The organism is Pseudomonas sp. MDT1-17 (genome assembly GCF_054898105.1).
In genome coordinates this window covers 1205995-1263359 of the sequence record NZ_JBUBVM010000001.1, presented here as the reverse complement: position 1 = coordinate 1263359, position 57365 = coordinate 1205995, and the positions used below count along the sequence as shown (strand labels likewise).

Below are 57365 nucleotides of genomic sequence, written 5' to 3'. Positions count from 1 at the left end.
GGCAGCAGCTTTACCGGCGGCTTCAAAGCCGGTCGACGGGACGGCGAAGGCACCCTCAAAGAAAACGGTATGACCTACCGCGGTGAATTCAAGGCCGATCAATATTCAGGGCTCGGTCGTCTCGAACTCGAAGACGGCAGTTCATATCAGGGTCAGTTCGCCCACGGCAAACCCAATGGCGAAGGCCAACGCGGCGACGCCAGCGGCAATCAGTTCACCGGGCATTTCGTCGACGGTCAGCTCGAAGGCAATGGGACGTTCAACAGCGCCGATGGCGATATCTATGTTGGCGGCTTCAAGAACAACCAACTGCACGGCAAGGGCCGCTACGAGAACGCCGACGGTGATGTCTGGCTCGGTCAGTTCAAGGAAGGATCGCTGAACGGCAAGGGCGAGTTGATCGGTGCCGATGGCAGCCATTACATCGGCGAGTTCAGTGACTGGCGCTTCACCGGCCAAGGTCGATTGAACCTGTCCGACGGCAGCTTCTACATCGGCCAGTTCGACGCTGACAGTTACTCGGGGCGCGGCACCCTGGTGCTGACTGACGGCACGGTGCAAAACGGTACGTGGATCAATGGTCAGCGTGTTCGGGATGCCGATGGCAAGTTGCTGCCCGATAGCCTGGAACTCGGTTTGCTGGCCCAGGGCCGTTTGCTCGACGATGCACTGTTCAACGTGCCGGCTTCGACCCCGGCAGTCGAGTTGTACACCCTGACCGTCGGCGGTGACGGCAAGCAAAGCGTGTTCCTGCGCGAATCCGATTATGTCAGCAACATGCTCAGCAGCCGCTTTGGTGCGTTTGGCCAGCTCCGTCTGGTGAACCATCGCGACCACCTCGTCGACCGACCGATGGCCACCCGGGAAAACCTGCGCCGCGCCGCCGCCACCCTGGCCGAACGCAGCGGCCCGGAAGATTTGATCTTCATCTACATGACCAGCCACGGCACCAGCGAACACGAACTGGTGCTCGACCAGCCGCGCATGGAACTGTCCGATCTGCCGGCCGACGAACTCGCCACGGTGCTCGCCCCGCTGAAAAACCGCGACAAGATCATCGTGATTTCGTCCTGCTACTCCGGTGGTTTCATCCCCGCGCTCAAGGACGAACGCACCCTGATAATGACCGCCTCGCGCGCGGACCGCGTGTCCTTCGGCTGCTCGGAAGAAGCCAACTTCACCTACTTCGGTGACGCGCTGTTCGCCCAGGCACTGAACCAGACCGACGATCTGGAGCAAGCCTTCAAACTGGCCAAGGCCACCGTCGCCGAGCGCGAACTGGCAGACAGCTTCGAAGCCTCCGAGCCGCAGATCTGGGCACCGAAAACCGTCCTCTCCCACTGGCAGCTGTTACGCAAACAGCAGGCACGAAAAGCACTACAAAGTGTCTCTATCAGCAGCAAGGATGCAAAGAACAACTAAGCTGAACAGTATCAGGGGGAAACACTATGTACTTGACGCCTCAGCACGTATTGCTTGCCGGAGCTACCGGGTTAACCGGTGAACATTTGCTTGATCGTCTGCTCAATGAGCCAACGATTTCAAGGGTATTGGCCCCCTCACGCCGGCCATTGGCCGAGCACCCCCATCTTGAGAACCCTGTCGGCGATCCGGCGGTGTTCCTGCCGCAATTGAACGGCCGCGTCGACATCGCCTACTGCTGCCTCGGCACCACCTTCAAGCAGGCCGGTTCGGAACAGGCGTTTCGCGCGGTGGACCTGGACATGGTGGTGGCGTTCGCCAAACGTGCACGGGAGATGGGCGCACGGCACCTGATCGTGATCAGTGCCTTGGGGGCCGATCGGAGATCCTCGATTTTCTACAACAAGGTTAAAGGCGAGATGGAATACGCATTGCGCGCGCAGGACTGGCCGCAGCTGACCATTTGCCGACCTTCGTTGCTGCTCGGCGAGCGACTCGAACCGCGCATGGCCGAACAATTCGCCGGGCCATTGTCGCGCTTGATCCCCGGCAAATACCGCGGCATCGAAGCCTGTCAACTGGCTCGGGCGATGTGGCGACTGGCGCTGGAAGAGCAGAATGGGGTGCGGATTGTTGAGTCGGATGAGTTGCGCAAGTTAGGCAAGTAACTCTGCAGCGCCTGAAGTGACGCCTTCGCGAGCAAGCCCGCTCCCACATTTGACCGTGTTCGCCCGGATAACTCAGTCAAATGTGGGAGCGGGCTTGCTCGCGAATGGCGCGACACCGATTCAAAGCCGAACGCTACAACCCGCCAGTCGCTTGAAAACTTACCCCGATCACCGTCAGCACCGATAGCGGCAATAGCAGCGTGTCGAGCAACGCACTGGCCGGCAGGTCGATACCCGGATAGCTCGGGGCTTCGGCGCCGAAGCGGTCCATGGCGCAGCAGCCGCCGTTCATCGCATACAAATCCAGACGGGTCCCCGAATACACCACTGGCGCCCCTGGTTTGGCGGCATCCAGCGTGCGCGCCGTGGCGCAGCCAGCCAATTGCAACGCCAGCACAATCGTCAGCAGCTTATTCATCGCTGGTCAGATGGTGTTCGCCCCAACGAGGCAGCATGTCCTGGGGAATGTTCAGCAGATTGAGAATTCGCGCCACGACGAAATCGATCAGGTCGTCGATGGTTTGCGGCTGATGATAAAAACCTGGCGACGCCGGCAAAATCGTCACACCCATGTTCGACAGCTTGAGCATGTTCTCCAGATGGATGCTTGAATACGGCGCCTCCCGCGGCACCAGAATCAGCTGACGGCGTTCCTTCAAGGTGACGTCGGCGGCACGCTCGATCAGGTTGTTGCAGGCTCCCGTTGCGATGGCCGACAAGGTCCCCGTGGAACACGGCACCACCACCATCGCCGCCGGCGAGCCGGAGCCCGAGGCTACCGGTGACATCCAGTCTTCCTTGCCGTACACGCGAATCTGCCCGGCGGCAGCGCCGGTGTACTCGGTGAGGAAGGCCTGCATCATTTGGGTTTTCGGCGGCAACGTAACGTCAGTCTCAGTGGCCATCACCAGTTGCGCCGCCTTGGAAATCAGGAAATGCACCTCGCGATCTTCGCGAACCAGACAGTCCAGCAGGCGCAAACCATATTGAGCGCCCGAAGCACCGGTCATCGCCAGCGTGATGCGTTCCGGGCCGTTATTCATTGCAGCGCCTCAGCCAGTTTGCCGTGCAGGCCACCGAAGCCGCCATTGCTCATGATCACTACGTGAGTGCCGGGCTGGGCCTGGCTCTTCACGCGCTCGATGATGCCTTCCAGCGAATCACTGACGATCGACGGTACTGTGCACAACGCAGCGGTAGCCCCCAGATCCCAACCAAGGTTGGCCGGCGCGTACCAGATCACCTGATCGGCATCGACCACGCTTTCCGGCAAGCCGTCGCGGTGAGCACCGAGTTTCATGGAGTTGGAGCGCGGCTCGATGATCGCGATCAACGGTGCATCGCCGATGCGCTTGCGCAGACCGTCGAGGGTCGTCGCAATAGCCGTCGGATGGTGAGCAAAGTCGTCATAAATGGTAATGCCACGGACCTCCGCGACTTTCTCCATCCGGCGCTTGACGCTTTTGAATGCGCTCAGAGCAGCGATGCCCATGGACGGCACCACGCCGACATGGCGGGCGGCAGCCAATGTGGCCAAGGCGTTGGCGACGTTGTGCTGACCGGTCATGTCCCACTCGACCACACCTTGGGCAACACCTTCGAACATCACTTCGAACTTCGAACCGTCGTCGCTGTGCAGTTTGACCTGCCATTGACCGCCGGCACCGGTGGTTTGCACCGGGGTCCAGCAGCCCATCTCGATCACTCGCTGCAACGCAGGCTCAGTGGTCGGATGGATCACCAGGCCTTCGCTCGGGATGATCCGCACCAAATGGTGGAATTGGCGCTCAATGGCTGGCAGATCGGGGAAGATGTCGGCGTGATCGTATTCCAGGTTGTTCAGGATCGCTGTGCGTGGGCGGTAGTGAACGAACTTGGAGCGCTTGTCGAAGAACGCGCTGTCGTACTCGTCGGCTTCGATCACGAAGAACGGTGTGTCGCCCAAACGAGCGGACACCGAGAAGTTTTGCGGCACGCCGCCGATCAGGAAACCCGGGCTCATGCCCGCATGCTCCAGCACCCAGGCGAGCATGCTGCTGGTGGTGGTTTTGCCGTGAGTACCGGCGACGGCCAGCACCCAGCGACCTTGCAGCACGTGATCTGACAGCCATTGCGGGCCGGAGACGTACGGCAGGCCTTTGTTCAACACGTATTCGACAGCCGGATTGCCGCGAGACATGGCATTGCCGATCACCACCAGATCCGGTGCCGGATCGAGCTGCGCCGGGTCGTAGCCTTGGGTCAACTCAATGCCCTGAGCCTCAAGCTGAGTGCTCATCGGCGGATAGACGTTGGCATCGGAGCCCGTCACGTGATGGCCCAGCTCTTTGGCCAGAACCGCCATCGAACCCATGAAAGTGCCGCAGATACCAAGAATATGAATGTGCATAGTCGACCTCGTAAACATGGCCGCAGGTTAGCGTAGGGTGGGGAAAATCGCACCTTGTGTTTAGACTGGCCGACGATGACTTCCCATTATGCTACTCGACATTCAGAATCGGCCCACGCTGTGCGGCAGCACAGTACGGCACGGTTTTCCTTGATAATACCGCCCTTACCTCCTGGATGACTGCTCGGAAACTGCTCATGAATAACAAGACGTCTCAACTCAGCATCACGCCTGGCTCAAGCACGAAAAAACTGTCCGCCGGGCAGCGGAAATTTAACGGCCTTGTCAAAAAAATCGAAAAACAGCGCCAGACGCTCCTGGCATGGGAAACCGCCACCCCTTTATATATTGAACGCTGGCGCGAGGAGTTCATTCCTCAGTTCCACACATTTAGTCAACGCTCGCTTGAGCTTGTGCATGTTCTGGATGAACTCAGCGAACGGATCAAACTCTCGAAAACCGATCGCCACACGTTGATTCAGGAGATTTGCGCCCAGACCTTGTCGTTGATCGATAGCGGCAACTACACCGATGAAGATAAAGCCACCTTAAAAGCGCTCTACAACAAGCACAGCGGTCGTGACTTCGATGCCGACGCGAGTGAAGACGACGAGTTATTGAAACAGGGATTGCAAGAGATGTTCGGCGTTGATCTGGGCGACGATATCGACACGCTATCTGCTGAGGAAATTGCGCAAAAAATGCACGAGCGCCTGTGGGCCGAGCACACGGCGCAGCCGCAGCAAAGCACCGGCAAAAAAACCGCAAGCCACCTGCGCCAGGAAGCGGACGCCGCCCAAGCCAGCCAATCTGTGCGCGAGATTTATCGCAAGCTGGCCAGTGCCCTGCACCCCGATCGAGAAACAGACCCCGACGAGCGCGAACGCAAAACCGTGCTGATGCAACGAGTCAACCTCGCCTATGGCGAACGGAACCTGCTTGATCTGCTGCAACTGCAATTGGAAATCGAGCACATCAGCGCAGACACCCTTGATGCACTTCCCGCTGATCGGCTTAAACATTACAACCAGGTATTGTCCGAGCAACTCGGAAAGCTGCAAGACGAAGTGTTCGAAAAGGAGCTGGCGTTCAAACAGCAATTCCAGCTCGATCCGTTCGATGAAGTGACACCCAAGAACCTGGCTAGCAAGTACCAATATCAGCTCAACAGGCTGATCAACGACACCGAAGAGCTGAACGGCCTGCGCGAAGAACTGAAGGACCCCAAAATCTTGAAAGCCTGGCTCAAGGCGCAAAGGGAGTATCAGAAGGAGATGGACGCCATGGACCTTGAAGCGGACCTGTTCGATGAGCAGTTCGACGAGCTCCCGGATTCGTTATTCCGCTGAATATCGGTCATCGGGTTTGACTCAACTCCACGCTCCTTAACGAGCAATCCCATGCTTACGCAACTTTCTATAAAGAGTGTTGCGGCTGACGCCCAGTTGCTCGGCGGTGTGAGTCATGTGCCAGCGCTGTTGCTCCAGGGCATTTAGCAGCGCCAGCCGCTCGGCATCCTCCAGCGGATGCTCCGACGGCTGTTCACAGGCAGCGACCGGTAGCAGCCGAGCCTGACGAATCATCGTCGGCAAATCCTCAAGGCCAATCTGCCCGCCATCGCACAACGCCGCCAACGTGCGCAGCACATTGCGCAATTGCCGCACGTTCCCCGGCCAGGAGAAGGCCAGCAACGCCTGGCGTGCCGGACCGTCGATCAGTACGGTTTCCCCGCCCGCCTCTTCCGCCAGCAAAAAGTCGAGCAACCGGGACTTATCACTGCGATCACGTAACGCCGGTAAAGCAACTTCCAGCCCATTGAGCCGGTAATACAAATCTTCGCGGAAGCTGCCGTCTTGCACCCGCTCCAGCAAATTACGGTGAGTGGCGCTGATGATCCGCACATTGACCGATTCCGGCTCGCCGCCGATCGGCACCACCTGACGATCTTCCAGCACCCTTAATAGCCGGGTCTGCAAGGCCAGGGGCATGTCGCCGATTTCATCGAGGAACAAGGTCCCGCCATCGGCCTGCTGCAACTTGCCGCGCATGCCTTCCTTGCGCGCGCCGGTAAAGCTTCCGCCGCGGTAACCAAACAGTTCGCTCTCGATCAGGCTTTCGGGAATAGCGGCGCAGTTGAGCGCGACGAAAGCTTTTTCTGCTCGCTGGCTGGCCTGGTGGACGGCTTTGGCAAACGCTTCCTTGCCGGATCCGGTTTCGCCGTTGATCAGTAGCGGTACGTCCCGCTCGAACACGCGCAAGGACTTGCGGAAGTCTTCCTGCAACCCGGTGTCGCCCAGACAAATGCCCGACGAGCGCGAAGGTTCGGCGATCACCGGGCTCTGCACCACCGGCACCGGAATGCTGCGTGGTTGCCCGCGCAACACGGCGAACAGACTTCGCCCGTCGCGCGTGCGCAACGGCCAACTGGCGCTGGCATTGACGCTGGCGCGGCCGAGCAATTCATCCAGCGAGCAGTCGAAAAACGCTTCCACCGGTTTGCCCAGCAGTCCACCGCGAATATGCCCCAGCAGGTTCAGCGCACTTTGGTTGACCGCGCTGATCCGCCCTTCCCCGTCAAACGCCAGCAACCCTTCGCTGAACAACCCTACGGATTCGGCCTGAAGGTGAAAACGCAGCAGCCATTGATTGTCGAAATAACGCAGGAAATAGCAGCTCTCGATCATCTTCGCCGAAAGATTGACCAAGGCCATGGTGTGAAACTGACTTTGACGAGAGACCTCGTGGCGCGCCGAGGACACGTCGAGCACCGCCAGCAGTTCGCCGTGGGGGTCGAACACCGGGCTCGCCGAGCAGGTCAGCCCGGTGTGACGGCCGCGAAAGTGCTCGTCCTGGTGGATCGTCAGGGACTGACGCTCCACCAGACAGGTGCCGATGCCGTTCGTGCCTTCGCACGCTTCGCTCCAGTCCGCGCCGAGCCAAAGGCCGGCGCGTTCGAAAATCTTCCGTTCGGCCGGTGCGGTGACGCAATTGAGGATCACGCCGCGGGCGTCGGTCAGCAAGACCGCATGGCCGGCGCCGGAGAGTTGCTGATGAAGGCTGGTCATTTCGCTGCCGGCGATGTGCAGCACCTGCTGCAAGCGCTCGCGGCTTTCCAGGACGCGACCATGTTCCAGCACCGTGGGGGCCATGGTCAGGGCCGGGTCGAGGTGATAATCCTCAAGACAACGCAGCCAGGAACGGGCAATCGACGGATCGCTGCCGGGACCGTGCAGGTGGGATTTCCCCTGAGTGACGGTCAGGACCTGCTGGGCATGGCGACTCAAATGGTTGTCGTGCATTTCTTATTGTTCTCCCCGGGGCTCGGCGACCCGTGCGTGAGGTGACGCCCAGCATCCTCCAGCCATCGATGCATTGCAATGTTGGCGAGACCGGCCAGTCACAGGATGTGCCAGAAGCGGTACAAAGTGTCACGAGGGCTGTACCGAAAGCGTCACAGGCAGCGTCCGTCGGTCCGACAAAAATTGCGTAAGGCCTTGATTTGCCTGACCTGCAAGGCAGTGGCCCGACCTTTGCTCTACGCTTATAGCAAGCGCACATGCGCTCTCCCTTATAAGCACAAAAGCCAAGGAGAAATCACCATGCGTTACGCTCACCCCGGTACTGAAGGCGCTATCGTTTCGTTCAAGAGCAAATACGGTAACTACATCGGCGGCGAGTTCGTCGCGCCTGTTAAAGGTCAGTACTTCACCAATACCTCGCCAGTGAATGGCCAACCGATTGCCGAATTCCCGCGCTCCACGGCCGAAGACATCGACAAAGCCCTGGACGCTGCCCACGCAGCCGCCGATGCCTGGGGCGCCACGTCCGTCCAGGCTCGCTCGCTGGTGCTGCTGAAAATCGCCGACCGCATCGAACAGAACCTGGAAATCCTGGCGATCACCGAATCCTGGGACAACGGCAAAGCCGTTCGCGAAACCCTCAACGCCGACATCCCGCTGGCTGCCGACCATTTCCGCTACTACGCCGGTTGCATCCGCGCCCAAGAAGGCAGCGCCGCCGAGATCGACGGCAACACCGTGGCCTATCACATCCATGAACCGCTGGGCGTGGTCGGGCAGATCATCCCGTGGAACTTCCCGATTTTGATGGCCGCCTGGAAACTCGCCCCGGCCCTGGCTGCCGGTAACTGCGTGGTCCTGAAGCCCGCCGAACAAACGCCGCTGGGCATCACCGTGCTGATGGAGTTGATCGGTGACCTGTTGCCGCCGGGCGTGCTGAACGTCGTGCAAGGCTATGGCAAAGAGGCCGGTGAGGCCCTGGCCACCAGCAAACGCATCGCCAAAATCGCCTTCACCGGCTCGACCCCGGTCGGCTCACACATCATGAAATGCGCCGCCGAAAACATCATTCCGTCCACCGTGGAGCTGGGTGGCAAGTCGCCGAACATCTTCTTCGCCGACATCATGCAAGCCGAAGAAACCTTCATCGAAAAAGCCGCCGAAGGCCTGGTGCTGGCGTTCTTCAACCAGGGTGAAGTCTGCACCTGCCCATCCCGTGCATTGGTGCAAGAGTCGATCTACGACGACTTCATGAAAGTAGTGATGAAGAAAGTCCTGCAAATCAAACGTGGCGACCCCCTGGACACCGACACCATGGTCGGCGCCCAGGCGTCCGAGCAGCAATTCGACAAAATCCTTTCGTACCTGGAAATCGCCAAGGGCGAAGGCGCTGAGCTGCTGACCGGCGGCAAGGTGGAAAAACTCGAGGGCAACCTGGCGACCGGGTACTACATCCAGCCGACCCTGCTCAAGGGCACCAACAAAATGCGTGTGTTCCAGGAAGAAATCTTTGGCCCGGTGGTGAGCATCACCACCTTCAAGGACGAAGCCGAAGCCCTGGCCATCGCCAACGACACCGAGTTCGGTCTCGGTGCCGGCCTCTGGACCCGCGACATCAACCGCGCCTATCGCATGGGCCGCGCCATCAAGGCCGGTCGTGTGTGGACCAACTGCTACCACCTGTACCCGGCGCACGCCGCGTTCGGCGGTTACAAAAAATCCGGCGTCGGTCGTGAAACCCACAAAATGATGCTCGACCACTATCAGCAGACCAAAAACCTGCTGGTGAGCTACGACATCAATCCACTGGGCTTCTTCTAAAAGCGTCTGCCGCAAGCAAGCCACTCTCCTTGTGGGAGTGAGCTTGCTTGCACCTCAGGCCTTCGTGCCAACCCGGCACCACGCCGGCCAAAAACAATAAGAACAGGTGAACTCCTATGCGTAGCGATCAAGCCAGCGTGCAGCCGGCTACCTCCTCGGTCGACTTCGAAAAAGTCGACTCCGACTATTTCCAGCAACGGGAACTGAAAAAAGGTGCGGCAGGCTGGGTCCTGCTAGTGGGTCTGGGCGTGGCCTACGTCATCTCGGGCGATTACGCAGGATGGAACTTCGGACTGGCCCAGGGTGGCTGGGGCGGCATGTTTATCGCCACGTTGCTGATGGCGACCATGTACCTGTGTATGTGCTTTTCCTTGGCGGAACTGTCGTCCATGATCCCTACCGCCGGTGGCGGCTACGGTTTTGCCCGTAGCGCATTCGGGCCGTGGGGCGGGTTCCTGACCGGAACCGCAATCCTGATCGAATATGCCATCGCACCAGCAGCGATCGCGGTATTTATCGGCGCCTATTGCGAGTCACTGTTCGGCATCGGTGGCTGGATGATTTACCTGGCGTTCTACATCATTTTTATCGCCATCCACATTTTCGGGGTCGGCGAAGCCCTGAAACTGATGTTCGTCATCACCGCCGTCGCCGCCCTGGCACTGGGTGTATTTTTGGTGGCGATGGTGCCGCACTTCAGCGTCGCCAACCTGCTCGACATCCCGGTGACCGAGGCCAAGGGCGCCAGCAGCTTCCTGCCGTTCGGTTACGTCGGCGTGTGGGCGGCCATTCCCTACGCGATCTGGTTCTTCCTGGCCGTTGAAGGTGTGCCACTGGCGGCAGAAGAAACCAAAAACCCGAAACGCGACCTGCCCCGTGGGCTGATTGGCGCCATGCTGGTGCTGGTGACCTTTGCCCTGCTGATTCTGGTCATCGGCCCTGGCGGTGCGGGCGCCAATGCGTTGATGACCTCGGGTAACCCGTTGGTCGAAGCGCTGAGCAAAGCCTATGGTGGCTCGACCTGGATGGGCCACTTCGTCAATCTGGTGGGCCTGGCCGGGCTGATCGCCAGTTTCTTCTCGATCATCTACGCCTACTCGCGGCAGATCTTTGCGCTGTCCCGCGCCGGCTACCTGCCGCGCAAACTGTCAGAAACCAACAAGAGCAAGGCCCCCGTGCTGGCACTGATTATTCCCGGCATCATCGGATTCGGCTTGTCGCTGACCGGTCAGGGTGACTTGCTGATTCTGGTAGCGGTGTTCGGCGCGACCATTTCCTACGTCTTGATGATGGCGGCGCACATCACACTGCGCATTCGGCGCCCCAAGATGGACCGGCCATATCGCACGCCGGGCGGTATCTTCACCTCGGGTGTCGCGCTGGTGCTGGCTTGCATCGCCGTGGTGGCAGGCTTTCTGGTAGATCCTCGTGTAGTGATTGGCGCTGCAATCATCTATGGAGTGTTAATTGCTTACTTTGCCTTCTACAGTCGGCATCACCTCGTAGCAGGCACGCCCGAAGAAGAATTCGCGGCTATTCAGAAAGCTGAAGAAGCCCTGCACTAAGGACCGAAAATTACGGCGCAGACACCATCTGCGCCGTCACGGAGAATCTGTATGGCAAGTTTTGCTCACACTGTCGGCGGCCTGACTTATCGCTTCGAAAGCCTCAAGGAGGTGATGGCCAAGGCCAGTCCGGCACGCTCAGGGGATTTCCTGGCTGGCGTCGCGGCACTTAACGATGGCGAGCGGGTAGCCGCGCAGATGGCTCTGGCGAATATCCCCCTGACTCATTTCCTGCAGGAAGTATTGATTCCCTACGAAGCCGATGAAGTCACGCGACTGATCATCGACACTCACGATAAACAAGCTTTCGCGGTCGTCAGCCACCTCACCGTCGGTGGGTTCCGCGACTGGCTGCTCAGCGACGCCGCCGATGAACAGAGCCTGCGCACCCTCGCGCCCGGCCTGACCCCGGAAATGGCCGCCGCCGTGTCAAAAATCATGCGCGTGCAGGATCTGGTGCTGGTGGCGCAGAAAATTCGCGTGGTCACCCAATTTCGCGGCACGATGGGCCTGCGCGGCCGGTTATCCACGCGCCTGCAACCCAATCACCCCACGGACGAGCCGGCCGGCATCGCCGCGAGCGTTTTAGACGGCCTGCTGTATGGCAATGGCGACGCGATGATCGGCATCAACCCGGCCACCGACAGCATCGCTTCGATCTGCGCCATGCTGGAAATGCTTGACGCCATCATTCAGCGCTACGAAATCCCTACACAGGCCTGCGTTTTGACCCACGTCACTACGTCTATTGAAGCGGTGAATCGCGGTGTCCCGCTGGACCTGGTGTTTCAATCGATAGCCGGCACCGAAGCGGCCAACGCCAGTTTCGGCATCAACCTGAACGTGCTGCAGGAAGGCTACGACGCCGGCTTGAGCCTGAATCGCGGCACGCTGGGCCAGAATCTGATGTATTTCGAGACCGGCCAGGGCAGCGCCCTGTCAGCCAACGCCCACCACGGCATCGATCAACAGACCTGCGAAACCCGCGCCTACGCCGTGGCACGACATTTCAAACCGTTCCTGGTGAACACCGTCGTAGGATTCATCGGCCCGGAATACCTCTACAACGGTAAACAGATCATCCGCGCCGGCCTCGAAGACCACTTCTGCGGCAAGCTCCTGGGCGTGCCCATGGGTTGCGATATCTGTTACACCAACCACGCCGAAGCCGACCAGGACGACATGGACACCCTGCTGACCCTGCTGGGCGTGGCCGGGATCAATTTCATCATGGGCATCCCCGGCTCCGATGACATCATGCTCAACTACCAGACCACATCGTTTCACGACGCCCTCTACGCCCGCCAGACGCTGGGCCTGAAACCGGCGCCGGAATTCGAACAATGGCTGGCAAAAATGGGCATCTTCACCCAGGCGGATGGCAAGATTCACTTCGGCGACAGTCTGCCGCCGGCTTTCCGCCAAGCGATGGCGCAACTGGGATGAGTGTTGAAATGGATAAACCACCCGTTAACCCACAGAATCCGTTGCTGGAACTGCGTCGCCTGACTCCAGCGCGGATCGCCTTGGGTAGAACTGGCACCAGCATGCCGACCAGCGCGCAGCTGGATTTCCAGTACGCCCACGCTCAGGCGCGGGATGCGGTGCACTTGCCGTTCGACCCTGCGGGGCTGAGCTCGCAACTGGCCGAATGCGGGCGCGAGAGTGTGCTGCTGCATAGCGCGGCCGCGGATCGAAACAGTTACTTGCAGCGCCCCGATTTGGGGCGCAAGTTGAGTGACGAGTCGGCGCAAACTCTGCGCGATTATGCGTTGGCCCATCCTGACGGGGTGGATCTGGCGATCGTCGTCGCCGATGGCTTGTCGGCACTGGCCGTTCATCGCCATACCCTGCCGTTTCTGGCGCGGATGGAAGATCAGATTGTGAGTGACGGCTGGTCCGTCTCACCGGTCATTCTGGTGGAACAGGGTCGGGTCGCCGTAGCCGACGAGATCGGCGAATTGCTGGGTGCAAAAATGGTGGTGATCCTGATCGGCGAACGCCCTGGCCTAAGCTCCCCGGACAGCCTGGGGTTGTATTTCACCTACAATCCAAAGGTCGGACTGACGGATGCCTATCGCAACTGCATCTCCAATGTCCGGCTCGAAGGTCTGAGTTATGGCATGGCGGCACACCGTTTGCTGTATTTGATGCGCGAGGCCTGCCGGCGGCAGTTGTCAGGGGTCAATCTGAAGGACGAAGCGCAGGTTCAGACACTGGAGTCGGACGCAGGAGCAGACATGAAAGGTAATTTCCTACTGACTCCGCCGGAAGCCTGAACCGTTTCCGCATTGCGTTTCTATTCAAGTTTCAGGCAGGATCGACGCACGGCTGCCCGAGTGAGAACCGTTCGCCGTCACAGTACGTGAAGACAGCCACTTGAAGACGAGACCTACCATGCGGATTATTCAAGCGACCCTCGAACACCTGGACCTGCTGACCCCGTTGTTCGTCAAATATCGCGAGTTTTATGGCTCCATGGCCTATCCGGACTCGTCCCGGGCGTTCCTCGAGAAACGCCTGCGTCGCAAGGAGTCGGTGATCTACCTGGCCCTAGCCGATGACGACAGCAACAAACTGATGGGTTTCTGTCAGTTGTATCCAAGCTTTTCGTCCCTTTCGCTTAAGCGCGTCTGGATCCTCAACGACATCTACGTCGCCGAAGAGGCCCGCCGCCAGTTGGTGGCCGACAACCTCATCCGCACCGCAAAGAAAATGGCCAAGGAAACCAATGCCGTGCGCATGCGCGTTTCCACCAGCAGCAATAACGAAGTCGCGCAGAAAACCTACGAATCCATCGGGTTCAAGGAAGACACCGAGTTCAAGAACTACGTGTTGCCGATCAGCGACGCGCTGTAAACTGAAAAGATCGCAGCCCCTATGGGTATGTCCTGAGGCTGCGATTTTTCTCCTCACTGCTCCGAAATCCCCCGCTACAAACTCAACGCGCTTTTCACCTCTCAGCCCGTATAATGCGGACCTTTCCGGCTTGTAAGAAAAACTACACCCGTCTGTAGCCTTTCGCGAAGTCATCCGCGCAGGCCTGCCGAGTCGGGCCGTCACCACAGGTGCTCTCCATGGATTTCAACCCGCTCGACCTTATCCTGCATCTCGATGTTTACCTCGATTTGCTGGTAAACAACTACGGGCCATGGATTTACGCCATTCTGTTCCTGGTGATCTTCTGCGAAACGGGTCTGGTGGTGATGCCGTTCCTGCCGGGCGATTCCCTGCTATTCATCGCTGGCGCAGTAGCGGCTGGTGGCGGCATGGACCCGGTGTTGCTGGGCGGCTTGCTGATGCTGGCGGCGATTCTCGGCGACAGCACCAACTACGTCATCGGACGTACGGCCGGCGAAAAGCTTTTCAGCAATCCAAACTCAAAAATCTTCCGCCGCGACTATCTGCAGCAAACCCACAATTTCTACGACAAGCACGGCGGCAAAACTGTGACCCTGGCGCGCTTCCTGCCAATCATTCGCACCTTTGCACCGTTCGTCGCCGGCGTGGCGAAAATGCCGTATCCGCGTTTCTTGGCTTTCAGCGTCTTCGGCACCATCCTGTGGGTCGGTGGCCTGGTGACCCTCGGTTATTTCTTCGGCAACGTACCGTTCATCAAGCAAAACCTGTCGCTGCTGGTCGTGGGCATCATCTTGCTGTCGCTGGTTCCGATGATCATCGGCATCGTCCGCAGCCGCTTCGGCAACGCCGCGTCCAAAACCCAGTCGCACTGATTCCCCATGTGGTCCCTTAGCGCCTGGCGTCGCCGGCGCCTCTTGGCCAAGCATCCAATTGCCGACGACATGTGGCAGCGGGTGCGCCATCACTTGAGTTTCCTCGATGGCATCAGCACCGCCGAAGACCAGTGGTTGCGCGAAGCCAGCGTGTTGTTCCTCGAAGACAAGCACCTGACTGCCTTGCCCGGCGTCGAACTCCACCAGGAGCAACGCCTGCTGCTTGCCGCCCAGGCGCAATTGCCATTGCTCTATCTGGGCGATTTGAACTGGTATCAGGGTTTTCACGAAATCGTCCTCTATCCCGACGATTTCCTCAGCCCCCAGCGCCATCGCGATGCCAGTGGTGTCGAACACGAATGGGACGGCGAACACAGCGGCGAAGCCTGGCAGCAAGGCCCGATCATTCTCGCGTGGCCTGGTGTGATGGCCAGCGGTGGCTGGGAAGGCTACAACCTGGTGATCCACGAACTCGCGCACAAACTCGACATGCTCAACGGCGACGCCAACGGTCTGCCACCGCTGCACGCCGACATGCGGGTCAGCGACTGGGCCAAGATCATGCAAGAGGCCTACGACGACCTCGATCGGCAACTGGATCGAAATCCAGACGCCGAAACCGCCATCGACCCGTACGCGGCGGAAAACCCCGCCGAGTTCTTCGCGGTCACCAGCGAATACTTCTTCAGCGCCCCGGATTTGCTGCACGAGGCGTATCCTCAGGTCTATGGGCAGCTGAAGCTGTTCTATCGCCAGGACCCGCTGGCCCGGCTGCGGCAACTTCTGGCCGAAGACCCTGTCTATCAGGCACACGACTAAGGTCTCTACGACCTCTGGTACATGGCATCGGCGGCGGAATATGCCTATAATCGCCGCCACTTTTTGGTCAATCCGGCCAAGTGTTTTTGGTCAACTAACGGGGGCACCGCCCAATGAGCTACAGCAAGATTCCGGCTGGCAAAGACCTGCCGAACGACATCTACGTCGCGATCGAGATTCCGGCCAACCACGCGCCGATCAAATACGAAATCGACAAAGACAGCGATTGCCTGTTCGTTGACCGTTTCATGGCCACCCCGATGTTCTACCCGGCCAACTACGGTTTCATCCCGAACACCCTGGCTGACGACGGTGACCCCCTCGACGTGCTGGTTGTGACCCCTTACCCGGTTACTCCAGGTTCGGTCATCCGCGCCCGTCCGGTCGGCATCCTGCACATGACCGACGACGGCGGCGGCGATGCCAAAGTCATCGCAGTCCCACACGACAAGCTGTCCCAGCTGTACGTCGACGTGAAGGAATACACCGATCTGCCACCTCTGCTGCTGGAACAGATCAAGCACTTCTTCGAGAACTACAAAGACCTCGAAAAAGGCAAATGGGTGAAGATCGAAGGTTGGGGCGACGCAGAAGCCGCTCGCACCGAGATCATGAAGTCGGTTGCTGCCTATAAAGGCTAAGACGCCATGGGCTTTGCGCCTTTGACGACTTTAAGAAAACCCCGGTTGATCCGGGGTTTTTTGTGCGCGTTTATAAAGCGCCTTCTAAACAGGACGTTTACCTGGCGGTCACTTCGGTTTTTTCGTGTTTAATTTGCTCCAAATACGTCTTACATCCGGTCGTAAATTTCCCTCTCAATTTGAACGGTTCGTTTATTCAAACCCAGGCCCTGCGCCCGTAGACTCGTGTTTATGAAAAAGAACAAATCCTGCGGTTCACGATTCAAAATGCTCCTGGAAGACGCGAAGATTACGACGACGGCATTTGCCGATTTCCTGAAGATTCCACAGGCACAAAACGTCCATAACTGGTACACCCGGGGCGTGCCCGAGTACCGCATGGAAGAAGTCGCCAGAAAACTGTCCGTCAACAGTGAGTGGTTGAAAACCGGCGAAGGCCCGAAAGACGCCAAACACCTGCGCCTGCTCGACGAGACCGGCAACACCTTCGACGCCCAGGCCATTCGCGGCATCTACACGGTCATCGAGCCTACCGACGTCGAGTTGGCCTTTTACAAAGAAGCACCTGTCACTCCAGGCTCGAATAAAACGCACGTTGTTGAGGACAGCAGCCAACCCATCCGCCTGCCCCGCAGCCATCTCGACTCCCTGGAAATCAATCATACGGATGCCATCTGCGCCCACATGATCGGCAACAGCATGGCCGAGAAGATTGAAGACGGCTCCACCATCGCCATCGATCGCGGCCTGACCCAGATTATTGATGGAGAGATTTATGCGATCGAGCATGACGGGATGCTGCGAATCAAATACCTGCACCGTATGCCTGGGAATGGCCTGCGATTGCGCAGCCACAACAGCGCCGAGTACCCGGACGAAATCTTCAGAGCCGCGCAAATCGACGAGCAGAACATCAGGGTATTGGGCTGGGTGTTCTGGTGTTCCACGCTAAATAAACGTCGCCCACCCGTGCCGTTCCTGTGAGAACGCGACCTGTAATTGGATGGACTCGCCCAAGCCGAGGCGTCAATGCGCCACGGTGGCAGTCTAAACAGCCAACGACAGCGAGGGCGAGTCCATGAAAAATCATAGTTCGATTGATCAATCCCTGTCTTCTTCCGATTTGTCGGCCTGTACAACTTTGGCGGTCGATCTGGCCAAGCAGGTCTTTCAGGTCGCCGGTGAAGATGTCCTCGGCCAGGTGCGCTATGAGCAGCGGATCAAGTCGCGTGAGGCGTTTTATGAGTTTCTCCAACAGTTACCGCCTCATGTCGTGGTTTTGATGGAAACCGGTCCGGGCGCTCAAGCCTGGGCCCGGCAGCTGCAAGACCAAGGCAATCTGGCGCGCATTCTTCCAGCCGGTTTGGTGGCCACACACCGCAGCGGGCCTAAAAATGATCGCAACGATGCGCTGGCGATTCTGCGGGCTGGTCGCGATGAAAAAATATGCGCAGTACCGGTCAAAAGCGTTGCGGCGCTGGCAATGCAGGCGCTGCATCGCGCCCGTCAGGGCTACGTGCGTCGACGCACGGCGGTAAGTAATCAGATGCGCGGCCTGCTGCTCGAGCACGGCGTGGCCTTGGCGCAGGGCGATGTTGCGATCAGCCAGAAAATTCCGCGGGTACTGGAAGATGCTACCCAGCCGGTGCCTGGCCTGCTGCGTGAACTGATCGACGAACTGTTGGCCGAGTGGCGCCATTTGGGCGAGCGCATCAGCGTGCTGACGGGACGCCTGGAAGTGGCCGCCAACGCCGACATGACGGCGAAGCGACTGATGACTGTGCGCGGCATCGGCCCAGTCACTGCCACGGCACTGGTGGCCAAGGAAACCAAACCTGAGCGATTTCCCAATGCCCGCAAGTTTGCCGCGTACTTTGGCATGGTGCCTGACCAGCACAGCAGCGGGCAGACGGTCCGGCTGGGGGACATGACCAAGCGAGGCGATGTTTATTTACGCAGCCTGATGATCCAGGGAGCCCATGCGGTGCTGCAACAACTACGACCTGATTCCCAGCAACCCGATGACCGCCGCTTGTTGCGCTGGATGAGCCGGCTGGGTCGTAAGGAGGCCGCGTTCGGACGTAGCAGTCGTGATCCGGTATCCGCTGTGTACTAGAAACACCGGGTTAGATGGTTTCACGACTGCTGCGTCCGAACGCGGCCCGAACCGAACGCAGGCTACGCCAGCTGCTACACGTCACCGCAATCACTCTACAACCACGCCACGCTGGGAATTCCCCAAAAAAATCAGTATGCTGCGCCCCACATTTGCGCACCGACCCGCCCCACGGCGGAGAATCGCACCGACAAGGCAGATGATTTTCTCGCCAAGTCCCACAGCCGGACGCAAGATCCGGGTGTACGTTTTGAAGGCTGGCGCGGTTTACCAAAAATGAACCAAGCCAGTCCCCGAGAAGCCGGCCACAAGCCGGCTTTTTAATGTCTGGAAAAAGTTAGACTCAGCGGTTAGCGAGATAAATTAGCATCCCGCGTTGATCCAGCTCATGAGCCGACGGCAGATGCATGAGAAGGTCGAGCATCGTACGCCGCGAGAAATATTGGCAGAGTTAAGTAAGTTGGAACCCTCTACCAAGAATCGACTTAACAGATCGCTGAGCCGATACCCGGTTACTTGCGTTTTCTCGGTGCCAACAACTCTGAACTTCCAATCTGCACTCGACTGCTTTCTGCCGCTCGCGGCCCTGAAAAACCCGCCTCCGTAATGGCGGTATCCAATCCTCGAAAATGCGGAGCCGCTTTCGGACTACGTAATGTTTCCATACCTTCGTTCCAGGCATGCACCATGTGTTTGGCCACATCACGCCAGGCTGGCTCGTTTTTCGCGGCTTCGATCACCTCTTTTCCCACGGCGACAGCCGACTCGCACAGTTGCTCGACCATCGTGGCGTACTGACGCGGGGGAATACCCAAAACACCACTGAAGAAGATCTCAAGCGTGCGGCCCGGCGTCCAGGTCTGCCGACCGCCTACAGATAAACCTGGGGGGTTCGAAGCGAAACGGGGATAAGCCTGAGTGGTCACCAAGTCATAGATCGGTGTGAAGGCGACGTCGGCTCGCGAGGTGTAATAGAGCGCGATGTTTTTGGCGTGACAGTCGGCGTTTCGCACCACGTAGTTCGCCAGAATGTGCCAGCCGAAATGCTCACGCTGCTCACGTAGCCGGTCTCCAGGTATGTAGGGACGGGTGGCGTTCCATACTCGTTCGGTGGTAGTTGCATATTTCTCATGAGGCGGAAGCCCCAACAATCCACACGCATCCTCCAGCCCGCAGCGCGGCTGGCCGTGATCATCGACGTCAAAACAATCCACTACCAATACTCGCCCATCGTCTGACATGCTGCAGGTGGCTACCGGCACGACCTGTAGTCGCTCCAGTACACGCATGGTGTAGAACTCGTTAAACCCCAGGTAGGGTGTCGTGTCGTCCGAACCTTTAATGATGTGAAAACCAGTACGCAGGGTGGGTTTTCCCAAGGGCACATCGTGATGCCTGATATCAGACGCGATGAATTTTGGCACTACACCCGATATCGCCGCTCGTGCGTAACGGCGCACCAGTGCAGCAAAATGCTCCGTGGTGTTTTCGGCGGTCAGTAATTGGTCAATTTCCAAGGGCTCCATTTCGGCGCCCGGTATGACGCCTTCAGGCGTGACGGTCACCCGCCCAATACCAGCGCCACCGATCACCGCCAGGAGCGAAAGATCGGTGCCGTCGAGCAATGAACCAAACTCCTCACGGATGACCCCTAGCAAATACCCCTCAGGCAAGTTCTGCCGAAAAACGGGAACAGATCGCGTGGCCACCGCCAAGGCTCCTCACGAACTGGCAACGCCAGGCCGACGAAGTCCCCGCTTTCTGTTCCTGGCAAGTATTTCAAGACGTACTCGTCGCGCTCCCGGTAAAGTTTGGCGACCGTTTTTACGCTGACATGTACATCTAAAATCATTATTCAGACACTCCAGAGCGCTGCTCGGCGAGGATGTCTTCAACGGTGCGCTCATGTCCAGCCTTAACCAGTTTCAAGTCATACCCAGCTGATTCCAGCAGACGGACCAACGCAGAGACGCTCATATCGCCTTTGGCCATAGTTTCCATGCGCGCCACGGTCGAGCGTGATACGCCGGCACGGTTAGCCAAGGCTTCCTGACTTAAGCGCGCGTCACTGCGGGCCTGCTTCAACATATTGGCAACGTCAAACAGAGTCGTCATTTGTAGCCCTCAAGCATCAAAAATCGTTACTTCACCGATTAATGTAGCCCTGGAGACACAAATATCGCAATATCGATTTGATCTCAACCAACAAATAATTTGTAGCTTACAAGCCACAAAATTGATTTAAGAGCTGAAATTTGTAGCCCGCAAGCATCAATCAGCACTCTCGTCTTAGTGACGATTTTTGGGCAGCAGACTGCTGCCCAATTAATAGTCTCAGCCTGCTGAGACTATTGGCCCTCACGGATAACTAAACCCCTTGACCAACGTCAACTCCCCCACCGCCCGCATCGGCACCAGGAACGTCTCCATCTTCTCGTTCGGCGTCCCCTCCTCCGTTATCACCGTCACCTGCGCCGTGGTCAGCGGCTGAACCGCATCCTCCTGCCCTTCTTCATCACTGCGATACCCGCCCCCGAAGTAGTTCACGTAAACGAGGTACTGACCTTTGATCGGCGCCGGCATGGCGAATATTTCCGGGCCATACCCGGTCGTCACGTCGACATCGAGCGCCGCACCATTGGGAACAACGCGGTCGCCGTACCAGATGTGCGCGCCATCGGGGGTGATGAGGTGCAAATCCAGGTCGGTGCCATCGCTGTCCCAGGCCAGCAACACCCGCAATTTTGCGGGTGTCGCGCCGCCGCTTGCGTTAAGGAACTGCGTGCGATGCCGTTGTTGACCATCGGGGCTGCGGACTTCAACGCTGTTGCTGCCATTGGGAAACGAGAACGGGCGATCAAAGCGGCCGGCAGGATCGATCTTCAGCGGCATGCTGACGCCGTTGACGATCAACCGGCCCGGCTCACCGGTCTTGGGCGTGGCTTTGATCTGCCCAGTGATGCGAGCGGTATTGGCTTGGCCCACCGGTGTGTTCACCGAGGAGGCCGGGTAGTTAACGGTCTGACGGAAGCTTTCGCCGTCACCCTCAGGTGCGCCGGTGCGCCAGCCGCCAACGGGGGTGTCGAGTTTGACGGCGCTCTCAGCCGCAAGAACTGTCGGTAGTACGCAAAAAGAACAAAGGAACAGGAAGACCTGTGGATAACGGAGTTTCATGGCCTATTCCAGCAAGAGGTGGCGGGCGAGCCCTTCGATGTAGGTTTCATCCTGGCCGTTGGGGTGTGCTTCGAAGGCCAGGTGCAGGTATTCGTGGGTCAGGTCGAGGCGGTCTTGGAGCGACAACACACCGCGTACGTAGATGCGTTGGCGTTCACGGTCGACGTAGGGGCGACCGAAGGCGAGGCGGCAGACGGCGAAAGTGCTGACTTCGTTGTAGCCAACCTCGCTTTCCAACCGCGGACGCCAGCCGCGGCGTTGGTTCAGCAGCCAGTCTTGCGCGGCGGGCAGTGCTTCGCAGAAGGCGACGGGGTTGTCCCAGCGGCTGAGGCTGGCACGCGGATAGGCGTGGAGCAGGATGGCGTCGTAGCGTTGGCCGGCGTTGGCTTGTTCGACGGCTTGCTGCCAGGAGAGCTTGTCCGGGCCGGGCTGGTCGGAGTGGTAGGTGACGGTGCTGCCGGCGAGGACCAGGTCGCTGGTCCAGGCGGCGATGTTGCGCGATTCGGCCGTGGCCGGGCGTGGGGCGACGCGTTGGCGGTTGCTGCTGTCGTCGATACTCAGGCAGTCGCCGTTGCGGGTGGCGTTTTGCAGCAGGTAAGTGCGGATGGCGACGGCCAGGGCTTTGGCGGCCTCAAAGGGTTCGGGTTTGGCTTCGCGCTGGAGGACGCGGGCGACGTACTCTTCGCGGTCCAGACGGGCGACTAGCTTGTCTTTGAGCAGGAATAATTCGCCGTCGCTGTGGATATCCAGCTGATTGCCATTGGCGAATTCGACGCGGTAGTCGCCTTGCAAAGGCCCGGAAGCCACAACGTGATCCCCGGCCAGAACACGCCCGATCGGATAACGGGAAAACAAACCGACCTCAACACATCGTCCTGCGTCCGCGGGCCAATCCACCGGCAACACCGAAGCCAACGCAGCACCGTAGTGACGAAGCACCATCTGACTGGTCCCGCGCCCGCCCGCCCAGATCGGCGCTCCATTCGCCAGCCAACCGGCAAACCCACCCTGACGCGACGACGGATCTTGCTCCCCCAACCAGCTCCAGGTTTTCACCCGCAACCGGCCACCGAGTTCGCCCACAACATTGCCGTCAGCGGCGTTCAACACCACATCCAGCAACACCCGCCGCGCCTGATCCCGAGCGGGCATCACGGCTAGCACTTTAAGCAATTCAGCCACGGAAACCTGCGTAGAAGGCTGCAACGACGGCAAGTTCAGCAGCCATTCCGGCGCCTGTCGTGCCAGCCAATACTGACGCCAATCAGCCCCGACAATGCCCAACCGCGCAGGCTCAAAGTACAAACCACACGACTTCACCAACGCCTGATCGCGATCAATCTTCCCACCGGCCGTGCAGCAATAAACTTCTTCCTTCGACTGCCCGCGACATTCATAAGGCGATTCATGGGCACCGGTGTCCACCAGCCAACCGTAGACAAACAACTTCCACACACTGCCCAAAGGCGTCTGCAAGTCAGCAGGCAACGGCTCGCGCTCGATCACCTGAGTTCGACTCAACGAAAGCAACTCACCTTTAAAAGCCAGCCGCAGCGGCTCGTCCTGCGCGGTTGCCAGCGCAGGGATCAAGCACAGCAGCCACCAGACCAGAGGCCGGGTCATGTCAGTTGACCGTGACCTGACCAAGCGCCGGTTTCTGCTCCTGAGCCTGATGCTGTGGCGCGTAGACCTGAGTAAAACGCACTGGCGGCAAGTTGAACTGGCCCTTCTGCGAGAAGCGCACCAGATGACGCAGACGCAACTCGCCACTCAAGGCATCAACCGGAATGGCATAGGCCATTTGCCCCGGTTCAAAACGCGCCTTCTCCAGCGCGGTCGGTTCGGTGCCAGCCTTGCCCATGAGCTTGATGCCCCACGTGGTGCGCTCGACATCGGCACCCGGTGGTAGCGGCACTTCGAGCATGCCGTAGCGCAGCGGTTTCGCTGCTTTGCTGGTGATGATCACTTCGTCCAGATACAGGCTGTCGCTGGACAACGGTTTGTTGCCGACCGCTTCCAGTTTGAAGTTGAAGGCTTCGTCACCCGGCACCAGACGCGACAGACGACGGGTGATGGTCACGGCCATCGGATCAATCGGCGGCTGCTTGGTCTGGAAACTCAATGCAGCGCGTAAAGGACGCTCTTGCGCACCGGTCAGCGACAGCACAGCTGGCACTGGCGCAGCCCCCTGCCACGTCCAATAAACCTCACCGGTCGCGCCCTGCTCCTGCTTCCAGCCTTCACCCGGCGTCAGCGCGATGGCGGGCGAAGCCTGCTCGATACTGCGTTGCAACCAGGTCAGCGCCAACGCACGCTCCAGCGTCGATTGCTGTGGCAGCAAACGTTGCAGCAACGCTGTCGCGTGAGCCTGATCAAAGGCTTGCAGCGAAAGGTTCAACGCTTCGGAAAACGGTTGAGAACTGACGGCCAAACGCTGCTGAGCGTCCGCCAACTGACGTTTGAAAGACTCCGGCAAAGTGACCTTCGATTGCTTCGCCAAAGAGGCGGTCAACGCACGAGCCGCAGCCAAACCAAGCGCCGATTCGGGATCGCTCATGACCATGCTGTCCTCACCCTCCTCCATCAGGTTCGCCGCATTACCCTCACCCGCTTTCGCCAAGTCATCCATCAAACCGCTGAGCAGGGTGTTCACCGGCAATTGCATCTGTCTGGCGAACGACAGAATCAACGCCCGCTGCAACAACGGCGTGTTCTGCGCCTGCTTCGAATAGACCTCCAGCACCCGTTGCCAATGCTCGGGCGGCAGGCTCAGCTCCAACGCTTTGCTGGCGTGCCAGTCGGCGTAGTAAGCGTAAGCAGTGAGGAATGCATCAGGCTCACCGTCCATGCCCCACCAAGTGAAACTCGCCGAAGGCCCGGCCATTTGCACCAGACGCAGACGGCTGTTCTGCATGATCAAGCGCAAGCGATCGCGGATCTGCGGGTTCGACGACAGCGATGGATAGGCGATGCTCAGCGGCAGCAAACGACTGGCCGTTTGCTCGACGCCGCCATACGGATAGCTCAACAGATCGTCGAGTGCCGAGCGGAACAGCGTTTGCGGACTGTCATCCAGACGCAGGCGAATATCCGTCGCGTCCGCTGGCAAGGTCAGCGGCGTATCACCGCTGGCCACGTCCAGACTTTGGCTTTGCGTGACCTGCCAGCCTTCACCGGTGGCGGTCAGTCGTACAGCCAAAGCATCAGCCGTTTTGCCGTCCTGCACCAGTTCAGCTGTCCACTCACCAGTGGCCAGCGCAAACGCCGGCAGCGCGATGTAGTTGATGCCGTTATTCAGCGTCACCGGCACGCGCTGTTCGGTGCCAGCGTAATGCATCACCAGCCCAGCCTTGACCGGTTTCTCGGCCTGACTGAAAGCGAACACGCCGAGATCGGGTTTGTCGCCGTTGCGGAATTTGGTTGGCCCGCTCCACTTCAGGTACAGCGGTTTTTCCGAGCGCACGAACTGCTTCTTCTGCCCGACCTGACCGTCATCGGCGATGGCCCGGGCGGTGATGCGCCAGCGGGTCAGCGAGTCCGGCATCTTGAACGTAAAGCGGGTTTTGCCGTTGGCGTCGGTCACCAGTTCCGGCTGCCACGCAGCGGTATCGACGTCTTCACGGCGCGGCCGCTCCAGCACTTTCACGCCTCGCTCGCTGCGGTTAGCTTTGCCCGGCGCACCCGGGCTGCCCGGCAACGCGACGTCATAGCTGATGAACGACAGACTGGCGCTGGTGCGCACGTTGTTGCGGCGTGGGTGATAGAAAAACTGGTCGATGGTCGGTGCGACTTCCGGTTGCAGCGCGTAGACCATTTCGTCGACAACGCTGACCGTCAGGTGCGCCGGAATTGGCTTGCCAGCGAACTGGGTGGTCAAGTCAACCGACACGGTATCGCCCGGCTGATACGACTCTTTATCGGTGGCGATGGCCACGTCGATCTGCGGCGCGATCACCTTGATGCCGGCGTTCTGGAAGCTGTACTGACCACCCTTGGTGTAGAGCACCGAGAAGGTCAGGTTCGGCGCAAAATTGTCTTTTACCGGGATCCGCGCGCGGTACTGGGTCTCGCTGAGTTTTTCCATCTTCAGCCAGTCGCCGCCCTTGGACAGCAGCGCTGTGGCCTCGACCTTGTCGCGCTCGAGCGACAGCAATGCATCGCTGATCGGCTCAGGGAAGGTGATCAATGCGAGGGCTTCGTCGCCGGCCTTGTACTCGGGTTTGTCGAGGACAATTTCCACGGTGCCGGGCACGGCTTTGACGCCGTCACCAGTGACCGAATGACCGGTCGCACCCACAACGCGGCCATGGTCGTCCTTCAGCGTCAGGTTGTAAGTGCCCGGACGCTCGAACGCCAACGTGAAACCTTTATCGGCTGCGGCAAGTTTGCCTTCGCCGGTGCTCTGGTCTTCCAGACGCACCCAGCTGTAACCGCTCGGCGTCACCGCTTTGCTTTGCTCGCTGCCGCCTTCATTCAAATAATTGAACGCAACCTTGTCACCCACTGCACTGAACCGCTGCGGCGCGCGCAGGCTGAAACTCGCGGCGCCACGGTCAATGAGGATTTCCTTGGTGGTCTTGACCCGATACGCCGCACCATCGCTGGCGAACACAGTGAGCATGTAGCGACTCGGCTTCTCGGCAGCCGGCAGATCGAGCGTCGCGTTGCCCTTGGCATCGGTGGTCAGTTCGGTGCTGGTCAACTCAACCGGGAATTGCCCGAGGTATTGCAGTTCGTTGTCGACCATCGACAGTTGTTGGGCGCGCAGGCTCAGGCTCAACCTGGCGTTGGCCACTGGCTTTCCGTCCGGGTACAGCAGCACCAGGTTGCCTTTCACCGGTTCGCCGGTGCGGTAATCCTGCTTGGCCAGGTTCAGGGAAATTTCGAAGTGCGGCTTGATGTATTCGGCCACGCGGAAGGCGCTGCTGTAGGCCTGATCCTTGTAGCTGAAACGCAGCTCATAACCACCCGCTACCGCGTTGTCCGGCAACTGGAAACGGCCTTGAGTGCCAGCCTTGGAATCGAGCTTCAGCGCCAGCGATTGCAGCGCCGTGCCGGTCGCATCAAGTACTGTGACATTGACGTCGGCAGCCGTCGGCAGCACCGAGTCGCGGGCGTTCTTGAACTCGCGGCCGACGATTTTCAGCGACACCCAATCCCCCGGCCGATACAGCGGCCGGTCGGTGAACGCATAGAGTTTGGTGTCGTAGATTTCGCTGTCGTAATAGAAGTTTTCGGAGACGAACACCCCGCCCTCTTCGTCCTCGCCGATCACGAAAGAACGCTCCGGGCTGACGTGCTTCAGACGCAACAAACCATCGGCGTCGGTGGCGCCACTGCTCATTACACCCAGGCCATCGGTCCACAGCACATTCACCTTCGGCACCGAACTGCCTTCGTGTTTGCGCGCGGCCCACACCAGCAGTTCATCACCGGCAATCTTGCTCACGGCCACGGTGTTGGAGACGAAGACCATGGTGGTCGCACGGTATTTACCAATGAGCGCTTCCACCAGGTACAGACCCGGCTTCAGATTGCCCAACGGGATGTAAACGTTACCCGGTGCAACGCTGACGAACTCGCTGGAAGATCCGGCCAGGTTCACGCCCTCAGGCGGCTGGATCGGTTTGGCTTGCCACAGCGGATAACGGAATTGACTGACTACCGGCAAGCCCGGAATCAGCGCGAATTGCGGCTGAGCGTCGTAGGGCGTCGGCGCCGCGATGGCGCTGCCCATCTTCAGTTCCGGCACTTCCTCGGTGACTTGTTTACGCGATTCGTAGGAGAACGCCCGCTGCATCACCCGACGGGATTTGCGGTACCAGTTGTCCCACAGGTATGCGAGCGTGTTCGACAGGCCTTCGCCCTTGAACTGGCCGTCGCTGACCACGCGGTGCAGGTTCTTCTGGCGCTTGAGGAAATCCAGTGGCTTGTCGATGCGGTACACGCGAATGTCCGCGCCACCGTAAGGCTCCATGCGGAACCGACGGTAGTCGCGACCTGGCGCTTCGAGGCGAACCATCGCCTGTTCGTCGCTGGCGAAACTGCTGTCGGCCAGCAGGAAAAAGCTTTCACCGGCCACCGGCGTGTAGCCGCTCGGCTCGACGGTGTCTTCGGCGTTGACCGTCGAAAAAGGCAGCCCTAAGACCAACAGCAGAGGCAGAAAACGCAGCATGCGGGCACCGATCATTGGGAGAGAAAGTTCAGTCGATAGACGCCGATGAAGTTGGGATTGGCTGCGTCGGGTATCCATCGGGTGTCCTTCCATGTCATGAGTTGCTGCAGGCTTGCGGAGCGCATGCCGTTGTCAGTCGGGGTGGTGGTGCCGGTGTGATAGGCGATGTAGCGGCCCATCCAGATCATCAGGTGCTGGTCGTCGCCCTGATCGAAAAACATCAGGTCGCCGGGCCGGGCTTGCGCTAAATCGCGGCCGACCAAATGGCTGTTGAACTGAATCAGTTTGATTGCGTTGACGTACGGCCCGACCTTGCCGCCGCCCTGCTGCCATTGCTGGGCGAGGCCGCGCTGGGCCTCGCTCAGTTGCAGCTCCGGCGGCAGGTAGCGGTTGGACAGGCCATTGCTGCGCAGCCATTTGTCGTCATGAACTTTCAGCGCTTCGTTAGCCGCGAATCGCACCAGGCCCGCGCAGTCCTGCTGATACCAGCGCGGGCTCGGGCCTTGGGTCAGCTGCTCCTGGGCGATGCGCACAAACCAGGCGCGGAATACCTGGGATTGCTGCACGTCCAGTGGCGGCGCCTCAGTGGCAAATGCCTGGGTGCCCAGCAGCAACGCCAGCAGGCCAAGGCCTCGGATAAGTGCTGTCACAGGGCTTTCCATTCCAGCGGCAGCCATTGCCAGTGGCCGTCGGGCTCGCTGCCTTCGGGCAAGGTCAGGGCGTATTTGCCGTAACCGCCGAGCTTGCGCAGTTTGGGGATCAGGTAGGTTTGCGCGGCGTTGTAAAACACCGGCTCCATGTCCTGCGGCAGGCTGTCGAGAGTTTCTTGTTGCATCAGCTGCGCCATGGAATCCGGGCCGAAGTAGACCGGCATCAGCAGGTCTTTCGGCACCACGTCGGCCAGCGGCGGGAAGCGTTTGTCGAGGGTACCGAGGGCTTTGTCCACCAGCTTGTCGTCGAGGGAAAACAGCAGCGTCGAACCGTGGCGCGCCAGGCTGACTTTCATGAACGCCTTGCCGGTGATCGCGTCCGGGTTCTCGGCATTCTTGGCTGCGTAAGGGCCGAAGTTGGAGCTGACCTGGCGCTGCCACTGATGGGTATCGCCTTCCTGTTTTTCCACGACCGGGAACGCGTGTTCTTCGACGTTGCCTTCGTAGGCGCCGACCATCGAGCCGAACAAATTGCCCAGATCACCGTCGAGTTTTGCGCTGTCATCATCGTTCAGGCTGGCCACCAGCAATGGCGTGTACAACCGCGAATCGGCGTACCAGCACAGGCCGGCGGCACCGGCCATGTGTTCGGTCAGGGCCTGAGCCACCGATTCTTCAGCGCCGAGTTTCACCAGCAGCGGCTTCTGTTGTTCAGCAGCGAGCGGCAAGGCGACGCAGGCACTGGCGCCCATCGGCATGGCTTGCCAGATAGGTTTGAAATCGAAGTCCGGCTGGTTGTCCAGTTCATCCATGGCGAGGAAGCTGTGCCAGCCCTTGTCGTCCATGTCGAAGCGCAGGCCGGCGAAGTTCGGGATGAAACGCTGATAACCCATGGCCAGGACGCTGGAATTGACCGAGAGGCGTTGTTTCACCTCTGGTGCGCGCGGTTGCAGGCCAAAGGCTTCGGGGAACAGTTTGTCGCCATTGAGCAACGCGGCGATGGCCTTGGTTGAGACACTGCCCGGCTCTTCCGATGAGCCGCTCTCCGGATCGTAGAGTTTGGTCGGGTTGGACAGCACCACCAGTTTGTCGCCATGGGAGGCGAACAGCAGCGCCTTGGTAGCGTTGTAGGTCAGTTGATAGAGCGCAACGTCGTCGGCACCCACTTTCACATCACCCACTTTGCTCAGCTGCGAATCATCCAGCGCCACTTTCGCCAGCGGCTCCAGCACCTTGGCCAGACCACCGCGATCCATCACCAACAAGAAGTCTTTCAAACGACCATCCGCCCCACGCCACAGCGCAACATCGGCCGGTTGGTCGAAAATTTGCTCGATCAGGCTGTCCTGCAGCTTCAAGTCATGTTCGTAAATGATCCGCCGCAGACTGCCGATCAAACCGAGACGATCCGCATGCGTTTCGTAATAGAAGACGAAATCTTCGGTCAGGGTTTCCTTGAGGAACGGCACCGCCAGCAAGTCCTTGGGCAACTGGCTCAAGGAGTGGGATTCGAGCAGACCGTCCGGCCGGCTCATGCCCAGTTTGTCGCTGACCAACTCCGCCGGCGGCACCTTGGATTTGTGCATGAACCAGCCCAACCCACCGGCCACGCCTGCCACCAGGCACAGCCCGACCAGCAGCGCCGGCCAGCGACGAGAAGGTTTAGCTGCAGGTGCGTCAGCGGCAGGAGTCACAGTGTTATCGCTCATGTTCACAAAGCCCAATTCATCCGTGGTGCGGGATGCTTAATAGTTGAAAGTCTTGACCAGCAGCAGGTCACCGATCGCGCGCAGGGGCACGATGAAGGTCTCGCGTTTTTCGTCGACGGTGTTTTCGTTGAGCACCAGGTTGATCTGCGAGGTGATCACCTCGTTCTGGTTGCTGGTCTCATCGAAGTTATAGCCGCCACTGCCGAAGTTGCCCCAATAGTTCACGTAAACCAGATAGGTGCCATGCATCGGCGCGGTCATGGTGAACATTTCCGGGCCGGGGCCATCGACGCCGTCCGGGTCCAGGCCGCCGCCATTGCTCATCGCCGGGCGAGCCCAGAATGCATGCTGGCCGTCGGGGGTGATGATGTGCAGGTCGAGTTCGGCTTTCGGGTCATCCCAACCCAACACCACACGAATCCGCGCCGGGGTGCGCAGGTTGTTGGCTTCATAGAATTGAACGCGCTTGAGCGATTTGCCCTCAGCGCTGCGCACTTCGACGCTGTTGGAACCGGCACCGAACGCATACGGCCGGGCGAAACGCCCTTGGTCGTCGGTGTACAGATTCAGAGGATTGCCGTTAACCGCCAGGCTGTGCGGTCCACGCTGAGTGCCGATGGCCTTGAGCTGGCCTTGGATCATTGTGCGATTGCGCTGCACACCCCGATCAATGGGTGGCGTGGGATAGGCGACTTGAGGATTTTCACTGCGATCCAGCAGGCCGGAATAACGCCAGCCGCCCACCGGTTCCGACAGCTCGGCCGAAGGCTCGGCCCAGGCAGCGCTCGCGCAGACGAGCGTGATCAGCAACGTAAGAACACAACGCATGTGATGCCTCCTGCCATGCATAACGAAACCTTGCGCCCGATCCTCGGCGCGTTACAGATCCAAAAACTGCGTTTCGTCAGAAAGACCCGTAACTATTGGGTCGTAGAAGGCGCGAAGGTTAGCCATTTGGCGGTTTTTTAACAATCGGATACATCTATATTTGCGGTAGGAATCGCGGTGAATGTTGGACGTGAGCCGAATAAAGAGATTATTCGGCTCACGAAATGAGCCGAATACGATTACTATTCGGCTCATTGACCTTGGAGCACCTGAATTCATGGCACCTCACTGGATCTGGCAACAGCCCAATTGGCCGAATTTCAACTGGCAAGCCGAGCGTCTGACACCGCTGCTGCGCGAGTGCGTACAGGCCCAAGGTCAGCTGATGGGCATGGCCAGTTCCGTCGGTAGCTCACTCAGCGCGCAGAGCGAACTGGATGCGTTATTGCAGAACATCGTGACGTCTTCGGCTATCGAGGGTGAACAGCTGAATGTGGGATCGGTCCGATCTTCGCTGGCGCGGCGTCTGGGTTTGGAGCAGGTCGATGGCGATCACGTCAGTCAGCGCAGCGAAGGACTGGCGCAGTTGATGCTCGATGCCACTCAGCACTTTGCGAAACCGCTGACATTGGAGCGGTTACTGGAATGGCATGAATGGCTGTTTCCGGATCAGGACTCGGACTTTACCGCCCGCTCGATCCATGTCGGCGCATTGCGAGGTGATGAACCGATGCAGGTGGTTTCAGGGCGGCTCGACAGACCGACCGTTCACTTCGAAGCACCGTCTCGCCGAGGCCTTGAGCAACAACTCGATACGTTCCTTGCCTGGTTTGAAGCCAGCCGGAGTCAGGACGGGCTCGATCCATTGCTGCGGGCAGGCATCGCGCATTTCTGGTTCGTCACCTTGCACCCCTTCGACGATGGAAATGGCCGCCTGACACGCACCCTCACCGATCTGGCGCTGGCACAGGGCGAGGCACAGGCCATCCGTTTCTATGCGATGTCAGCGAGCATTCTTGAGGATCGCTCCAGCTATTTCCGGGTACTGGAAACCAGCCAGAAGGCGACAACGGATATTACTGATTGGTTGGAATGGTTCCTGAAAACCCTGTCACGCAGCTTGCAGCAGGCCATGGCACGGATCGAATCCGTGTTGGGCAAGACGCGCTTCTGGCAGGCACATCGGACTGCCGAACTGTCGAACGAGCAGACCAAAGTGCTGAATCACCTGCTGGATGGCGGGGAACGCGGTTTCGAGCATGGCATCAGTGCGGCGCAGTATCAGGCTGTGGCGAAAGTATCCAAGGCCACTGCCACTCGTCATCTGTCTGAACTGCTGGAAAAGGGCTGTCTCAAGCGCCTTCCCGGTGGCGGACGCAGCACTCGATACCAGATCAGTTATCCAGATCAATCGACAGAATGACCTGCTGCTCCCACAGGGATTACACCCCGCTTATTTGCCCATAACCCCCATGTCTGCTAGTGTCGCGCCGGTTTAACGTCAACCGGAAATAGCCGCCATGGCCCGCAAAAAAGCTGCACTGGATTTCGAACAATCTCTCGCTGACCTGCAAACGCTGGTGGAGCGCCTGGAGAACGGCGAATTGTCGCTGGAAGACTCGCTGACAGCTTTCGAGCAAGGCATCGGTCTGACCCGCGATTGCCAGGCGGCGCTGGCCCAGGCCGAGCAAAAGGTACAAGTGCTGCTCGAGCGTGACGGTGAGCTGGCCGAAGAACCTTTCGACGCGGATCAGCCAGAATGATTGCAGCGTATTCGGCGACCAGCCAGGCCCGCGTCAACGCTGCACTGGAAACCCTGTTCAACGCGCCGAGCCCTGAGCTGGCACGTTTGTACGAAGCCATGCGCTACAGCGTGATGAATGGCGGCAAACGGGTCCGCCCGCTGCTGGCCTACGCCGCCTGCGAAGCGCTGGGCGGCAAGGCTGAGCAAGCCAACGGGGCTGCTTGCGCGGTAGAGCTGATTCACGCTTATTCCCTGGTGCATGACGATTTGCCGGCCATGGACGACGACGATCTGCGTCGCGGCCAGCCAACCACCCACAAGAAATTCGATGAAGCCTGTGCGATTCTGGCCGGTGACGGCTTGCAAAGCCTGGCCTTCAGCGCCCTGCTCGACCCGCGTCTGAACACGTCGGACGCTGCTCTCACCTCCGATCACCTCCGCCTGCAAATGGTCAGCGCTCTGGCGCTGGCGGCAGGCCCGGCGGGCATGGTTGGCGGTCAAGCCATTGACCTCGGCTCGGTCGGTCTGAAACTCGATCAAAAAGCCCTCGAAACCATGCACCGGCACAAGACCGGCGCGCTCATCGAAGTCAGCGTCAAACTCGGCGCCCTGGCCAGTGGCGTAGCCGAGAAAGACGAACTGAAGTCTTTGCAGGCTTATGCACAGGCCATCGGCCTGGCATTCCAGGTCCAGGACGACATTCTCGACGTCGAAAGCGATACCGAAACCCTCGGCAAACGCCAGGGCGCCGACATCGCACGCGACAAACCAACCTATCCGGCCCTGCTCGGCCTCGACGCCGCCAAGGCCTACGCCCTGGAGCTGCGCGATCAGGCCCTGCACGCGCTGCGACCGTTTGACGCGGCAGCCGAGCCATTGCGCGACCTGGCCCGTTATATCGTCGACCGGCGCAGCTGACGGCGTATCCGCCAAGTTAAAACCAACGCGTGGGCAGGGGGCGATGCATCAGGTAAACTGCCGCATCTTTTATACCTATAACGATTCGCCTGATGCCCACGACGTTTCATGAGATTCCCCGCAAGCGCCCGACCACGCCCCTGCTCGACCGTGCCAACACGCCGGACGGCCTGCGCCGGTTAGGCGAAGCCGAGCTGGAAACCCTGGCCGATGAGTTGCGCCTGGAATTGCTCTACACGGTCGGTCAGACCGGCGGGCATTTCGGTGCCGGCCTGGGCGTCATCGAGCTGACCATCGCGTTGCATTACGTCTTCGACACCCCGGACGACCGGCTGGTGTGGGACGTGGGTCATCAGGCCTATCCGCACAAAATCCTCACCGGCCGCCGCGAGCGCATGGGCACCCTGCGCCAGAAGGACGGCGTCGCGGCGTTCCCGCGTCGTTCCGAGAGCGAGTACGACACCTTTGGTGTCGGCCACTCCAGCACCTCGATCAGCGCAGCGCTGGGCATGGCCATTGCCGCCCGCCTGCAGAACAGTGATCGCAAGGCCATTGCCGTGATCGGCGACGGTGCTCTGACCGCCGGCATGGCCTTCGAGGCGCTGAACCATGCGCCGGAAGTGAACGCCAACATGCTGGTGATCCTCAACGACAACGACATGTCGATCTCGCGCAACGTTGGCGGGCTGTCGAACTATCTGGCGAAAATCCTTTCCAGCCGCACGTACGCAAGCATGCGTGAAGGCAGCAAAAAGGTCCTGTCGCGCCTGCCCGGCGCCTGGGAAATCGCCCGTCGCACCGAAGAATACGCAAAAGGCATGCTGGTTCCCGGCACGCTGTTCGAAGAGCTGGGCTGGAACTACATCGGCCCGATCGATGGCCACGACCTGCCGACCCTGATCGCCACCCTGCGCAACATGCGCGATCTCAAAGGCCCGCAGTTCCTGCACGTCGTCACCAAGAAAGGCAAAGGCTTCGCTCCGGCGGAAGTCGACCCGATCGGTTACCACGCCATCACCAAACTCGAACCCCTGGACGCGCCGGCCGTTGCACCGAAAAAGGCTGGCGGGCCGAAGTATTCCGGCGTGTTCGGCGAATGGTTGTGTGACATGGCCGCGTCCGATCCGCGTCTTGTCGGGATCACTCCGGCGATGAAAGAAGGCTCCGATCTGGTGGCGTTCAGCGAGCGCTTCCCGCTGCGCTACTTCGACGTGGCGATTGCCGAGCAACACGCCGTGACCTTCGCCGCCGGCATGGCCTGCGAAGGCGCAAAACCGGTGGTGGCGATTTATTCGACGTTCCTGCAACGCGGTTATGACCAACTTGTGCATGATGTGGCGGTGCAAAACCTCGACGTGTTGTTCGCCATCGATCGCGCAGGTTTGGTGGGTGAAGACGGTCCGACTCACGCGGGTAGCTTCGACCTGTCGTTCCTGCGCTGCATCCCCGGCATGCTGGTGATGACCCCGAGTGACGAAAACGAACTGCGCAAAATGCTCACCACCGGTCACCTGTTCAACGGCCCGGCAGCGGTGCGTTATCCGCGCGGCTCTGGCCCGAACGCGACGATCGAGAAAAACCTCGAACCGATCGAAATCGGTAAGGGTGTCATTCGTCGTCAGGGCAGCAAAGTCGCCCTGCTGGTGTTCGGCGTGCAACTGGCCGAGGCGCTGAAAGTCGCCGAAACGCTGGATGCAACCGTGGTCGACATGCGTTTCGTCAAACCGCTCGATGAAGCACTGGTTCGCGAAATCGCCGGTAGCCATGAGCTGATGGTGACGATCGAAGAGAACGCGATCATGGGCGGTGCCGGTGGCGCCGTCAGCGAGTTTCTCGCCCGCGAAAACATTCTCAAGTCGATGCTGCACCTGGGCTTGCCGGACAGTTACGTCGAGCACGCCAAGCCTGCGCAAATGCTCGCCGAGTGCGGGCTGGATGAGGCAGGGATCGAAGCTTCGGTGCGTGAGCGCCTGCAACTGCTGAACCTGTAACCGGCCTCCCACCGTAGGAGCTGCCGAAGGCTGCGATCTTTTGATCCTGATCTTCGGCAGCGCCAGACCCTCCATAAAAATCAAGATCAAAAGATCGCAGCCTTCGGCAGCTCCTACAGGGGTTTCGTCGTATCTGAATTCGCCTCGGACTCTCCATGAAACTCTCCCCCCTCGCCCTGACGCTGACCCTTCTGCCGTCCGGCCCGCTCCTGGCTGACACCTTCGAACGCGACCAAGCCCTGAAGCTGCCCGACGTGCTGATCAGCGCCAACCGTCAGGTCGAAGCCCGAAACGACAGCAGCGCCGCCAACACCGTGTTCACCCGCGAAGACATTGATCGCCTGCAACCGAGCAGCGTCACTGACTTGCTGCGTCGTGTACCGGGGGTGCAAGTCGGGCAAACCGGCGGGCGCGGTAGCTTGCCGGGGATTTACATTCGCGGCACTAAGTCAGCCCAGAGCCTGGTGCTGGTCGACGGCCAGCGCATCGGCAATTCCACCTCCGGCGACAGCAACCTGCAACACATCAACATCGAACAGGTCGAGCGCGTGGAAGTGCTGCGCGGCTCCCGTTCGGTGATTTATGGCAGCGACGCGATTGGCGGGGTGATTCAAATCTTCACCCGCCGTGGCGGCGAAACCGGTTTGCAGCCGCGAATGCACGCAGGTTTTGGCAGCAACCAGACCTGGGAACGCAGCCTCGGGTTGTCCGGCGGTGACGAGCAGACCCGATTCAATCTCGGCGCCAGCCTCGATGAAACCGCCGGAATCAATCGCACCCGCGAGTCGTACCCCAGCGATAGCGATCATGACGAATACCGCAACAAATCGGTGAGCTTGAGCCTGAGTCACGCCCTCACCGATGACATCGAAATCGGCGCCAACCTGCTGGATAACCGTGGCAAAAGCGAGTTCGATAATCCGTTCGGCCGCTTCAACATGGACACGTTCGAGTCAGTCCAGCAGCAGCCCTACAGCAAATTCGCGGTCAGCAGCATCAGCAGTTGCGTCGATGCGCGTATCAACGACCGGTGGAAAACTCGCGTCGAGTTCGGCCACAGCGAAAACCGCGAGAAGACTTTAGACAAGCTCAGTGACGAACGCAGCGTGTTCAACACGTACCGTGACTCGGTGAACTGGCAGAACGACCTGACCCTCGACGAGCGCAACAGCCTGATCCTCGGCGGCGACTGGTACGAGGACCGAATCAACAGCAGCACGCCATTCGAAGAGGACAGCCGCTGGAACCGTGCGGCGTTCATTCAGCATCACTACCAGGCGGATAGCTTCTCCACCGAACTGGGTGTCCGCCGCGATCAGAACCAGCAGTTCGGCGGCCAGAACAGCTGGAGCGGCACCTTCACCCTGCCGCTGAATCCGGACAACGATGTGCTGCTGACCTACAGCGAAGGTTTCCGCGCGCCGACCTTCAATGATCTGTATTACCCCGATTTCAGTAATCCGGATCTGAAACCCGAGACCTCGAAAAGCTACGAGCTGCAATGGCGCAGTCAGCTGACCGACACCGCTCGCCTGGAAGCTTCGCTGTACCGTACTGACCTGGAAGACGCGATTATTTTCGGCAGCAACTCACGACCGCAGAACGTCGCCTCGGCACGGATCAACGGTTTCGAAGCGGCTTTGAAACAGGAACTGTTCGGTTGGCAGAGCAACCTCGGCGTGGCGATCATCGACCCGCGGGATCGCGACAGCGGTCACACCTTGGCTCGTCGCGCGCGGCGGACCTTGAGCCTGGATCTGGATCGGCAGTTCGATCGGCTAGGGCTCGGCGCCAGTGGGCAGGCCGTGAGCAGCAGCTACGATGATGAGAACAATCAGCAGCCGTTGGGCGGGTATGCGCTGCTGGGGTTGCGCAGCAGCTGGGCGTTGAATCGTGAGATCAAGCTTGAGCTTAAGGTCGATAACGTGCTGGATAAAGGTTATAGCCGGGCGCTGTACAGCCATGATGGCAGTCAGTTTGGGTATCGCGAGGAAGGTCGGGCGTGGATGTTTGGGGTGACCTGGACGCCGGAACTCTGACCTGAGGTTAGCGGCGTTTGGGCTGGCCTCTTCGCGAGCAAGCCCGCTCCCACACTGGTTCTGTGAACGACACAAAACCCATGTGGGAGCGGGCTTGCTCGCGAAGCAGGCACCTCGGTCTCAGCGATCGGGCGCGATGACTTCACACAACTTGGCCGTCGCTTCGATCATCTGCCCACTCGGCCGTTCCAGGCCTTTGTCCGTCACCAACAGCAGTTGCCCCTGCGCCACTGCCGCCACTTGCGGCCAGGCTTTCCACGCATCGAGTTGCGCCTGATCGCTGGCCAGAATCACCTCTGGATTACGCTGTAATACCGCCTCAATACTGACCTGCGGCGCCGGCAGTGTCAGGTCGGCAAACACGTTGCGCGCGCCGCACACTTCAAGCGCATCGCTGATGATCTGCCCGCCGCCAACGGTGTACAGCGGTCGATCCCAGACCTGATAAAACACCCGCAATGGCTCATCCCGGCGATAACGCTGGCGCAGCGAATCCAGTCGCTGACGCAACTGTTCAGCCAATGAAACGCCACGCTCCGCACGGCCGAGCTGTGAAGCAATCGCCTCAATCTGCGCAGTGAGTTGTTCGAGGTTGTGGGGGTCGGCAATGTAGGTCGGAATGTGCAATCGCTTTAGCTGGTCACGCTGGGCCGGGCCAACGCTGCCGGGCCAGAGCAACAGCAGATCTGGCTTGAGACTGAGCAGCTGTTCCATGTCCAGTTGGCCGTATCTGCCAACGGAAGGAAGGTCTTTGAGTTCGGCAGGACGTTCGCCCGCATCCAGCACACCTACCAACAGGTCGGCTGAATCCAGCTCAACGACGATTTCAGAGAGGGACGGCGCGAGGCTGACAACGCGTTCGACCGCAGCCGCCGGGCCACTGATGGCCAGCAGCAAAACCGCCAGCCAGACAGGTCGCATCAGCCGAGTTGACGCGGAATACGGTAGAGGTAGAACAGCACCACGGTCGACAGGGCCAGCAGCATCAATGGCACGGCTTCGAGGCCGACGAACACCGCCAGCGCACCGATCCAGGCCGGTAGGCCGGCCACCAGGAACGCGGTGCGCCGTTTGGCCGCCAGGGTGATCCAGGCAGCAGGTTCTTCAGGGGTGTCGAGGGCTTTTTGAGTGGCGATCAATGCGTGCTTGTAGCCGCCAAAGAATTTCAGGCTGACAAACATCGAAGCCACACCGGCGATGAACAACGGCATTGCCAGCACCGGCAGGATCGCCTCGCTCTGGCCAAACACGCCGTTGATCACGAACAGCGGTAACAAGGCCAACGCCAGGTATTGCCACCAGTTGACGGACAGTCGCCGCCGCACCTGACCTCGGGTCACGCTCGGTCAGCCTCACCCTGATGCTCGTTGCCCATCATGTGGTCGAGCTTGCTGGCCTTGGTCGCCAGGTAGAGTTTGTTGTGCGGGTTGTGGCCGGTGTGCAGCGGCACGCGCTCGGCAACCACGATGCCCATGTCGGTCAAGGCTTTGACCTTGCGTGGGTTGTTGGTCATCAAACGCAGGGACTTCACGCCCAAGTGCTCCAGCATCGGCAGGCACATGGCGTAGTCGCGCTGATCAGCGGCAAAGCCCAGACGCTCGTTGGCTTCGACGGTATCGGCGCCACCATCCTGCAGTTCATAGGCGCGGATTTTGTTAAGCAGGCCAATGCCACGGCCTTCCTGACGCAAGTAGAGCAACACGCCACGGCCTTCACGAGCGATGGCCTGCAAGGCGGCCTCGAGTTGCGAGCCGCAGTCGCAACGCTGGCTGAACAAGGCATCGCCGGTCAGGCATTCGGAGTGCAACCGGCCGAGTACCGGGGCACCATCGTCGAACTCACCCAGGCTCAGCACAACGTGCTCGCGCCCGTTTTCTTCATCGAGAAAGCCGTGCATGGTGAATTGCGCAAAAGGCGTTGGCAGCTTGGAAGCGGCGACAAAAACGACAGGCACCGGTGTGCTCCTGATCAATAAGTACTGGAGATTCGCAGAGGCGGCATTGTAACAGCAGGTTCCTACGGACGCTTAGGCTGAATTATGGGGCATAACGATCTAAAAGTTAGATCTCAACCCACCATGTCCCCTGTGGGAGCGAGCCTGCTCGCGAATGCGGTGTGTCAGTCGGCATCTGAATTGACTGTCACACCGCATTCGCGAGCAGGCTCGCTCCCACAAGGAACTTGTGTTCAGTTTGGGTCGAACGGATAGGGTTGTTTCCAGCGCTCGAAGATCGGTTTCAGTTGGCCGTTTTTCACCAGGTGTTCCATGCGCTGATCGAACAACGCCATCAGCGTTCGCGCCTTGGGCGTCTTGGCAAAGCACAAATACAGCGGCAATTCCGCGATATGGGTGCGACGGAACTGCGATGGATCCTTGGCCCACCGGAGGACGTAGTCGACCTCGGTCAGCGCGTCGATGTAATAGTCGGCGCGGTTGCGGGTCAACATCGACAAAATCCCGTTGCGCCGCATGACTTCGTTATAGCGGCGGATGTTGGGCAGGTAATCCTGAAAGTCGTAGCCGCGGACCCAGGCCAGTCGATAGTTGCCCAGGGTTTCCGGGGTCGGTGCGGGGCTGCTGGCCAGCCCCAAGGCATAGATGTGATCGGTATCGAAGTTCCAGCGCGGATAGAGCAGATCGCTGGACTCATCACGATAGGAGCCGACACAGGCGTCGACTTCGCCGCGCTGGGCCAAGCCCATGGAGCGGACGTAGGGTTCGCTGCGGATATCCAGTTTGACCCCCGCTGGCTCGAAGACTTCCCGCAAAACATCCCAGCCCAGACCGTGGCCATCGGCGGCGGTGTAGTCTTCCCAGTCTTCGCTGGCCAGATGAATCACCGATGGCGTCGTCGTCCCGTCACCCGCCTGGGCGAGCGAGCAAAACATCGTGAACACCATAACCGCCAACCAGCGTCGAGCCATCCTTAATCCCCTGTTTCGCCCTTCAGGCGAAAATCCATACCAGCCCCTGCATCGCCAGCCACGCAAACACCCCGGCCAATACGTCATCGAGCATGATCCCGACGCCGCCATGCACATGCCGGTCGATCCAGTGAATCGGCCAAGGTTTGAGAATGTCGAAGAAGCGGAACACCACGAACCCCGCCAGCAACCAGTACCAACCTTCCGGCACCAGCCACAGGGTGATCCACATCCCGACCATTTCGTCCCAGACGATGCCTTCGTGGTCGTGCACCCGCAAATCGTCGGCCACTTTGCCACACAGCCAGAAACCAAACAGCATGGTGATGCCGAGCATCAGCCAGTAACCCCAGTCGGGCAACATCTGCCACAACGGGATAAAGGGTAGTGCAACTAACGAACCCCAGGTGCCCGGTGCTTTTGGCAGGGTGCCCGAGCCGAAGCCGAACGCAAGGAAATGCCACGGATTGCGCCACACCGACGGCGGCACGAATTCCGCCGGGACCTGTTTGGGATGATCTGTCACGGTGTCTCCCGAAAATGTTGGTAGCCCAGGGATTGCGGGGTGATGTCTTGTCCATCGGCGTCCAGCAGAACGACGCCCTGCCCCGTCACTACACGCCCGACCACATGGATCGGCCAGCCATCAGCGACCAATTGCGGCAACTCGACGGACGGCAAGGTAAAGGCCAGCACGTAATCGTCACCGCCGCTCAGGGCGGCTGCTTCTGCACCCGATTGACCGAGAAAGGCGACTAAAGCTTTCGACAATGGCAGCTCGTCCCGTTCAATCTGAATGCCGACCTTCGACGCGAGGGCAATATGCCCGCAGTCCGCGAGCAGGCCGTCGGAGATGTCCAGCGCCGAGGTCGCCTTGCCGCGCAGCGCCTGACCGAGTGCCAGCTGCGGTTGCGGTGACCAGTAGTGACGCAGTAGCGGATCGCCGATGGCAGCATCAGCGCTCCGTTGACCGAGTACCAGCGGCAAGGCGCCAGCGGCGTTGCCCAGGTCACCGCCAACGCACAGCAAGTCGCCTGCCTGCGCACCGCTGCGGGTCAACGCCTTGCCGGCCGGCACGCGACCGAACACGGTCATGGTCAGGCTCAACGGCCCACGGCTGGTATCACCGCCCACCAGCGCCACACCACAACTTTGCGCCATGGTGTTCAAACCACGGGCATAGGCGTCCAGCCAATCGGCAGTCACTGTCGGCAAGGTCAGGGCAAGGGTAAAGGCAATGGGGATGGCGCCCATGGCAGCCAGATCGCTGACGGCCACGGCCAGCGAGCGCTGACCGAGCAGAAACGGGTCGCAAGGATCTGCGAAATGCACACCGGCAACCAGTGTGTCGGTGGAAATCGCCAACTGCTCCCCAGGAGGAACAGCCAGCAAGGCGCAGTCATCGCCGATCCCGAGGGCAACGCCTTCGCCGCCCTGCGCACAAGGCGCGGCGGCGAAGAAATTGCGGATCAGCTCAAACTCACCCATAGCCATTACAAGCGCCGATTAGCGCTTGAACGCCTTCACTTCAGCTTCACGCAGACGCGGGGCCAGCTTGTCGAGTACACCGTTGACGAACTTGTGGCCGTCGGTGGAACCGAAGACTTTCGCCAGCTCGATACCTTCGTTGATCACAACGCGGTACGGCACGTCGACGCGCTTGAGCAGTTCCCAGGTCGACAGGCGCAGAACGGCCAGTTCAACCGGGTCCAGCTCTTCGATCGTGATGTCCAGGCACGGCGTCAGTGCAGCGTCGATCTCAGGCTTGTGAGCCGGAACGCCGTGCAGGATGTCGTGAAAGTAAGCGGCATCGACATCGCTGAAATCGTTATCGACCCGGAACTGCGCTTCGATCTCGTTGAGCGACTGCTTGGCCATGTGCCATTGGTACAGCGCCTGAGTCGCGAGCTGACGGGCTTCGCGACGCTTGACGCTTTTCGATGGCTTGCCGGCATCCGCAGGCTTTGGATCGCGCGGGTTGAAACGATCGCTTTCGTCGCTAATCACTTGGCCTCCAACTGTGCCAGCAGGCTGACCATTTCCAGCGCGGACAGGGCAGCTTCAGCACCTTTGTTACCGGCCTTGGTGCCGGAACGTTCGATGGCTTGCTCGATGGAATCAACGGTCAGGACGCCGAACGCAACCGGAACGCCGAACTCCATGGATACCTGGGCCAGGCCCTTGGTGCATTCGCCAGCCACGTATTCGAAGTGCGGAGTGCCGCCACGAATGACCGCGCCCAGGGCGATGATTGCTGCGTATTCGCCCTTCTGAGCGACTTTCTGCGCAACCAGCGGGATTTCGAAGGCGCCAGGCGCGCGGATGATGGTGATGTCGCTTTCGCTCACGCCGTGGCGAACCAGGGCATCAACTGCACCGCTGACCAGGCTTTCAACGACGAAGCTGTTGAAACGGCCCACTACCAAAGCGTAGCGGCCTTTAGGGGCGATGAAGGTACCTTCGATGGTCTTCAGGGTCATTCGTTAGATCTCTTAAAGAGCCGGGACGCGTTTTCTACGCATCCCTCAGTGATGTGTTAACCGCGAATCAAGGACTGGAAACAACCGGTCATTATTCGGAGGGCACGTATTCTACAACTTCCAGATCGAAACCGGATATCGCATTAAATTTCATTGGCGCACTCATCAGGCGCATTTTGCGTACGCCCAGGTCCCGGAGGATCTGCGAACCGGCACCGACGATGCTGTAGGTGGTCGGTTTTTTCGCCGGTACGTGCTCCGCGGTTTCGCGGATGTGCGCCAGCAACACGTCGCCATCGAGCGGGTGACCGAGCAACAGCACGACGCCGCTGCCAGCCTCGGCAACCGCAGCCATCGCGGCGCGCAGGCTCCAGCGGCCAGGCTGCTTGACCATTAACAGGTCGCGCAGCGGGTCCATGTTGTGCACTCGAACCAGGGTCGGCTCTTCCGCGCACACGGTGCCCAGGGTCAGGGCCATGTGCACGTCACCTTCCACGGAATCACGATAGGTCACCAGGTTGAATTGGCCCAGTTCGCTATCCAGCGGCTGCTCGGCAATCCGCTGAACGGTACGTTCGTGGATCATCCGGTAGTGAATCAGGTCGGCGATGGTGCCGATCTTGATGTTGTGTTCGGCCGCGAAATCTTCCAGTTCCGCGCGGCGGGACATGGTGCCGTCATCGTTCATCACTTCGCAGATCACGCCGCTTGGCTCGAAACCGGCCATGCGCGCCAGGTCACACGCCGCTTCGGTGTGGCCGGCGCGAGCCAGCGTACCGCCAGCCTGGGCCATCAGCGGGAAGATGTGGCCGGGGCTGACGATGTCTTCAGCCTTGGCGTCTTTCGCGGCAGCGGCTTGCACGGTGCGCGCACGGTCGGCGGCGGAGATGCCGGTGGTCACGCCGGTGGCCGCTTCGATGGACACGGTGAACTTGGTGCCGAACCCGGAACCGTTGCGCGGCGCCATCAAGGGCAGCTTCAGCAGTTCGCAGCGCTCACGACTCATCGGCATGCAGATCAGGCCACGGGCGTGCTTGGCCATGAAGTTGATGTGTTCAGGCTGGCAGCACTCGGCGGCCATGATCAGGTCGCCTTCGTTCTCGCGGTCTTCGTCATCCATGAGGATGACCATCTTGCCTTGGCGGATGTCTTCAACCAGCTCTTCGATGCTATTGAGCGCCACAAGGCACCCCCTTGGGTCAGGATTTGAGGTAGCCGTTGGCGGCCAGAAAGCTTTCGGTGATGTTACCTGGCCTTTGCGAAGAGTCGCTTGGCTCTGCGGCCTTGTCGCCGAGCAGAAGGCGCTCCAGATAACGTGCCAGCAAGTCAACTTCGAGGTTCACCCGGCGACCTGGCTGGTACGACGCCATGATGGTTTCGCTCAGGGTGTGCGGAATGATCGTCAGCATGAACTCGGCGCCATCGACCGCGTTCACTGTCAGGCTGGTGCCGTCGACGGTGATCGAGCCTTTATGGGCGATGTACTTGGCCAGTTCTTTCGGCGCGCGGATGCGGAATTCCACAGCACGAGCATTCTCGGTACGGGCAACCACTTCGCCCACGCCATCGACGTGCCCGCTGACCAGATGCCCGCCAAGGCGAGTGGTCGGGGTCAGGGCTTTTTCCAGGTTGACCGGGCTGCCGCTTTTCAGATCATTCATGGCGGTGCAGTCGAGGGTTTCGCGACTGACGTCCGCCGCAAAGCCGTTGCCTGGCAGCTCAACCGCGGTCAGGCACACGCCGTTGACCGCGATGCTATCGCCCAGTTTGACGTCGCTCAGGTCGAGCTTGCCGGTTTCTACGTGCACCCGCACATCTCCGCCTTTTGGGGTCAATGCACGAATACTGCCGATGGATTCGATGATGCCGGTAAACATGGAGTCCTCCTCGAGAACAGGGCCGTCGCGTGGCGCAGGCCCGCAATTATACGCTCGCCGCTGGCGAAGGAATGGCGATGACTCGCCAGTCATCGCCCACGGCGCGAATTTCGGTGATTTTGAGCTCGGGCGCATCCTTCATTTGCGCGAGCGGCCAGTCCAGCAGCGGCCGTGCCGAGGAGCCGAGGAACTTGCCGGCGATGAAAATCTGGAATTCATCCACCAGCCCTTGCTGAGCGAAAGCCCCGGCCAGACGCGGGCCAGCCTCGACCAACACTTCGTTGACCCCACGGTCGGCGAGTTCGACCAGCAGTTTGCGCAGGTCGACCAGGCCATCCTCGCCCGCCACGATCAAGCACTCCGGGCCATTGGCGTATTGCTCTTCGATCGCCATGCACGTCGCGACCAGCGCCGGGCCGGCCTTGAAGAACGGCGCGTCCAGCGGCACTCGCAGACGGCCGTCGATCAGCACACGCAGCGGCAGGCGGCTCATGGCCAGGGCCGTTTGTTCAGGGTCCAGGCCTAGCTCATCGGCGCGCACGGTCAAACGGGCGTTGTCCGCCAGCACCGTGTCGGCGCCGGTCAGCACTACGCTGGCCTGAGCACGCAGGCGTTGTACCGCCGAACGCGCCGCTGTGCCTGTGATCCATTGGCTTTCGCCGCTTTCCATCGCCGTGCGACCGTCGAGGCTCATGGCCAACTTGACCCGCACGAACGGCAAGCCGTGTTCCATGCGCTTCAGGAAACCTTCATTGAGCTTGCGCGCTTCGCCTTCCAGCACGCCGCTTTCGGTAGCGATGCCGGCCTGGGCCAGACGCTGCATGCCACGACCGGCAACCGACGGGTTCGGGTCTTGCATCGCCGCGACTACCCGAGCCACACCCGCATGTACCAGCGCATCGGCGCAGGGCGGCGTATGTCCGTGGTGACTGCAAGGTTCAAGGGTCACGTAGGCGGTGGCGCCTCGAGCTTTATCGCCGGCGGCGCGCAGGGCGTGGACTTCGGCATGCGATTCGCCGGTGCGCACGTGCCAGCCTTCGCCGACAATCTGCCCGTCCCGCACGATCACGCAGCCCACCCGAGGGTTGGGGTGCGTCGTGTAGTGACCTTTGCGCGCCAGTTCCAGGGCGCGAGCCATGTAATGGGCGTCGAGGATGGCTTGTTCTACGGAGGTGGTCATTCTTTCACCGGCTCACGGGCCAGGCGATCGATCTCTTCGCGGAACTCATTGAGGTCCTGGAAGCGGCGATACACCGAAGCAAAGCGAATGTAGGCGACTTCGTCGAGCTTTTGCAGCTCGGCCATCACCAGTTCACCGACGACAAGGGATTTAACCTCTCGCTCACCGGTGGCGCGCAGTTTGTGTTTGATGTGCACCAACGACGATTCCAGGCGCTCGACACTCACCGGGCGCTTCTCCAGCGCACGCTGCATGCCGGCGCGGAGTTTTTCTTCGTCGAACGGCTGACGGCTGCCGTCGGTTTTAATCAGGCGCGGCAACACCAGTTCGGCAGTCTCGAACGTTGTGAAACGCTCGCCGCAGGCCAGGCATTCACGCCGGCGGCGTACCTGTTCGCCCTCGGCGACCAGACGCGAGTCGATGACCTTGGTGTCGTTGGCACCGCAGAAGGGACAGTGCATGGTGGCAGGCAACAAAAAAAGGGAGGGCCATGGTAGCGCATCCCGGTGGCAAGACAAGCCATAGGGTTTACGGTATACAGACGGGTTATAGAGCTAGATCCATGGATTTCACCTTGCTGGAGCCGAAAATGTCCCTAAGACCGCTCGTTTTGCTCAGTCTTTTCAGCCTGCTGGTGGCCTGCAGCAGCGATGCGCCCAAGTCCCAGCCACCGACGCCAGGCCCCGCGCCGCAACAGGCGCAGAAGAAAGCCAAGGAGTCAGCCAACCTCGGCCCGCTGCCCGCTTATCAGCGTGAATTGAGCGGCACCCTGCAAGGTGTGCCGGCCGGCGCCGAAGTCGAACTGGCGCTGCTGGTGATCGACGACAAGGACCGCCCGCAACAATTGCTCGCCAGTTCCAGCCTGATCGGCACCAATCAGGTTCTACCGTTCCACCTGCGCTTCAACCCGGAATCCTTTCCGGTCGGTGCCCGCGTTGAACTGCGCGGCCGCGCCAGCCAGTCTGGCCAGCTGATTTTGCATCTGCCGTCGCAGACCATCACGCAGCCAACCACGCAAGCACTGGGTCAATTGCAATTCGTCAAAGCGCCATGATTGCACCGCTCGACCTGCAACAGGCGCTAGGTGAACTGCTCGGTGACGCACAGCTGGTTACCTGTGAATTGCCGGATACCGACCTGAAGCTCTGGCTGATCGACGGCGACAACATGGACCGCGCGTTCAGCCCGGAAGAAACCCGGCGCATTCTCCATGAGCCGCCCTATTGGTGCTTCTGCTGGGCCAGTGGTCTGGCAGTCGCCCGCTATCTCGCCGAATTCCCTGAGTGGGTCAAAGGCAAACGGGTGCTGGATTTCGGTGCCGGTTCCGGGGTGGCGGGGATCGCGGCAGTCAAGGCCGGCGCACTGGAAGCAGTCGCCTGTGACCTGGACCCGCTGGCGATTGCCGCGTGTCGGGCGAATGCCGAACTCAATGACGTACACCTCAGCTACTCGACGGATTTTTTCGCCGAGACGGACCGGTTTGATCTTATTCTGGTGGCCGACGTGCTGTACGACCGGGCGAATCTGCCGTTGCTCGATGAATTCCTGAGTCGCGGCCAGGAAGCGCTGGTGGCCGATTCGCGCGTGAGGGATTTTCGCCATCCGCTGTATCAGCGCATTGAAATGCTCGAAGCGATGACCTTGCCGGATCTGGTCGAGCCCGAAGAGTTTCGGCATGTGAGCCTCTACCACGCGCGACGCGTTTGAAGCCGCTAAAAGATCGCAGCCTGCGGCAGCTCCTACATTGACCGAGTGCGAACCCGATCCTGCAGGAGCTGCCGAAGGCTGCGATCTTTTGCGTCAGCCCTTATAGTGAGCGTATTCACGCTTCCAAGAGATCCCCCATGAGTCAGGAAACGCCGTACATCTTCGACGCCACGACTGCCGATTTCGAGCAGTCGGTGATCGAGAACTCTTTCCACAAACCGGTGCTGGTGGATTTCTGGGCCGAATGGTGTGCGCCGTGCAAGGCGATGATGCCGATGCTGCAAACCATCGCCGAGAGCTATCAGGGCGAGTTGCTGCTGGCCAAGGTCAACTGCGACGTCGAGCCGGACATCGTTTCGCGCTTCGGCATTCGCAGCCTGCCGACCGTGGTGCTGTTCAAGGATGGTCAGCCGGTGGATGGTTTTGCCGGTGCACAGCCAGAATCCGCCGTGCGCACGATGCTTGAGCCCCACGTGCAAATGCCACCGCCGGCTGCTGCCGACCCGTTCGAGCAAGCTCAGGCGTTGTTCGATGACAACCGTTTCGCCGATGCTGAAGCCACTCTCAAAGTGCTGCTGGGCGAAGACAACACCCATGCCAAGGCGCTGATTCTCTACGCCCGCTGCCTCACCGAACGCGGCGAGCTGGGCGAAGCGCAAACCGTGCTCGACGCGGTCAAGAGCGATGAGCACAAGGCCGCCCTGGCCGGCGCCAAGGCGCAGATCCAGTTTCTCGGCCAGGCCAAGGATTTGCCGGATGCGGCAGACCTGAAAGCGCGCCTGGCGAAAAATCCGCAGGACGATGAAGCGGTTTATCAGTTGGCGATCCAGCAACTGGCGCGTCAGCAGTACGATGCCGCGCTGGATGCGTTGCTCAAGCTGTTCGTGCGCAATCGCAGTTACAGCGAAGGCTTGCCGCACAAGACCTTGCTGCAGGTGTTCGAACTGCTGGGCAACGATCACCCGCTGGTGACCACGTACCGCCGCAAGTTGTTTGCTGCGCTTTATTGAAGATCAAAAGATCGCAGCCTCGTTTCACTCGACAGCTCCTACATGGGATCTTGTTTCCCTGTAGGAGCTGTCGAGCGAAGCGAGGCTGCGATCTTTGCGATTTACTCGACCCAGCTGTAGAGCGGCGTATCTCCGCCGCTCGTCACCTTCACATCCGAGCAATGGCGCAGTCGCACCAACAGGCGTTTGCCCGACACCGCGCTGCCGGTCAATCCTTCCAACTGATCGAGCAAATCCGGCCCGCTCAATTGCCCGGCCTTGCGCAGCAAATCCTTCGCGATCTGCCACAGCGCTTCATCCTGATTGACAGGTTTTGCCGGCGCTGCACTGGCCTCGGGTTTCACCACCTGCAACTGCGCACCGAGCCGCGCCCAGTCGCCATCATCCATTTCCAGCGTCAAATCCACCGGCCAGTCGCCGATGCTTCCGCGTATACGCAACATAAGTCTGCTCCTGCACATTTCTGATTCGCATGCTCCCATGGGACTTGCGCAACGCCAAGTGGGCGGTCAAACTCTCGGCGTTTACGTTATAAGATCACATAACAAACTATTCATTTTACTTTCGGAGACCCGCCATGCGCCGCCTGCTTCTCGCCCTGCCGTTTGCCCTGTTGCCGCTGGCCGTCGCCCACGCCGCTGATGAACATGAGCACGGCAGCCTCAGCGCCCACGAACATGGCGTCGGTCGCCTGAACGCAGCACTGGACGGCCAGACCCTGGAGCTGGAACTGGAAAGCCCGGCGATGAACCTGGTGGGTTTCGAACACGCCGCCACCACCGACGCCGACAAGGCCAAAGTCGCCGCCGTTCGTGCCCAGCTGGAGAAACCGCTGGTACTGTTCAACCTGCCGAAAGCTGCCGGTTGCGTAGTCGCGACACAAGAACTGGAAAGCCCGTTGTTCGGCGACAAGCCGGACACCAATGATGATCACGACGAAGACGCCAAGGACGGTCACCACCACGACCACAGCGAAATCCACGCTCATTATCAATTCAGCTGCTCGGCACCCGGCGCGCTGAAGACTCTGGACCTGGCGAACATCTTCAACACCTTCCCGGCGACCCAGAAGATTCAGGTACAACTGATCAGCCCAAGCGGCCAGCAAGGGGTTGAAGTGACGGCCAAGGCTGCCGCCCTGAAATTCTGAAACTCTCACAGAAATTGGCTCACATGACCCAAGCACTCATCGAACTGTCCGACCTGGGCTTCAGCTGGCCCGGTCATCCGCCGCTGCTGGATATCCCGGCGTTTCGCCTTATGCCTGGCGAAACCCTGTTCCTCAAGGGCCCCAGCGGCAGTGGCAAGACCACCTTGCTCGGCCTGCTCGGCGGTGTGCAGAAGCCCGATCATGGCAGCATTCGTTTGCTCGGCCAGGAACTGACCGATCTCGGCGCCGGTGCCCGTGACCGTTTCCGCGTCGATCACACCGGCTACATCTTCCAGCAGTTCAACTTGCTGCCGTTTCTCTCGGTGCGCGAGAACGTTGAGCTGCCCTGCCACTTTTCCAAACTGCGCGCCGAACGTGCGATCCAGCGCCACGGCAGCGTCGATCAGGCGGCCGCCACCCTCCTCGCCCACTTGGGTTTGAAGGATCAAAACCTGCTCGGCCGCCGCGCCGATTCGCTGTCCATCGGCCAGCAGCAACGGGTGGCCGCTGCGCGCGCTTTGATCGGTCAACCGGAACTGGTCATCGCCGACGAACCAACGTCGGCCCTGGATTACGACGCTCGCGAGAATTTCATTCGCTTGCTGTTCGCCGAATGCCGCGAAGCCGGGTCGAGCCTGCTGTTCGTCAGCCATGACCAGAGCCTGGCGCCGCTGTTCGATCGCCACCTGTCGCTGGCCGATCTCAATCGCGCCGCCACGCCGCTGGAGGTTTGAGATGTATTTGTTTCGTCTAGCCATGGCCAGCCTGGCTAACCGTCGCTTCACCGCGATCCTCACCGCGTTAGCCATCGCCCTGTCGGTCTGCCTGCTGCTAGCCGTGGAGCGCGTGCGCACCGAAGCCAAGGCCAGTTTCGCCAGCACCATCAGCGGCACCGACCTGATTGTCGGCGCCCGCTCCGGGTCGGTGAACCTGCTGCTGTACTCGGTGTTTCGCATCGGCAATGCCACCAACAACATTCGTTGGGACAGCTTCGAGCACTTCGCCAACAACCCGAAAGTGAAGTGGGCGATTCCGATGTCCCTCGGCGACTCCCATCGCGGTTATCGGGTGATGGGTACCACCGAGGCGTACTTCGAGCACTATCAATACGGCCATCAACAGCACCTGGAACTGGCCGACGGCCGGGCCTTCGCCACCGACCCGTTTGAAGTGGTACTCGGCGCCGAAGTGGCCGACGCACTGCACTACAAACTCGGTGACAAACTGGTGCTGGCCCACGGCGTGGCGGTGATCAGCCTGGTCAAGCACGACGACAAGCCGTTCACCGTGGTCGGCATTCTCAAACGCACCGGCACCCCAGTGGACCGCACGTTGCACATCAGCCTCGGAGGGATGGAAGCCATCCACATCGACTGGCACAACGGTGTGCCGGCGCGCGGCAACGGCCGGATCAGTGCCGATCAGGCACGTAACGTGGACCTGACACCGCAAGCGATCACGGCGTTCATGCTCGGCCTCAACAGCAAGATTTCGACCTTCGCGCTACAGCGTGAGATCAATGAGTTTCGTGGTGAACCCATGCTGGCGATCCTGCCGGGCGTGGCGCTGCAGGAGCTGTGGAGTTTGATGAGCACGGCTGAAAAAGCCTTGTTCGTGGTCTCGCTGTTTGTAGTGCTGACCGGGTTGATCGGCATGCTCACGGCGATCCTCACCAGCCTCAACGAACGACGCCGGGAGATGGCGATTCTGCGTTCGGTGGGTGCCCGGCCGTGGCACATCGCGACCTTGCTGGTGCTGGAAGCGTTTGCCCTGGCGCTGTCCGGGGTGATCGCCGGCGTAGCGCTGCTTTACGTGTGCATTGCCGTGGCTCAGGGCTACGTGCAGGCGAATTACGGCTTGTACTTACCGCTGGCCTGGCCGAGCGAATATGAATGGACGCTGCTCGGTGGCATCCTGATCGCTGCGTTGCTGATGGGCAGCGTGCCAGCCTGGCGCGCGTATCGCCAATCCTTGGCCGATGGCCTGTCGATCCGATTATGAGGACGTTGAACATGCCCCGCGCTGTGCTTGCGCTGTTGATGCTGGTCGCCTTGCCTCTGTGGGCGGCCGAGCCGAAAGACCTGACCTGGTCGGAAATGATCCCGCCGGACGCCGCGCCGGAAGTACCAAACATGACGCCGCTGCACGACCTGTCGCAGATGGGCAGCGCGTTGGCTGCCGAGTCGGCACCCGCGGCCAAGCAAGACATGCCGAATGCACCGGTGGTGAAAGGTCTCAACGGTCAAAATATTCGGTTGCCGGGCTACATCGTGCCGCTGGAAGTAAGTGAAGAAGGTCGCACCACAGAGTTTCTGCTGGTGCCGTATTTCGGCGCCTGCATTCACGTGCCGCCACCGCCGTCGAACCAGATCGTGCACGTCAAAAGCGAGGTCGGTGTGAAGCTCGATGAGTTGTATCAGCCGTACTGGATCGAGGGTGCGCTGCAGGTCAAGGCATCCAGCAGTGAATTGGCCGACGCGGGGTATCAGATGGAGGCGGACAAGATTTATGTGTATGAGCTGCCGGAGTGAACCCGGTCGTTTTTCTTACCGTTGATATCGCCAAGATCGCAGCCTTCGGCAGCTCCTACAGGATCGGGTTTGCACGCGGTCAATGTAGGAGCTGCCGAAGGCTGCGATCTTTTGGGACCATCACTGTTTCATTGAGCTGAGTCAAAAGACCGTATCAGACGGCTCCGTACCATTGGACATCAAATATTTTTAACGTCCTTTGGAGCCCTCCATGCACAAGTCCAAGCTCTGCGCTTCGCTGTTTGCCCTCGCGCTCGCAGCACCGCTAGCCTACGCCCACGAAGCTGGCGACATCCTCGTTCGCGCCGGTGCGATCACCGTCAACCCGAAAGCCGACAGTTCCAGCGTCAAGGTTGATCAGGGCCCGTTGAAGGGTGCCGATCTGGGTGGCAAGGCCACCATGAGCAGCGACACGCAACTGGGTTTGAACTTCGCTTACATGCTCAACAGCCACTGGGGGATCGAACTGCTGGCGGCCTCGCCGTTCGAGCATGACGTGAAGATCAAAGGCACCGCCCTGGGTGCAGCCAACGGCAAACTCGGCAGCCTGAAACACCTGCCACCGACGCTGAGCGTTGTGTACTACCCACTGGACGCGAAGTCCGCATTCCAGCCTTATGTCGGCGCCGGTATCAACTACACCTGGATCTACGACGAGCACGTCGGCAGCGAAGCCAGCGCCAACGGCTTCAGCAACTTCAAGGCGGATAACTCCTGGGGCATGGCGTTCCAGGTCGGTGCCGACTACATGATTACCGACAACATCATGATCAACGCCCAAGTGCGGTACATCGACATCGACACCACCGCGACGGTGGAAAATAACGCAGTGGCACAGGGCACCCGCGCCAAGGTCGATGTGGACGTAGACCCGTTCATCTACATGGTTGGCCTGGGTTACAAATTCTAAGGCCCCTTCGCGAGCAGGCTCGCTCCCACAGGGGTTAGGTGATTCCTTGTGGGAGCGAGCCTGCTCGCGAAGACGTCAGCCCAGACAACAAAAATTCGGAAAAAAAAGGCGCCTCGAAAGGCGCCTTTTTCATGACTGCGCAAAACTTAGCGTCCCAGCAACCGCGCCAGGCCGACACGCATTGGTGTCTGCTCAGGGTAGGTAAAGCGCTCCAGCAAACGCTGATTGTTCGCTCGCGAGTGACGGATGTCACCGGAGCGCGCCGGGCCATAGCTCACCGGCGGCAATTGACCGACCACCGTTTCAAGGGCTTCAAGCATTTGCTTTAGGGTCGTGGCCTGGTTCCAGCCGACATTGACCGCGCCGACTTCGACCTGCGGCTTCTCGATGGCTTGCACCAGCAAGTCGACCAGGTCTTCGACGTAGACAAAATCGCGAGTCTGCTCACCGTCACCGAACACAGTGATCGGCAGGCGCTTCTGCGCGCGCTCGCTGAAAATGCTGATCACCCCGGAGTACGGCGAGGACGGATCCTGGCGCGGGCCGAAGATGTTGAAAAAGCGGAACACCACCGGCTCCAGAGCATGCTGGCGACGGTAAAAATCGAAGTAATGCTCACTCGCCAATTTGTCTGAAGCGTAGGGCGTCAACGGCGCCTTGGGCGTGTCTTCGTCGATCGACTCGCCTTCGCCATTGTTGCCGTAGACCGCCGCGCTGGAGGCGTACAGCACTCGCTTGATGCCGGCCTGGCGCATGGCTTCGCAGACATTCAGCGAGCCAATGAAATTGCTCTGATGAGTCTTCACTGGATCATCCACCGACGCCTGCACCGACGCCACCGCAGCCAGGTGCGCCACAGCGCTGCAACCGATCATCGCACGCGCGACCAGCACGGCATCGGCGACATCGCCTACGATCAGTTCGACATTGGGATTGTCCAGCGGCAAGTTGCTGGGTTTGCCAGTGGAAAGGTCATCAAGAATACGCACCGAATGGCCCTTGGCGAGCAAGGCATCGGTGAGGTGCGAGCCGATGAAGCCGGCACCGCCGGTGATTAAAACAGGGCCGTCAGCCATGGCGATAAAACCTATCCAGTAAGCCCGGGAGAGCCGCACGCCAGGCGCGGGGCTTGATCCCGAAAGTGTGCAGAATTTTCTTGCAGGCCAGCACCGCATGTTGCGGCTCTTCGGCGGCGTCCGGTCGCGCGGCGTGAGCCTGGGCGGTTGGCGCTTCGATGGCCAGCGGATGCAAGGCGCGTGCTTCGGTGAGGATCGCCTGCCCCAGCGCCAGCGGCGTGGTCGCCTCATGCCCGGCGTAATGGTAGGTGCCCCACAGCGGCGCCGAGCAATCGAGTTGCTTGAGCACCGAGATGATCACCCGGGCGGCGTCATCCACCGGCGTCGGATTGCCCCGACGGTCGTCGGCCATCAACAGTTCTTCAGGGAGTTCGGCGCGACCGAGGAAACGCCCAAGGGTACCGTCGGGGCTGTCATCCAGCAGCCAGCCGAATCGCAGCAGCACATGTTGCGGGCAGGTGGCACGGACGCTTTGTTCGATTCGCCACAAGGCCTGACCGCGCAGGCCCAGGGGCACCGGTTCGTCCTTTTCGCTGTAGGCCGTCGCCCGGGAGCCGTCGAACACTCGATAACTCGACGGTTGCAGCAGAACGATGTTGTGATGCTGGCACAGTTCGGCCAGACGCTCGATCGCCCGCTCCTGCCCGGCCAGTCGCTGCTCGCTGACCGTCTCCGCCTGAAACCAGTCGAAGTAATAGGCGAGGTTGATCAACGCGTCCGGACGGGTGTCGTCGAGCAGTTGCGTCAGGGTCGCGGCGTCCCAGCCGTCTTGCGGTGGGCGGGGGGCGAGGAAGCCGATGTCTTCCTCCGCACCGAGGCGAATCAGCGCCTGCCCAAGGGCATTTCCGCCGCCCAGTAACATAAGGCGCATTCGCATAGAGTCAGCAGGCCCAGTCTGATTGAAACAATGGCTTTATCGACACCGCTCGCGGGCGATGCCGTCGATAGTGCCGGAATCGTTGCATTTTGCGGGTTTAGAGCGCAACCGTCATCCGTAAAGTGTAGATCGCCGGGATTTGTGGTGCCTGTTCCGGCCCTTTCGCGAGCAAGCCCGCTCCCACATTGGATTTGTGTACGCCGCAGATCCCTTGTGGGAGCGGGCTTGCTCGCGAAGGGGACCTAAAGACCATCCGAGGTCTTGAGCGGTACTTGCATCTTCCCCGACTCGCCCGCATAAATCAGGACATGAATCTGCCAATCCCGACGGACAGCGCCCTGGCAGGCTTCCACCCCGCCGTCAGCGCCTGGTTCAGCAGCACCTTCCCGACGGTCACCGCCGCCCAGGCCCGGGCGTGGCCATTGATCCGCCAGCACCGTTCGACCCTGATCGCCGCACCCACTGGCTCGGGCAAAACCCTCACCGCGTTCCTCGCGGTCATCGACGACCTGGTCCACCGCGGATTGGCCAACGGCGGCCATCTGCCAGACGAAACCCTGGTGGTTTACGTTTCACCGCTCAAGGCCCTGTCCAACGACATCCAGATCAACCTGCAAAACCCGCTGGCCGGCATCACCGAGCAGTTACGCGCAATGGGCCTGCCCGAACTGCAGATCAACACTGCCGTGCGCACCGGCGATACGCCGCAAAAAGACCGCTCGGCGATGCGCAAGACGGCGCCGCACATTCTGGTGACCACCCCGGAATCCCTTTACGTGCTGCTCGGTTCCGACTCCGGCCGACAAATGCTCAGCACCGCCCGCACGGTGATCGTCGACGAAATTCACGCCATCGCCGCCAGCAAGCGCGGCAGCCACCTGGCCCTGAGCCTCGAGCGGCTGCAAGCGTTGTGCGCACAACCGCTGATGCGGATTGGCCTGTCTGCCACGCAAAAACCCATCGAAGCCGTCTCGCAATTTCTGGTTGGCCGTGATCGCGCGTGCGAAATCATCGACATCGGCCACGCGCGCCCGCGAGATCTGGGCATCGAAGTGCCGCCCGTGCCGTTGTCGGCAGTCATGGCCAACGACGTCTGGGAACTGGTCTACGACCGCCTCGCCGCCCTCGCCCACGAACACCGCACCACCCTGATTTTCGTCAACACCCGCCGTTTGGCCGAACGCCTGAGTCGACACTTGAGCGAGCGTCTTGGCAAAGAAGCTGTCGCCGCCCACCACGGCAGCCTGGCCAAGGAGTTTCGTCTCGACGCCGAGCAAAGGCTCAAGCGCGGCGAACTGCAAGTGCTGATCGCCACGGCGTCCCTGGAACTGGGGATCGACATCGGTGACGTGGATCTGGTCTGCCAGATTGCTTCGCCGCGCTCGATTGCCGGGTTCCTGCAACGGGTCGGCCGCTCCGGGCACCAGGTTGGCGGTACGCCCAAGGGCCGTTTGTTCGCCACCACCCGCGACGACCTGATCGAGTGCGCCGCCCTGCTCGACTGCGTGCGTCGCGGCGAACTCGACACTTTGCAGATTCCGAAGGCGCCACTGGACGTACTCGCCCAGCAAATCATCGCCGAGGTGAGCTGCCAGGAATGGCAAGAGCAGGCGTTGCTGGAGATGTTTCGCAAAGCCTCGCCGTATGCCCGACTCGACGAAAAACATTATCAGGCGCTGCTGCAGATGCTCGCCGAAGGCTACAACGGTCGTCAGGGCATCCGCAGCGCTTATCTGCACCGCGACGCCGTGACCCGCACCCTGCGCGGTCGCCGGGGCGCCAAACTGACCGCCGTGACCAGCGGCGGAACGATCCCGGACAACGCCGACTACAGCGTGCTGCTGGAACCCCAAGGGCTGAACATCGGCAGCGTCAACGAGGATTTTGCGGTGGAAAGCATCGCCGGCGATGTCTTCCAATTGGGCAACACCTCCTACCGA

General features: G+C 60.2%; 53 protein-coding genes and 1 pseudogene (2 of these 54 only partly in view). 27 read left to right on the top strand and 27 right to left on the bottom strand.

Features of this window, described 5'->3' with window-relative positions:
• Both ACYZTX_RS05520 and ACYZTX_RS05515 read left to right on the top strand, forming a co-directional pair.
• Nucleotides 1–1422, top strand: the 3' portion of a protein-coding gene (locus tag ACYZTX_RS05520) for a C13 family peptidase (protein WP_462033252.1). Its footprint begins 297 nt before the window's first position; 1422 of the gene's 1719 nt are visible here — the last part of the coding sequence; its start codon lies off the left edge, out of view; it ends in the stop codon at nt 1420–1422.
• A gap of 26 nt (nt 1423–1448) precedes the next feature.
• Nucleotides 1449–2090, top strand: a complete 642-nt coding sequence (locus tag ACYZTX_RS05515) for an oxidoreductase (protein ID WP_462033251.1) — start codon at nt 1449–1451, stop codon at nt 2088–2090.
• A gap of 133 nt (nt 2091–2223) precedes the next feature.
• Here ACYZTX_RS05515 and ACYZTX_RS05510 read toward each other — a convergent pair whose 3' ends face one another.
• From ACYZTX_RS05510 to mpl, 3 genes are read right to left on the bottom strand one after another with little or no spacing between them, the layout of a single operon-like run.
• Nucleotides 2224–2508, bottom strand: a complete 285-nt coding sequence (locus tag ACYZTX_RS05510; RefSeq protein ID WP_282379122.1) for a YceK/YidQ family lipoprotein — start codon at nt 2506–2508, stop codon at nt 2224–2226.
• On the bottom strand, nt 2501–3133 hold the full coding sequence (ubiX, locus tag ACYZTX_RS05505) for a flavin prenyltransferase UbiX (protein WP_282379124.1): 633 nt from the start codon (nt 3131–3133) through the stop codon (nt 2501–2503). Before ubiX ends, ACYZTX_RS05510 begins: the two co-directional genes overlap by 8 nt.
• Nucleotides 3130–4479: a UDP-N-acetylmuramate:L-alanyl-gamma-D-glutamyl-meso-diaminopimelate ligase gene (mpl, locus tag ACYZTX_RS05500; RefSeq protein ID WP_462033250.1), complete on the bottom strand. Its 1350-nt coding sequence runs from the start codon at nt 4477–4479 to the stop codon at nt 3130–3132. Before mpl ends, ubiX begins: the two co-directional genes overlap by 4 nt.
• Nucleotides 4480–4535: 56 nt before the next feature.
• On the opposite strand from mpl, the gene ACYZTX_RS05495 reads away from it, so the two are divergent.
• A complete protein-coding gene (locus tag ACYZTX_RS05495; protein WP_462033249.1) occupies nt 4536–5828 on the top strand; it encodes a molecular chaperone DnaJ in 1293 nt (430 codons plus the stop codon).
• Between the two features lie 36 nt (nt 5829–5864).
• Here ACYZTX_RS05495 and ACYZTX_RS05490 read toward each other — a convergent pair whose 3' ends face one another.
• Nucleotides 5865–7778: a sigma-54-dependent Fis family transcriptional regulator gene (locus ACYZTX_RS05490; protein WP_462033248.1), complete on the bottom strand. Its 1914-nt coding sequence runs from the start codon at nt 7776–7778 to the stop codon at nt 5865–5867.
• Nucleotides 7779–8078: 300 nt separating this feature from the next.
• Between ACYZTX_RS05490 and exaC the strand changes: the two genes are divergently transcribed.
• From exaC to ACYZTX_RS05440, 10 genes and pseudogenes are all read left to right on the top strand, one after another.
• On the top strand, nt 8079–9599 hold the full coding sequence (gene exaC / locus ACYZTX_RS05485; RefSeq protein WP_462033247.1) for an acetaldehyde dehydrogenase ExaC: 1521 nt from the start codon (nt 8079–8081) through the stop codon (nt 9597–9599).
• Between the two features lie 116 nt (nt 9600–9715).
• The gene (gene eat, locus ACYZTX_RS05480; protein ID WP_282379134.1) at nt 9716–11164 is read left to right on the top strand and encodes an ethanolamine permease; all 1449 of its coding nucleotides are present in this window, start codon (nt 9716–9718) and stop codon (nt 11162–11164) included.
• 51 nt (nt 11165–11215) lie between these two features.
• On the top strand, nt 11216–12610 hold the full coding sequence (locus ACYZTX_RS05475) for an ethanolamine ammonia-lyase subunit EutB (RefSeq protein WP_462033246.1): 1395 nt from the start codon (nt 11216–11218) through the stop codon (nt 12608–12610).
• A gap of 8 nt (nt 12611–12618) precedes the next feature.
• A complete protein-coding gene (gene eutC / locus ACYZTX_RS05470; protein WP_462033245.1) occupies nt 12619–13443 on the top strand; it encodes an ethanolamine ammonia-lyase subunit EutC in 825 nt (274 codons plus the stop codon).
• Nucleotides 13444–13561: 118 nt separating this feature from the next.
• A complete protein-coding gene (locus ACYZTX_RS05465; RefSeq protein WP_461974701.1) occupies nt 13562–14023 on the top strand; it encodes a GNAT family N-acetyltransferase in 462 nt (153 codons plus the stop codon).
• 218 nt (nt 14024–14241) lie between these two features.
• On the top strand, nt 14242–14898 hold the full coding sequence (locus ACYZTX_RS05460; RefSeq protein ID WP_462033244.1) for a DedA family protein: 657 nt from the start codon (nt 14242–14244) through the stop codon (nt 14896–14898).
• A gap of 6 nt (nt 14899–14904) precedes the next feature.
• The gene (locus tag ACYZTX_RS05455) at nt 14905–15717 is read left to right on the top strand and encodes a M90 family metallopeptidase (protein WP_462033243.1); all 813 of its coding nucleotides are present in this window, start codon (nt 14905–14907) and stop codon (nt 15715–15717) included.
• A gap of 113 nt (nt 15718–15830) precedes the next feature.
• A complete protein-coding gene (gene ppa / locus ACYZTX_RS05450; protein ID WP_282379152.1) occupies nt 15831–16358 on the top strand; it encodes an inorganic diphosphatase in 528 nt (175 codons plus the stop codon).
• Nucleotides 16359–16589: 231 nt separating this feature from the next.
• A complete protein-coding gene (locus ACYZTX_RS05445) occupies nt 16590–17342 on the top strand; it encodes a S24 family peptidase (protein ID WP_462033242.1) in 753 nt (250 codons plus the stop codon).
• A gap of 139 nt (nt 17343–17481) precedes the next feature.
• Nucleotides 17482–18453: pseudogene (locus tag ACYZTX_RS05440) on the top strand (IS110 family RNA-guided transposase); the annotation flags it as partial.
• 533 nt (nt 18454–18986) lie between these two features.
• On the opposite strand, the gene ACYZTX_RS05435 reads toward ACYZTX_RS05440, so the two are convergent.
• From ACYZTX_RS05435 to ACYZTX_RS05400, 8 genes are all read right to left on the bottom strand, one after another.
• Nucleotides 18987–20183: a type II toxin-antitoxin system HipA family toxin gene (locus ACYZTX_RS05435; RefSeq protein ID WP_462033241.1), complete on the bottom strand. Its 1197-nt coding sequence runs from the start codon at nt 20181–20183 to the stop codon at nt 18987–18989.
• 142 nt (nt 20184–20325) lie between these two features.
• Entirely contained in the window at nt 20326–20589 is a 264-nt protein-coding gene (locus ACYZTX_RS05430) for a helix-turn-helix transcriptional regulator (protein ID WP_462033240.1), read from the bottom strand.
• Between the two features lie 243 nt (nt 20590–20832).
• Nucleotides 20833–21648, bottom strand: coding sequence for a YfaP family protein (locus ACYZTX_RS05425; protein WP_462033239.1), 816 nt, complete (start codon nt 21646–21648; stop codon nt 20833–20835).
• A 3-nt stretch (nt 21649–21651) separates the two neighbouring features.
• Nucleotides 21652–23271 (bottom strand): DUF2300 domain-containing protein, encoded by a 1620-nt coding sequence (locus ACYZTX_RS05420; RefSeq protein ID WP_462033238.1) that lies wholly within the window; start codon nt 23269–23271, stop codon nt 21652–21654.
• 1 nt (nt 23272) lies between these two features.
• Nucleotides 23273–27838, bottom strand: a complete 4566-nt coding sequence (locus ACYZTX_RS05415; protein WP_462036991.1) for an alpha-2-macroglobulin family protein — start codon at nt 27836–27838, stop codon at nt 23273–23275.
• Entirely contained in the window at nt 27835–28485 is a 651-nt protein-coding gene (locus ACYZTX_RS05410; protein ID WP_462036990.1) for a DUF1175 domain-containing protein, read from the bottom strand. Before ACYZTX_RS05410 ends, ACYZTX_RS05415 begins: the two co-directional genes overlap by 4 nt.
• Nucleotides 28470–30182 carry a DUF2138 domain-containing protein gene (locus tag ACYZTX_RS05405; RefSeq protein WP_462033237.1) on the bottom strand — a complete coding sequence of 571 codons (1713 nt, stop codon included), beginning with the start codon at nt 30180–30182 and terminating at the stop codon, nt 28470–28472. Before ACYZTX_RS05405 ends, ACYZTX_RS05410 begins: the two co-directional genes overlap by 16 nt.
• 36 nt (nt 30183–30218) lie before the next feature.
• Nucleotides 30219–31010 (bottom strand): YfaP family protein, encoded by a 792-nt coding sequence (locus ACYZTX_RS05400; RefSeq protein ID WP_462033236.1) that lies wholly within the window; start codon nt 31008–31010, stop codon nt 30219–30221.
• A gap of 277 nt (nt 31011–31287) precedes the next feature.
• Between ACYZTX_RS05400 and ACYZTX_RS05395 the strand changes: the two genes are divergently transcribed.
• The 5 genes from ACYZTX_RS05395 to ACYZTX_RS05375 all read left to right on the top strand — a co-directional run bounded on the left by ACYZTX_RS05395 (nt 31288) and on the right by ACYZTX_RS05375 (nt 37702).
• Nucleotides 31288–32433, top strand: coding sequence for a Fic family protein (locus ACYZTX_RS05395; protein WP_462033235.1), 1146 nt, complete (start codon nt 31288–31290; stop codon nt 32431–32433).
• Nucleotides 32434–32530: 97 nt separating this feature from the next.
• Entirely contained in the window at nt 32531–32773 is a 243-nt protein-coding gene (locus tag ACYZTX_RS05390) for an exodeoxyribonuclease VII small subunit (protein ID WP_007894317.1), read from the top strand.
• A complete protein-coding gene (locus tag ACYZTX_RS05385; RefSeq protein ID WP_462033234.1) occupies nt 32770–33672 on the top strand; it encodes a polyprenyl synthetase family protein in 903 nt (300 codons plus the stop codon). The genes ACYZTX_RS05390 and ACYZTX_RS05385 overlap by 4 nt, the downstream gene beginning before the upstream one ends.
• 92 nt (nt 33673–33764) lie before the next feature.
• Complete coding sequence (gene dxs, locus ACYZTX_RS05380; RefSeq protein ID WP_462033233.1) at nt 33765–35663, top strand: 1-deoxy-D-xylulose-5-phosphate synthase; 1899 nt, start codon at nt 33765–33767, stop codon at nt 35661–35663.
• A 155-nt stretch (nt 35664–35818) separates the two neighbouring features.
• On the top strand, nt 35819–37702 hold the full coding sequence (locus tag ACYZTX_RS05375) for a TonB-dependent receptor domain-containing protein (protein ID WP_462033232.1): 1884 nt from the start codon (nt 35819–35821) through the stop codon (nt 37700–37702).
• Between the two features lie 120 nt (nt 37703–37822).
• On the opposite strand, the gene ACYZTX_RS05370 is transcribed toward ACYZTX_RS05375, so the two are convergent.
• The 12 genes from ACYZTX_RS05370 to nrdR form a co-directional block, all read right to left on the bottom strand.
• A complete protein-coding gene (locus ACYZTX_RS05370; protein ID WP_462033231.1) occupies nt 37823–38623 on the bottom strand; it encodes a cobalamin-binding protein in 801 nt (266 codons plus the stop codon).
• The gene (locus tag ACYZTX_RS05365; protein ID WP_462033230.1) at nt 38623–39042 is read right to left on the bottom strand and encodes an MFS transporter; all 420 of its coding nucleotides are present in this window, start codon (nt 39040–39042) and stop codon (nt 38623–38625) included. The genes ACYZTX_RS05370 and ACYZTX_RS05365 overlap by 1 nt, the downstream gene beginning before the upstream one ends.
• Entirely contained in the window at nt 39039–39656 is a 618-nt protein-coding gene (gene ribA / locus ACYZTX_RS05360; protein WP_045057501.1) for a GTP cyclohydrolase II, read from the bottom strand. The genes ACYZTX_RS05365 and ribA overlap by 4 nt, the downstream gene beginning before the upstream one ends.
• A gap of 233 nt (nt 39657–39889) precedes the next feature.
• Nucleotides 39890–40627, bottom strand: coding sequence for a substrate-binding periplasmic protein (locus ACYZTX_RS05355; RefSeq protein ID WP_462033229.1), 738 nt, complete (start codon nt 40625–40627; stop codon nt 39890–39892).
• 22 nt (nt 40628–40649) lie between these two features.
• Nucleotides 40650–41153: a phosphatidylglycerophosphatase A family protein gene (locus ACYZTX_RS05350; protein ID WP_131062001.1), complete on the bottom strand. Its 504-nt coding sequence runs from the start codon at nt 41151–41153 to the stop codon at nt 40650–40652.
• On the bottom strand, nt 41150–42115 hold the full coding sequence (gene thiL / locus ACYZTX_RS05345) for a thiamine-phosphate kinase (RefSeq protein WP_462036989.1): 966 nt from the start codon (nt 42113–42115) through the stop codon (nt 41150–41152). The genes ACYZTX_RS05350 and thiL overlap by 4 nt, the downstream gene beginning before the upstream one ends.
• Before the next feature lie 18 nt (nt 42116–42133).
• Nucleotides 42134–42634 carry a transcription antitermination factor NusB gene (gene nusB, locus ACYZTX_RS05340; protein ID WP_008153530.1) on the bottom strand — a complete coding sequence of 167 codons (501 nt, stop codon included), beginning with the start codon at nt 42632–42634 and terminating at the stop codon, nt 42134–42136.
• On the bottom strand, nt 42631–43107 hold the full coding sequence (ribH, locus tag ACYZTX_RS05335; protein WP_003185938.1) for a 6,7-dimethyl-8-ribityllumazine synthase: 477 nt from the start codon (nt 43105–43107) through the stop codon (nt 42631–42633). The genes nusB and ribH overlap by 4 nt, the downstream gene beginning before the upstream one ends.
• 91 nt (nt 43108–43198) lie before the next feature.
• Nucleotides 43199–44290, bottom strand: a complete 1092-nt coding sequence (gene ribBA / locus ACYZTX_RS05330) for a bifunctional 3,4-dihydroxy-2-butanone-4-phosphate synthase/GTP cyclohydrolase II (RefSeq protein ID WP_462033228.1) — start codon at nt 44288–44290, stop codon at nt 43199–43201.
• 16 nt (nt 44291–44306) lie between these two features.
• Nucleotides 44307–44984: a riboflavin synthase gene (locus ACYZTX_RS05325; RefSeq protein WP_462033227.1), complete on the bottom strand. Its 678-nt coding sequence runs from the start codon at nt 44982–44984 to the stop codon at nt 44307–44309.
• Nucleotides 44985–45030: 46 nt separating this feature from the next.
• Complete coding sequence (gene ribD, locus ACYZTX_RS05320) at nt 45031–46164, bottom strand: bifunctional diaminohydroxyphosphoribosylaminopyrimidine deaminase/5-amino-6-(5-phosphoribosylamino)uracil reductase RibD (protein WP_462033226.1); 1134 nt, start codon at nt 46162–46164, stop codon at nt 45031–45033.
• Complete coding sequence (gene nrdR / locus ACYZTX_RS05315; RefSeq protein WP_003228656.1) at nt 46161–46625, bottom strand: transcriptional regulator NrdR; 465 nt, start codon at nt 46623–46625, stop codon at nt 46161–46163. Before nrdR ends, ribD begins: the two co-directional genes overlap by 4 nt.
• A gap of 128 nt (nt 46626–46753) precedes the next feature.
• Between nrdR and ACYZTX_RS05310 the strand changes: the two genes are divergently transcribed.
• The 3 genes from ACYZTX_RS05310 (at nt 46754) to trxA (ending at nt 48881) form a co-directional block, all read left to right on the top strand.
• Entirely contained in the window at nt 46754–47218 is a 465-nt protein-coding gene (locus ACYZTX_RS05310; protein ID WP_462036988.1) for a YbaY family lipoprotein, read from the top strand.
• Complete coding sequence (locus tag ACYZTX_RS05305) at nt 47215–47871, top strand: class I SAM-dependent methyltransferase (RefSeq protein ID WP_462033225.1); 657 nt, start codon at nt 47215–47217, stop codon at nt 47869–47871. The genes ACYZTX_RS05310 and ACYZTX_RS05305 overlap by 4 nt, the downstream gene beginning before the upstream one ends.
• Nucleotides 47872–48008: 137 nt before the next feature.
• On the top strand, nt 48009–48881 hold the full coding sequence (gene trxA / locus ACYZTX_RS05300; protein ID WP_462033224.1) for a thioredoxin: 873 nt from the start codon (nt 48009–48011) through the stop codon (nt 48879–48881).
• Between the two features lie 101 nt (nt 48882–48982).
• Here trxA and ACYZTX_RS05295 read toward each other — a convergent pair whose 3' ends face one another.
• Nucleotides 48983–49324 (bottom strand): hypothetical protein, encoded by a 342-nt coding sequence (locus ACYZTX_RS05295; RefSeq protein ID WP_462033223.1) that lies wholly within the window; start codon nt 49322–49324, stop codon nt 48983–48985.
• Nucleotides 49325–49458: 134 nt separating this feature from the next.
• Between ACYZTX_RS05295 and ACYZTX_RS05290 the strand changes: the two genes are divergently transcribed.
• The 5 genes from ACYZTX_RS05290 (at nt 49459) to ACYZTX_RS05270 (ending at nt 53472) form a co-directional block, all read left to right on the top strand.
• Nucleotides 49459–50031: a DUF2796 domain-containing protein gene (locus ACYZTX_RS05290; protein WP_462033222.1), complete on the top strand. Its 573-nt coding sequence runs from the start codon at nt 49459–49461 to the stop codon at nt 50029–50031.
• A gap of 23 nt (nt 50032–50054) precedes the next feature.
• Entirely contained in the window at nt 50055–50765 is a 711-nt protein-coding gene (locus tag ACYZTX_RS05285) for an ABC transporter ATP-binding protein (RefSeq protein ID WP_462033221.1), read from the top strand.
• Nucleotide 50766: 1 nt separating this feature from the next.
• Entirely contained in the window at nt 50767–52032 is a 1266-nt protein-coding gene (locus ACYZTX_RS05280; RefSeq protein ID WP_462033220.1) for an ABC transporter permease, read from the top strand.
• A gap of 11 nt (nt 52033–52043) precedes the next feature.
• Nucleotides 52044–52562 (top strand): DUF3299 domain-containing protein, encoded by a 519-nt coding sequence (locus ACYZTX_RS05275; protein ID WP_462033219.1) that lies wholly within the window; start codon nt 52044–52046, stop codon nt 52560–52562.
• 211 nt (nt 52563–52773) lie between these two features.
• Nucleotides 52774–53472, top strand: coding sequence for an OmpW/AlkL family protein (locus ACYZTX_RS05270; protein WP_449645122.1), 699 nt, complete (start codon nt 52774–52776; stop codon nt 53470–53472).
• A gap of 146 nt (nt 53473–53618) precedes the next feature.
• On the opposite strand, the gene ACYZTX_RS05265 is transcribed toward ACYZTX_RS05270, so the two are convergent.
• Together ACYZTX_RS05265 and ACYZTX_RS05260 are read right to left on the bottom strand one after the other, a co-directional pair.
• A complete protein-coding gene (locus ACYZTX_RS05265) occupies nt 53619–54548 on the bottom strand; it encodes an NAD-dependent epimerase/dehydratase family protein (RefSeq protein ID WP_462033218.1) in 930 nt (309 codons plus the stop codon).
• On the bottom strand, nt 54541–55425 hold the full coding sequence (locus tag ACYZTX_RS05260) for a sugar nucleotide-binding protein (protein WP_046053235.1): 885 nt from the start codon (nt 55423–55425) through the stop codon (nt 54541–54543). Before ACYZTX_RS05260 ends, ACYZTX_RS05265 begins: the two co-directional genes overlap by 8 nt.
• A gap of 308 nt (nt 55426–55733) precedes the next feature.
• Here ACYZTX_RS05260 and ACYZTX_RS05255 point away from each other — a divergent pair, with 308 nt between their 5' ends.
• On the top strand, nt 55734–57365 hold the 5' portion of the coding sequence (locus ACYZTX_RS05255; protein WP_462033217.1) for an Lhr family helicase. It continues 2685 nt past the right edge of the window; the window shows 1632 of its 4317 coding nt (coding positions 1–1632); the start codon lies at nt 55734–55736; its stop codon lies off the right edge, out of view.

Coding starts and splice junctions, on each gene's coding strand:
- ACYZTX_RS05290 (WP_462033222.1), top strand. CDS start 49,459: ATGCGCCGCCTGCTTCTCGCCCTGCCGTTTGCCCTGTTGCCGCTGGCC.
- ACYZTX_RS05455 (WP_462033243.1), top strand. CDS start 14,905: ATGTGGTCCCTTAGCGCCTGGCGTCGCCGGCGCCTCTTGGCCAAGCAT.
- ppa (WP_282379152.1), top strand. CDS start 15,831: ATGAGCTACAGCAAGATTCCGGCTGGCAAAGACCTGCCGAACGACATC.
- ubiX (WP_282379124.1), bottom strand. CDS start 3,133: ATGAATAACGGCCCGGAACGCATCACGCTGGCGATGACCGGTGCTTCG.
- ribH (WP_003185938.1), bottom strand. CDS start 43,107: ATGACCCTGAAGACCATCGAAGGTACCTTCATCGCCCCTAAAGGCCGC.
- ACYZTX_RS05375 (WP_462033232.1), top strand. CDS start 35,819: ATGAAACTCTCCCCCCTCGCCCTGACGCTGACCCTTCTGCCGTCCGGC.
- ACYZTX_RS05285 (WP_462033221.1), top strand. CDS start 50,055: ATGACCCAAGCACTCATCGAACTGTCCGACCTGGGCTTCAGCTGGCCC.
- ACYZTX_RS05445 (WP_462033242.1), top strand. CDS start 16,590: ATGAAAAAGAACAAATCCTGCGGTTCACGATTCAAAATGCTCCTGGAA.
- ACYZTX_RS05385 (WP_462033234.1), top strand. CDS start 32,770: ATGATTGCAGCGTATTCGGCGACCAGCCAGGCCCGCGTCAACGCTGCA.
- ACYZTX_RS05270 (WP_449645122.1), top strand. CDS start 52,774: ATGCACAAGTCCAAGCTCTGCGCTTCGCTGTTTGCCCTCGCGCTCGCA.
- ACYZTX_RS05415 (WP_462036991.1), bottom strand. CDS start 27,838: ATGATCGGTGCCCGCATGCTGCGTTTTCTGCCTCTGCTGTTGGTCTTA.
- ACYZTX_RS05280 (WP_462033220.1), top strand. CDS start 50,767: ATGTATTTGTTTCGTCTAGCCATGGCCAGCCTGGCTAACCGTCGCTTC.
- ribD (WP_462033226.1), bottom strand. CDS start 46,164: ATGACCACCTCCGTAGAACAAGCCATCCTCGACGCCCATTACATGGCT.
- ACYZTX_RS05395 (WP_462033235.1), top strand. CDS start 31,288: ATGGCACCTCACTGGATCTGGCAACAGCCCAATTGGCCGAATTTCAAC.
- ACYZTX_RS05260 (WP_046053235.1), bottom strand. CDS start 55,425: ATGCGAATGCGCCTTATGTTACTGGGCGGCGGAAATGCCCTTGGGCAG.
- ACYZTX_RS05430 (WP_462033240.1), bottom strand. CDS start 20,589: ATGACGACTCTGTTTGACGTTGCCAATATGTTGAAGCAGGCCCGCAGT.
- eat (WP_282379134.1), top strand. CDS start 9,716: ATGCGTAGCGATCAAGCCAGCGTGCAGCCGGCTACCTCCTCGGTCGAC.
- exaC (WP_462033247.1), top strand. CDS start 8,079: ATGCGTTACGCTCACCCCGGTACTGAAGGCGCTATCGTTTCGTTCAAG.
- trxA (WP_462033224.1), top strand. CDS start 48,009: ATGAGTCAGGAAACGCCGTACATCTTCGACGCCACGACTGCCGATTTC.
- eutC (WP_462033245.1), top strand. CDS start 12,619: ATGGATAAACCACCCGTTAACCCACAGAATCCGTTGCTGGAACTGCGT.
- ACYZTX_RS05465 (WP_461974701.1), top strand. CDS start 13,562: ATGCGGATTATTCAAGCGACCCTCGAACACCTGGACCTGCTGACCCCG.
- ACYZTX_RS05420 (WP_462033238.1), bottom strand. CDS start 23,271: ATGACCCGGCCTCTGGTCTGGTGGCTGCTGTGCTTGATCCCTGCGCTG.
- ACYZTX_RS05510 (WP_282379122.1), bottom strand. CDS start 2,508: ATGAATAAGCTGCTGACGATTGTGCTGGCGTTGCAATTGGCTGGCTGC.
- thiL (WP_462036989.1), bottom strand. CDS start 42,115: ATGGGTGAGTTTGAGCTGATCCGCAATTTCTTCGCCGCCGCGCCTTGT.
- ACYZTX_RS05425 (WP_462033239.1), bottom strand. CDS start 21,648: ATGAAACTCCGTTATCCACAGGTCTTCCTGTTCCTTTGTTCTTTTTGC.
- ACYZTX_RS05275 (WP_462033219.1), top strand. CDS start 52,044: ATGCCCCGCGCTGTGCTTGCGCTGTTGATGCTGGTCGCCTTGCCTCTG.
- ACYZTX_RS05460 (WP_462033244.1), top strand. CDS start 14,242: ATGGATTTCAACCCGCTCGACCTTATCCTGCATCTCGATGTTTACCTC.
- ACYZTX_RS05475 (WP_462033246.1), top strand. CDS start 11,216: ATGGCAAGTTTTGCTCACACTGTCGGCGGCCTGACTTATCGCTTCGAA.
- ACYZTX_RS05515 (WP_462033251.1), top strand. CDS start 1,449: ATGTACTTGACGCCTCAGCACGTATTGCTTGCCGGAGCTACCGGGTTA.
- ACYZTX_RS05265 (WP_462033218.1), bottom strand. CDS start 54,548: ATGGCTGACGGCCCTGTTTTAATCACCGGCGGTGCCGGCTTCATCGGC.
- dxs (WP_462033233.1), top strand. CDS start 33,765: ATGCCCACGACGTTTCATGAGATTCCCCGCAAGCGCCCGACCACGCCC.
- ACYZTX_RS05370 (WP_462033231.1), bottom strand. CDS start 38,623: ATGCGACCTGTCTGGCTGGCGGTTTTGCTGCTGGCCATCAGTGGCCCG.
- mpl (WP_462033250.1), bottom strand. CDS start 4,479: ATGCACATTCATATTCTTGGTATCTGCGGCACTTTCATGGGTTCGATG.
- ACYZTX_RS05355 (WP_462033229.1), bottom strand. CDS start 40,627: ATGGCTCGACGCTGGTTGGCGGTTATGGTGTTCACGATGTTTTGCTCG.
- ACYZTX_RS05310 (WP_462036988.1), top strand. CDS start 46,754: ATGTCCCTAAGACCGCTCGTTTTGCTCAGTCTTTTCAGCCTGCTGGTG.
- ACYZTX_RS05390 (WP_007894317.1), top strand. CDS start 32,531: ATGGCCCGCAAAAAAGCTGCACTGGATTTCGAACAATCTCTCGCTGAC.
- ACYZTX_RS05400 (WP_462033236.1), bottom strand. CDS start 31,010: ATGCGTTGTGTTCTTACGTTGCTGATCACGCTCGTCTGCGCGAGCGCT.
- ACYZTX_RS05325 (WP_462033227.1), bottom strand. CDS start 44,984: ATGTTTACCGGCATCATCGAATCCATCGGCAGTATTCGTGCATTGACC.
- ACYZTX_RS05410 (WP_462036990.1), bottom strand. CDS start 28,485: ATGGAAAGCCCTGTGACAGCACTTATCCGAGGCCTTGGCCTGCTGGCG.
- ACYZTX_RS05295 (WP_462033223.1), bottom strand. CDS start 49,324: ATGTTGCGTATACGCGGAAGCATCGGCGACTGGCCGGTGGATTTGACG.
- ACYZTX_RS05305 (WP_462033225.1), top strand. CDS start 47,215: ATGATTGCACCGCTCGACCTGCAACAGGCGCTAGGTGAACTGCTCGGT.
- ACYZTX_RS05405 (WP_462033237.1), bottom strand. CDS start 30,182: ATGAGCGATAACACTGTGACTCCTGCCGCTGACGCACCTGCAGCTAAA.
- nrdR (WP_003228656.1), bottom strand. CDS start 46,625: ATGCACTGTCCCTTCTGCGGTGCCAACGACACCAAGGTCATCGACTCG.
- ACYZTX_RS05490 (WP_462033248.1), bottom strand. CDS start 7,778: ATGCACGACAACCATTTGAGTCGCCATGCCCAGCAGGTCCTGACCGTC.